The sequence below is a fragment of the Actinomadura litoris genome (genome assembly GCF_009733595.1).
GTDB classification, from domain to species: Bacteria; Actinomycetota; Actinomycetes; order Streptosporangiales; family Streptosporangiaceae; genus Spirillospora; species Spirillospora litoris.
The window spans coordinates 1-56182 of record NZ_WOFH01000011.1; the positions used below are offsets into that span (position 1 = coordinate 1).

51 protein-coding genes (1 of these 51 cut by a window edge) are annotated in these 56182 nt (G+C 74.3%); 23 read left to right on the top strand and 28 right to left on the bottom strand.

The annotated features are described in order from the left end of the window. Positions 1-633, bottom strand: a 633-nt coding sequence (locus tag GNZ18_RS27640) for a UDP-N-acetyl glucosamine 2-epimerase (protein WP_312874816.1), incomplete at its 3' end; no start/stop codon positions are given. A 57-nt stretch (positions 634-690) separates the two neighbouring features. On the opposite strand from GNZ18_RS27640, the gene GNZ18_RS27645 reads away from it, so the two are divergent. The 3 genes from GNZ18_RS27645 (at position 691) to GNZ18_RS27655 (ending at position 4768) form a co-directional block, all read left to right on the top strand. Then, positions 691-2157 carry a glycosyltransferase family 4 protein gene (locus tag GNZ18_RS27645; RefSeq protein ID WP_312874784.1) on the top strand — a complete coding sequence of 489 codons (1467 nt, stop codon included), beginning with the start codon at positions 691-693 and terminating at the stop codon, positions 2155-2157. Positions 2158-2178: 21 nt separating this feature from the next. After that, on the top strand, positions 2179-3441 hold the full coding sequence (locus GNZ18_RS27650) for a nucleotide sugar dehydrogenase (RefSeq protein ID WP_156219504.1): 1263 nt from the start codon (positions 2179-2181) through the stop codon (positions 3439-3441). A gap of 193 nt (positions 3442-3634) precedes the next feature. Further along, on the top strand, positions 3635-4768 hold the full coding sequence (locus tag GNZ18_RS27655; protein ID WP_156219505.1) for a glycosyltransferase family 4 protein: 1134 nt from the start codon (positions 3635-3637) through the stop codon (positions 4766-4768). A gap of 10 nt (positions 4769-4778) precedes the next feature. On the opposite strand, the gene GNZ18_RS27660 is transcribed toward GNZ18_RS27655, so the two are convergent. After that, positions 4779-6797, bottom strand: coding sequence for an outer membrane protein assembly factor BamB family protein (locus GNZ18_RS27660; RefSeq protein ID WP_156219506.1), 2019 nt, complete (start codon positions 6795-6797; stop codon positions 4779-4781). Positions 6798-6921: 124 nt separating this feature from the next. On the opposite strand from GNZ18_RS27660, the gene GNZ18_RS27665 reads away from it, so the two are divergent. The 4 genes from GNZ18_RS27665 (at position 6922) to GNZ18_RS27680 (ending at position 11475) form a co-directional block, all read left to right on the top strand. Beyond that, complete coding sequence (locus GNZ18_RS27665) at positions 6922-7512, top strand: HD domain-containing protein (RefSeq protein WP_214618378.1); 591 nt, start codon at positions 6922-6924, stop codon at positions 7510-7512. Positions 7513-7545: 33 nt separating this feature from the next. After that, entirely contained in the window at positions 7546-8028 is a 483-nt protein-coding gene (locus GNZ18_RS27670; protein WP_156219508.1) for an SRPBCC family protein, read from the top strand. Positions 8029-8170: 142 nt separating this feature from the next. Then, positions 8171-10630: a HelD family protein gene (locus tag GNZ18_RS27675; protein ID WP_156219509.1), complete on the top strand. Its 2460-nt coding sequence runs from the start codon at positions 8171-8173 to the stop codon at positions 10628-10630. 203 nt (positions 10631-10833) lie between these two features. Beyond that, complete coding sequence (locus GNZ18_RS27680) at positions 10834-11475, top strand: TetR/AcrR family transcriptional regulator (RefSeq protein ID WP_156219510.1); 642 nt, start codon at positions 10834-10836, stop codon at positions 11473-11475. Here GNZ18_RS27680 and GNZ18_RS27685 read toward each other — a convergent pair. The 4 genes from GNZ18_RS27685 to GNZ18_RS27700 all read right to left on the bottom strand — a co-directional run bounded on the left by GNZ18_RS27685 (position 11468) and on the right by GNZ18_RS27700 (position 15108). Next, positions 11468-12322 carry a glycosyltransferase family 2 protein gene (locus GNZ18_RS27685; protein WP_156219824.1) on the bottom strand — a complete coding sequence of 285 codons (855 nt, stop codon included), beginning with the start codon at positions 12320-12322 and terminating at the stop codon, positions 11468-11470. The two genes, GNZ18_RS27680 and GNZ18_RS27685, sit on opposite strands and share 8 nt — an antisense overlap. A gap of 23 nt (positions 12323-12345) precedes the next feature. Then, positions 12346-13224: a CDP-alcohol phosphatidyltransferase family protein gene (locus GNZ18_RS27690; protein WP_246250560.1), complete on the bottom strand. Its 879-nt coding sequence runs from the start codon at positions 13222-13224 to the stop codon at positions 12346-12348. Further along, positions 13214-14287, bottom strand: coding sequence for an iron-containing alcohol dehydrogenase family protein (locus GNZ18_RS27695; RefSeq protein WP_156219512.1), 1074 nt, complete (start codon positions 14285-14287; stop codon positions 13214-13216). The genes GNZ18_RS27690 and GNZ18_RS27695 overlap by 11 nt, the downstream gene beginning before the upstream one ends. A gap of 77 nt (positions 14288-14364) precedes the next feature. Beyond that, positions 14365-15108, bottom strand: coding sequence for a phosphocholine cytidylyltransferase family protein (locus GNZ18_RS27700; RefSeq protein ID WP_156219513.1), 744 nt, complete (start codon positions 15106-15108; stop codon positions 14365-14367). Between the two features lie 318 nt (positions 15109-15426). Here GNZ18_RS27700 and ispD point away from each other — a divergent pair, with 318 nt between their 5' ends. Together ispD and GNZ18_RS27710 are read left to right on the top strand one after the other, a co-directional pair. Then, a complete protein-coding gene (gene ispD / locus GNZ18_RS27705) occupies positions 15427-16128 on the top strand; it encodes a 2-C-methyl-D-erythritol 4-phosphate cytidylyltransferase (protein WP_156219514.1) in 702 nt (233 codons plus the stop codon). Then, positions 16125-16877: a glycerophosphodiester phosphodiesterase gene (locus GNZ18_RS27710; protein ID WP_214618373.1), complete on the top strand. Its 753-nt coding sequence runs from the start codon at positions 16125-16127 to the stop codon at positions 16875-16877. The genes ispD and GNZ18_RS27710 overlap by 4 nt, the downstream gene beginning before the upstream one ends. A 6-nt stretch (positions 16878-16883) precedes the next feature. Here GNZ18_RS27710 and GNZ18_RS27715 read toward each other — a convergent pair whose 3' ends face one another. Together GNZ18_RS27715 and GNZ18_RS27720 are read right to left on the bottom strand one after the other, a co-directional pair. Next, positions 16884-17753, bottom strand: a complete 870-nt coding sequence (locus tag GNZ18_RS27715) for a hypothetical protein (protein ID WP_156219515.1) — start codon at positions 17751-17753, stop codon at positions 16884-16886. A 66-nt stretch (positions 17754-17819) separates the two neighbouring features. Further along, a complete protein-coding gene (locus GNZ18_RS27720) occupies positions 17820-18938 on the bottom strand; it encodes a glycosyltransferase family 2 protein (protein ID WP_156219516.1) in 1119 nt (372 codons plus the stop codon). A 250-nt stretch (positions 18939-19188) separates the two neighbouring features. Between GNZ18_RS27720 and GNZ18_RS27725 the strand changes: the two genes are divergently transcribed. From GNZ18_RS27725 to GNZ18_RS27745, 5 genes are all read left to right on the top strand, one after another. Further along, positions 19189-20865: an LCP family protein gene (locus GNZ18_RS27725; RefSeq protein ID WP_156219517.1), complete on the top strand. Its 1677-nt coding sequence runs from the start codon at positions 19189-19191 to the stop codon at positions 20863-20865. 71 nt (positions 20866-20936) lie between these two features. Beyond that, positions 20937-21815 (top strand): thioesterase family protein, encoded by an 879-nt coding sequence (locus tag GNZ18_RS27730; RefSeq protein ID WP_312874785.1) that lies wholly within the window; start codon positions 20937-20939, stop codon positions 21813-21815. Between the two features lie 114 nt (positions 21816-21929). Beyond that, positions 21930-22439 carry a hypothetical protein gene (locus tag GNZ18_RS27735; protein WP_156219518.1) on the top strand — a complete coding sequence of 170 codons (510 nt, stop codon included), beginning with the start codon at positions 21930-21932 and terminating at the stop codon, positions 22437-22439. Positions 22440-22646: 207 nt separating this feature from the next. Continuing rightward, complete coding sequence (locus GNZ18_RS27740) at positions 22647-23981, top strand: UDP-glucose dehydrogenase family protein (protein ID WP_156219519.1); 1335 nt, start codon at positions 22647-22649, stop codon at positions 23979-23981. Between the two features lie 38 nt (positions 23982-24019). Beyond that, positions 24020-24430, top strand: a complete 411-nt coding sequence (locus GNZ18_RS27745; RefSeq protein ID WP_156219520.1) for a CoA-binding protein — start codon at positions 24020-24022, stop codon at positions 24428-24430. A 13-nt stretch (positions 24431-24443) separates the two neighbouring features. Here the strand turns inward: GNZ18_RS27745 and purE are convergent, their stop codons facing one another. Continuing rightward, entirely contained in the window at positions 24444-24932 is a 489-nt protein-coding gene (gene purE, locus GNZ18_RS27750) for a 5-(carboxyamino)imidazole ribonucleotide mutase (RefSeq protein WP_156219521.1), read from the bottom strand. Next, entirely contained in the window at positions 24929-26089 is a 1161-nt protein-coding gene (locus GNZ18_RS27755; protein WP_374225464.1) for a 5-(carboxyamino)imidazole ribonucleotide synthase, read from the bottom strand. The genes purE and GNZ18_RS27755 overlap by 4 nt, the downstream gene beginning before the upstream one ends. Positions 26090-26439: 350 nt before the next feature. Here GNZ18_RS27755 and GNZ18_RS27760 point away from each other — a divergent pair, with 350 nt between their 5' ends. Beyond that, complete coding sequence (locus tag GNZ18_RS27760; protein ID WP_214618367.1) at positions 26440-27057, top strand: GtrA family protein; 618 nt, start codon at positions 26440-26442, stop codon at positions 27055-27057. Positions 27058-27089: 32 nt separating this feature from the next. Here GNZ18_RS27760 and GNZ18_RS27765 read toward each other — a convergent pair whose 3' ends face one another. The 4 genes from GNZ18_RS27765 to treY all read right to left on the bottom strand — a co-directional run bounded on the left by GNZ18_RS27765 (position 27090) and on the right by treY (position 33460). Next, positions 27090-28367, bottom strand: coding sequence for an ATP-binding protein (locus tag GNZ18_RS27765; protein WP_156219523.1), 1278 nt, complete (start codon positions 28365-28367; stop codon positions 27090-27092). A gap of 96 nt (positions 28368-28463) precedes the next feature. Beyond that, positions 28464-29135, bottom strand: coding sequence for a response regulator transcription factor (locus GNZ18_RS27770; RefSeq protein WP_026402549.1), 672 nt, complete (start codon positions 29133-29135; stop codon positions 28464-28466). Between the two features lie 174 nt (positions 29136-29309). After that, a complete protein-coding gene (treZ, locus tag GNZ18_RS27775) occupies positions 29310-31052 on the bottom strand; it encodes a malto-oligosyltrehalose trehalohydrolase (RefSeq protein WP_312874786.1) in 1743 nt (580 codons plus the stop codon). Between the two features lie 143 nt (positions 31053-31195). Beyond that, entirely contained in the window at positions 31196-33460 is a 2265-nt protein-coding gene (gene treY / locus GNZ18_RS27780) for a malto-oligosyltrehalose synthase (RefSeq protein WP_312874787.1), read from the bottom strand. 356 nt (positions 33461-33816) lie between these two features. Between treY and GNZ18_RS41520 the strand changes: the two genes are divergently transcribed. Both GNZ18_RS41520 and bfr read left to right on the top strand, forming a co-directional pair. Next, complete coding sequence (locus GNZ18_RS41520) at positions 33817-34206, top strand: (2Fe-2S)-binding protein (protein WP_216651468.1); 390 nt, start codon at positions 33817-33819, stop codon at positions 34204-34206. A 106-nt stretch (positions 34207-34312) separates the two neighbouring features. After that, positions 34313-34810: a bacterioferritin gene (gene bfr / locus GNZ18_RS27790; protein WP_156219525.1), complete on the top strand. Its 498-nt coding sequence runs from the start codon at positions 34313-34315 to the stop codon at positions 34808-34810. A gap of 56 nt (positions 34811-34866) precedes the next feature. Here bfr and GNZ18_RS27795 read toward each other — a convergent pair whose 3' ends face one another. Together GNZ18_RS27795 and GNZ18_RS27800 are read right to left on the bottom strand one after the other, a co-directional pair. Further along, positions 34867-35880: an adenylate/guanylate cyclase domain-containing protein gene (locus tag GNZ18_RS27795; RefSeq protein WP_156219526.1), complete on the bottom strand. Its 1014-nt coding sequence runs from the start codon at positions 35878-35880 to the stop codon at positions 34867-34869. A gap of 107 nt (positions 35881-35987) precedes the next feature. Further along, positions 35988-36830: a biotin--[acetyl-CoA-carboxylase] ligase gene (locus tag GNZ18_RS27800; protein ID WP_156219527.1), complete on the bottom strand. Its 843-nt coding sequence runs from the start codon at positions 36828-36830 to the stop codon at positions 35988-35990. 244 nt (positions 36831-37074) lie between these two features. Here GNZ18_RS27800 and GNZ18_RS27805 point away from each other — a divergent pair, with 244 nt between their 5' ends. Next, positions 37075-37845, top strand: coding sequence for an enoyl-CoA hydratase/isomerase family protein (locus tag GNZ18_RS27805; protein ID WP_156219528.1), 771 nt, complete (start codon positions 37075-37077; stop codon positions 37843-37845). Here the strand turns inward: GNZ18_RS27805 and GNZ18_RS27810 are convergent. Both GNZ18_RS27810 and GNZ18_RS27815 read right to left on the bottom strand, forming a co-directional pair. Then, complete coding sequence (locus tag GNZ18_RS27810; protein ID WP_156219529.1) at positions 37842-38285, bottom strand: GNAT family N-acetyltransferase; 444 nt, start codon at positions 38283-38285, stop codon at positions 37842-37844. The two genes, GNZ18_RS27805 and GNZ18_RS27810, sit on opposite strands and share 4 nt — an antisense overlap. After that, positions 38285-40879, bottom strand: a complete 2595-nt coding sequence (locus GNZ18_RS27815) for a phosphoenolpyruvate carboxylase (protein ID WP_156219830.1) — start codon at positions 40877-40879, stop codon at positions 38285-38287. The genes GNZ18_RS27810 and GNZ18_RS27815 overlap by 1 nt, the downstream gene beginning before the upstream one ends. A 161-nt stretch (positions 40880-41040) precedes the next feature. Between GNZ18_RS27815 and GNZ18_RS27820 the strand changes: the two genes are divergently transcribed. The 4 genes from GNZ18_RS27820 to GNZ18_RS27835 all read left to right on the top strand — a co-directional run bounded on the left by GNZ18_RS27820 (position 41041) and on the right by GNZ18_RS27835 (position 45411). After that, the gene (locus GNZ18_RS27820) at positions 41041-42633 is read left to right on the top strand and encodes an acyl-CoA carboxylase subunit beta (RefSeq protein ID WP_156219530.1); all 1593 of its coding nucleotides are present in this window, start codon (positions 41041-41043) and stop codon (positions 42631-42633) included. A 19-nt stretch (positions 42634-42652) separates the two neighbouring features. Next, positions 42653-42901, top strand: a complete 249-nt coding sequence (locus tag GNZ18_RS27825; protein WP_308166098.1) for an acyl-CoA carboxylase subunit epsilon — start codon at positions 42653-42655, stop codon at positions 42899-42901. Between the two features lie 137 nt (positions 42902-43038). After that, positions 43039-44109 carry an NYN domain-containing protein gene (locus GNZ18_RS27830; protein WP_156219532.1) on the top strand — a complete coding sequence of 357 codons (1071 nt, stop codon included), beginning with the start codon at positions 43039-43041 and terminating at the stop codon, positions 44107-44109. 117 nt (positions 44110-44226) lie between these two features. Next, on the top strand, positions 44227-45411 hold the full coding sequence (locus GNZ18_RS27835; RefSeq protein ID WP_156219533.1) for a YncE family protein: 1185 nt from the start codon (positions 44227-44229) through the stop codon (positions 45409-45411). 57 nt (positions 45412-45468) lie between these two features. Here GNZ18_RS27835 and GNZ18_RS27840 read toward each other — a convergent pair whose 3' ends face one another. The 10 genes from GNZ18_RS27840 to GNZ18_RS27885 form a co-directional block, all read right to left on the bottom strand. After that, on the bottom strand, positions 45469-48492 hold the full coding sequence (locus GNZ18_RS27840; protein WP_156219534.1) for a BTAD domain-containing putative transcriptional regulator: 3024 nt from the start codon (positions 48490-48492) through the stop codon (positions 45469-45471). Between the two features lie 94 nt (positions 48493-48586). Continuing rightward, positions 48587-49036: a TadE/TadG family type IV pilus assembly protein gene (locus GNZ18_RS27845; RefSeq protein ID WP_246250561.1), complete on the bottom strand. Its 450-nt coding sequence runs from the start codon at positions 49034-49036 to the stop codon at positions 48587-48589. Then, positions 49036-49509, bottom strand: coding sequence for a TadE family protein (locus GNZ18_RS27850; RefSeq protein WP_246250562.1), 474 nt, complete (start codon positions 49507-49509; stop codon positions 49036-49038). Before GNZ18_RS27850 ends, GNZ18_RS27845 begins: the two co-directional genes overlap by 1 nt. Continuing rightward, positions 49506-49964: a TadE family protein gene (locus GNZ18_RS27855; RefSeq protein WP_312874788.1), complete on the bottom strand. Its 459-nt coding sequence runs from the start codon at positions 49962-49964 to the stop codon at positions 49506-49508. Before GNZ18_RS27855 ends, GNZ18_RS27850 begins: the two co-directional genes overlap by 4 nt. Before the next feature lie 5 nt (positions 49965-49969). Next, positions 49970-50191 carry a Flp family type IVb pilin gene (locus GNZ18_RS27860; protein WP_156219535.1) on the bottom strand — a complete coding sequence of 74 codons (222 nt, stop codon included), beginning with the start codon at positions 50189-50191 and terminating at the stop codon, positions 49970-49972. A 37-nt stretch (positions 50192-50228) separates the two neighbouring features. After that, the gene (locus GNZ18_RS27865) at positions 50229-51146 is read right to left on the bottom strand and encodes a type II secretion system F family protein (RefSeq protein WP_214618360.1); all 918 of its coding nucleotides are present in this window, start codon (positions 51144-51146) and stop codon (positions 50229-50231) included. After that, positions 51143-52126, bottom strand: coding sequence for a type II secretion system F family protein (locus GNZ18_RS27870; protein WP_156219536.1), 984 nt, complete (start codon positions 52124-52126; stop codon positions 51143-51145). The genes GNZ18_RS27865 and GNZ18_RS27870 overlap by 4 nt, the downstream gene beginning before the upstream one ends. Before the next feature lie 45 nt (positions 52127-52171). Next, on the bottom strand, positions 52172-53470 hold the full coding sequence (locus GNZ18_RS27875; protein WP_156219537.1) for a TadA family conjugal transfer-associated ATPase: 1299 nt from the start codon (positions 53468-53470) through the stop codon (positions 52172-52174). Then, the gene (locus GNZ18_RS27880) at positions 53471-54445 is read right to left on the bottom strand and encodes a hypothetical protein (protein WP_246250564.1); all 975 of its coding nucleotides are present in this window, start codon (positions 54443-54445) and stop codon (positions 53471-53473) included. It abuts the gene before it with no gap. A gap of 2 nt (positions 54446-54447) precedes the next feature. Next, a complete protein-coding gene (locus GNZ18_RS27885; RefSeq protein ID WP_214618359.1) occupies positions 54448-55320 on the bottom strand; it encodes a CpaB family protein in 873 nt (290 codons plus the stop codon). A gap of 376 nt (positions 55321-55696) precedes the next feature. Between GNZ18_RS27885 and GNZ18_RS27890 the strand changes: the two genes are divergently transcribed. Continuing rightward, positions 55697-56182, top strand: partial view of an FtsK/SpoIIIE domain-containing protein gene (locus GNZ18_RS27890; protein ID WP_156219538.1) — the beginning only. The gene runs 3945 nt beyond the window's last position; the window shows 486 of its 4431 coding nt (coding positions 1-486); it begins with the start codon at positions 55697-55699; the stop codon falls past the right edge of the window.

Here is a 56182-nt window from a genome sequence, read left to right on the forward strand (position 1 = left end):
CGCCGTGCCGGGCGCGTCCACGTTGGCGGGCCGGTGCATGGTCGCCAGCACGTACCGCTCGGGCAGGTCGTGGGCCGCGCGGACCTTCGCGGTGTCGAAGCTGTCGAGGTTGGCCAGCAGCGTGTCGATCATCGGGTTGCCGACCAGGTGCGCGCGGCCGACGGGGACGCCCTCGTTCGCCAGGTGGCCGATCGCCTCCGGGCTCGTGACCAGGCACAGGTCGGAGAGCTGGTCGGTGAGGCGCCGGTTGACCTCCTCCGGCATCGTCATGTCGAAGCTGCGCAGCCCGGCCTCCACATGGGCGACCGGGATGTGCAGCTTGGCCGCGACCAGCGCGGCGGCGATCGTCGAGTTCACGTCGCCGTACACGATGACGAGCGCGGGTGAACGGCTCGTGAACTCCCGCTCCAGCCCGATCATGAGCGCGGCGGTCTGCTCGGCGTGCCCGCCCGAGCCCACGCCGAGGTTGACGTCGGGCTCCGGGAGCCCCAGCTCCACAAAGAAGATCTCCGACATCCGCTCGTCGTAGTGCTGGCCGGTGTGGACCACCGCCTGCTCCGCGCCGGCGGCGCGCAGGGCCGCGATCACCGGGGCGGCCTTGACGAAGTTCGGCCGCGCCCCGAGGACGTGCACGATGGGTGCCAACACAATTTCCCTTCTGTTCATCGGGGTTGCCTACGCTCGCCCGCCGTGCTCAGAAAACCCGTCTACCTGCTGGGACTCACCTGGCGCCAGCTCCGCGACGACCCGGGGCGGGCGCCCCGGCTGGCCGTCCGGCTGCTGGCGCGGGTCGCGCCCGGCCCGCTCGGCGGGCGGCTGCGGCGCTCCCGCCTGGCCGTCCCGCGTCCCCGCGGCGTGCAGCGCGAGGCCGGCGAGCTGCGCGCCCTGCTGGCCCGTACGCCGCCGCCCCCCGCCGTGCCCCCCGGCATGCCCGTCCCCCCCGAGCGCGCCGCCGCCGAAGGGCCGCGCGTTCTCCAGTTCGTCACCAACGCCCTGCCGCGCACGAACGCCGGATACACCGTGCGCACGCACCGGCTCGCCCTCGCCCAGCGGGAGCTCGGCGCCGACGTCCACGTCGTGACGCGGCTCGGCTACCCGCTCAGCCAGGGCATCGGCGACACCCGGCCCCGTGTGGAGGTCGACGGCGTCCCCTACCACCGGCTGATCCCCTGGCTGCCGCCCGGCAATCCGGTCCGCGCGGTGGACAAGGGCGCCGACCTGGCCGGACGCCTCGTCCGCGAGCTGCGCCCCGACGTGCTGCACGCGGTCAGCAACCACCTGAACGCGGCCGTAGCGCTGGAGCTCGGGCGGCGGCACGATCTGCCCGTCGTTTACGAGGTGCGCGGGTTCCTGGAGGACTCGTGGCTCTCGCGTGACCCGTCCCACAAGGAGACGGACGAGTTCTACCGGCTCACCCGCGAGCTGGAGACCCGGCGCATGGTCGAGGCCGGCGCGGTCGTCACGCTGGGCGAGGCGATGCGCGCCGAGATCGCCTCCCGCGGCGTCCCCGCCGAGAAGATCTTCACGGTGCCGAACGGCGTGGACGAGGCGTTCCTCCAGCCGCTGCCCGACGCCGCCGACCTGCGCGTCTCGCTCGGCATCCCGGCGGACGCGCCGGTCGTCGGCCTGACCTCGTCGTTCTACGGCTACGAGGGCATCGACACGCTGATCGACGCGGCGGCGCTGCTGCGCGAGCGGGGCACGCCCGTCACGCTGCTGCTGGTCGGCGACGGGCCCGAGCGCGGCGCGCTCGAACGGCGCGCGGCCGGGCACGGCGTCCACGCCGTGTTCACCGGACGCGTGCCGATGGATGCCGTTCGTCGCCACCACGCCGTCCTCGATGTGTTCGCGGTCCCCCGACGGGCCGACCGGGTCTGCCAATTGGTCACGCCCCTGAAGCCGATCGAGGCGATGGCCGGGGGGATCCCAGTAATAGCAAGTGATGTCAAGGCTCTGCGCGAAATCGTGGAACCGGGCGTAACGGGCACGTTAACAGTTCCGGAAGACCCGGAAGCATGGGCCATTTCGCTGGAAGAGCTCATTTACGCTCCAGAAAGACGCCGGAAAATCGGGCAGTCGGCTCGGGAGTGGGTGAGGGCGGAACGCACGTGGCGGGCCGTGGCGGCCGGCTACCGGGCGGCGTACGCCATCACATAGAACTCGCGAAGGGAGCCGGGCATGGATCTGGTGGTCATCGGACTCGGCTACGTGGGGCTGCCGCTGGTGCGGGAGGTCTGCCGGGCCGGTCTCGAAGTCGGCGGCCTGGACCGCGACGCGCGCGTGGTCGCCGGGCTCAAGGCCGGGCTGTCGCACATCGACGACGTCTCGACCGCCGAGGTCGAGCAGATGAACGAGGCCGGATTCACGCCCAGCCTGCACGAGGACATCCTGGACGGCGCGCGGACGGTGGTCATCTGCGTCCCGACCCCCCTCTCCGAGGAGGGCGGGCCCGACCTGACCGCCGTCCGCGGCGCCGCCGAGACCGTCGCCCGGCACCTGGAGCCCGGGATGCTGGTGGTGCTGGAGTCGACCACCTACCCGGGCACGACCGACGAGGTCGTCCGGCCGATCCTGGAGAAGTCCGGCCTGGTCGCGGGCGAGGAGTTCCACCTGGCCTTCTCGCCCGAGCGGATCGACCCGGGCAACCCCGTCTACGGGGTGCGGAACACGCCCAAGATCGTCGGCGGGCTGACCCCGGCGTGCGCGTCGGCCGCCGCCGCGTTCTACGGCAAGTTCGTCGAGCAGGTCGTGGAGGCCAAGGGCACCCGCGAGGCCGAGATGGCCAAGCTTTTGGAGAACACCTACCGGCACGTGAACATCGCGCTGGTCAACGAGATGGCGGTGTTCTGCAACGAGCTCGGCATCGACCTCTGGGACGCGATCGACTGCGCCGCGACCAAGCCGTTCGGCTTCCAGGCGTTCCGTCCCGGGCCGGGAGTCGGCGGGCACTGCATCCCGATCGACCCGAACTACCTGTCCTACAAGGTGCGCTCCCTCGGGTACCCGTTCCGGTTCGTGGAGCTGGCCCAGGAGATCAACGACCGGATGCCCCGGTACATCGTGGAGCGGGCCCAGCAACTGCTGAACCGCGAGGGGCGGGCCCTCAAGGACGCCAGGGTGCTGCTCCTGGGCGTCACCTACAAGGCCGACATCGCCGACCAGCGCGAGTCCCCGGCCCGGCCCGTCGCCCGCCGCCTGGCCCGCCTCGGCGCCGACCTCAGCTTCCACGACCCGTTCGTGAGCGAGTGGCTGGTCGAGGGCACCGAGGTCCGGAACGCCGGGGACGACCTGCCGGCCGCGCTCGCGGCGGCGGACCTGGTGGTCGTCCTGGCCGACCACGCCGCCTACGACGCGGCGACGCTCGCCCGGCACTCCCGGCTGCTGTTCGACACGCGCGGCCGTACGAGGGATCTGCGGAGCGAGACCGTCGAGCTCCTCTGAAGGGCGGTTCCGGGGGTTGTGTGGGGGGCGTCGTCCCCCGCACGGGACCAGAAGGAACGAGGTCGTTCCCCCACCGAGGGTGATCTGCCCGGCGTTGGCCACCTTCTGGACGGCGGGGATTCATCGGCCATTTCCATCGCCACCGAAGACTCGGCCACAAGGCGATAATTCGGCACGTTGCGGAGTGAGTGGAATGCGGGTCTGTGTTTGCACGATCGTGCATCATCCGGAGGATGCGCGCATTCTGCACCGGCAGATACGCGCGCTCCTGGACGCCGGCCATGAAGTCACCTATATTGCACCATTTCGGTCATGCAACGTGACGCCGTGGCGCGAGATCAGCCCGGTGGACGTGCCCCGGGCGACGGGGCGGCGGCGCCTGCGCGCCCTGCGCGCGGCCCACCGCGCCCTCGCCGAGCACGCCGCCTACGCCGACCTGATCCTGCTGCACGACCCGGAGCTGCTCGTCTCGATGCCGCGCTCGGTGCGCGCGCGGACGGTCGTCTGGGACGTCCACGAGGACACCGCCGCCGCGCTCACCGCCAAGGGCTGGCTGCCCGGCCCGGCGCGGCCCGTGCTGCGCCCGGCGGTGCGGCGGCTGGAGCGGCGCAGCGAGCGGCGCCACCGGCTGCTGCTCGCCGAGGAGGGCTACCGGACGCGGTTCCGCGAGGAGCACCCGGTGGTGCCCAACACCACCTACGTCTCCGACCTGCCGCCCGGCCCGCCCGACGGCCGCCGCGCCGTCTACGTCGGGCACCTGTCGGCCGCCCGGGGCGCCTTCGACATGATCGAGATGGCCCGGCTGCTGGCCCCCGAGGGGATCATGGTCGAGCTGATCGGCTCCGCCGACGGCGACGTCCGGCCCGCGCTCCGCGAAGCGCAGCGCGAGAACCTGCTGCGCTGGTACGGGTTCGTCCCCAACGACCGGGCGCTGCGCATCGCCGAGGGCGCGATGGCCGGGCTGGCGCTGCTGCACGACGAGCCGAACTACCGGCACTCGATGCCGACCAAGGTCGTGGAGTACATGGCGCGCGGCGTCCCGGTGGTCTGCACGCCGAACCCGCCCGCCGTGGAGATCGTCGAGCCGTCCGGCTGCGGGCTGGTCGTCCCGTTCGCCGACCCGGCCGCCGCCGCCGAGGCCGTCCGCCGCCTCCGGGACGACCCGGAGATGCGCGTCGGCATGGGCAAGCGCGGCTACGAGACGGCCCGCGCGCGCTTCCACTGGCCCATCCAGGCCGAGCGGTTCGTCGCCCAGCTGGAGACCTGGGCGGGGCGCTCGCCCGCGCTCCGGCCGACCACCGACCCGGCGCCGGTCACCGAGTTCTGACGCCCCGGGATCAGGGCCGGGCGGGATGCCGCAAGCGGTAGGCGATGCGGGCGGCGGCGCCCGGCGGGCGGTCGGTGTCGACGACCACGATCACGCGGCCGACGCGCAGCGCGATCGTCCCGGCGGTCGGGCCGAGCTCGTAGGCCTCGTCGCCGAGGTCGCGGCGCGGCCGCGCCTGCGCCTGGGTGGAGCGCAGGGCGTCCAGCAGCCGCCCGGCCGTGCCCTCGTTGGGCGCGACCCAGCGGACGCTCACGGTCAGCCCCCGGATGATCGGCTCCTTCCCGGGGTCGGGTGTCCCGCCGGGGCTCGCGGACGGCCCGCCGCTCCGCGTGCCGCCGGGCGAGGGCTCGCCGCTCCTCCCCGGCCCCTTGCCCCCCTTGCCCTGTTTGCCTGACTCGCCCTTCTTGGGACGGCCGGGCTCGGGCGGTTCGTAGGTGCACGACACCGCGTGCGGGAGCTTCACCGACCCGACATGGGCGCGGGTCGGCCTGCGGACGTAGGCGTCGAGGTGCTCCTTGGCCAGGTCGGGCCTGCTCAGCAGCTCGCACGCGTCCGGCCAGTCCGACTCCGGGACGCCGCCCAGCTCCGCGGGGCCGGTGCCGGTGGCCCCGCCGCGCAGCGCCGCCAGCCGCGCCCGCCCCTCGGGACGCGGCGGAGACTCGGCGTAGGCGACGTAGAGCAGCCCGCCCGCCGCCGCCATCCACGGCCGGACGCCCGGCAGGTCGGGATCGACCGCGAGCGGCGCGGGCGCCGTGGTGGCCGCCCCCCGGTCCGGCGAGACGATGTCGACGCCCGCCGGGAGCAGCGCCTCCGACAGCCGGGGCCGCAGCGCGTAGATCCGGTCGCCCGCCTGCGCGAGCGCCGCGTACGCGGGGACGGCGCGCCGCCACACGAGGGCGCCGGAGGAGACGTCCACCGCCTCCATGCGCGCCGCCGAGTCCCCGTACCGCTCCTGGTCGCCGTTCTCGTCATCGGTCGACCGCTCTCCCTCGCCCTCTTCGCCCCCTTCGCCCTCTTCGTGGCGGGGCTTGCGCTCGCCCTCCGGATGGTGGACGACGACGAGCCGCCCGTCCGCGATCACGGCGGGGCACATCTCGTCACCGCACACGGCGTCGCCCTTCCAGGCCGCGAGCAGGGAGCCCTTCGGGCCGAACGCGCGCAGCGCCGTCCCGTCCGAGGCCAGCGTGACGCCGTCGAGCATCGCCACCTCGGGCGACTCCGGGGAGCCGAGCGTCCGGTCGAAGACGACGCGGCCGGTCGCCGGGTCCAGCGCCAGCAGCCGGCTGCGGCCGGGGCAGTCCAGGGCGAGCGCGGCGAGCTTCTCCCGGGCGTCGGAGGGGTGCGCGGCGCCCTCGAACAGCCGGCAGCGCCCCGGCAGCCGCCGCTCCCACACCCGCGCGCCGGTCTCGGCGGACCGGCCCGACACCGTCCGGCGCTCCTCGTCGGTCGCGAGCACGACCCCGGCCCCGGCGGGGAAGCGCAGCGTCGCCCGGGACGCGGCGGCGGGCCGCTCGCCCTCGCGGCGCCACAGCAGCCCGCCCGACAGCGCGTCGAACCCGGCGAACAGCCGCTCGCCGCGATGCCCGTCCCGCTCGAAGTAGGCGATCAGCCGGGACCGGGTGGAGGCCCAGCCGAGCAGCGTCCACCCGGAGCGGCGGTAGCTCCAGCGGCTGTCGCCGGTCCGCGCGTCCCGCACCTCAAGGCCGTCGCCCGAGGCCACGACCACCTGGCCCTGCGCGACGTCGTAGGCGACGCTGTCGTATCCGGCGACCGGGCCGTGGTGCATCGGGGTCGTGCGCTCCCAGCTCGCGGTGAGCGGCCCCGGCGGCGGTCCGATCGCGGCCTGCGGGGCGACCGGGTCGGCGGTGACGGTGTGCCGCACCTGCCACCACTCGGCGTGCAGGACGAACCGGTCGGTCAGCACGGTGCAAAGCGCGATCGCCACGGCGCCCGCGACGAGGCCGAGCGCGAGCCTGATCCTGCTCGCGGGCCCGGACCGGCCGCCGGTCCGCTGCCGGCTCCCGACCACGACCGCGCCGCCTCCTTCCCCTACTGTGCTCTTTCGTGCTCCCCGTATGGTGCGGGAAGACCAGTCCAACCATGCCGTGTGGCGGGCGCACGCGCGACACGGCCCGGGCAGAAGGGGAGGAACCGTGGAGGTCTTCGCCCACTGGCGGACGTGGGACGAGGCGCGCGCCGCCCTCACCGCGTCCGGTATCGACCTTAATCGTCTGGAGAAGGCCGCCCTGGCCGCGCGGCGCTGGCACGGCGACCAGACACGGCCGACGGGCGTCCCCTACGTCGAGCACCTGCTGGAGGCGCTGGAGGTGCTGGTGCGCGGCGCGGGCGAGACGAACCCCGCGATCCTGGACGCGGCGCTCCTGCACGACGTCGTCGAGGACACCCCCGCCACCCTCGCCGACATCGAGGCCGAGTTCGGCGACGAGGTGACGGAGCTGGTCGACTGGGTCACCAAGCCGCCCGCCGGGGGCGCGGGACGGCAGGCGAGGCGCGCCGCGAAGTCCGCCTACCTGCGGCGGCTGCGGGACGCCCCACGCGAGGCGGTCGTGGTGAAGCTGGCCGACCGGGCGAGCAACGTCCAGCGCCTCCACCAGATGCCGCCCGACTTCCAGCGCCGCTACTACGCCGAGACCGTGACCTACATCCTGCCGCTCGCCGAGGGCGAGCCGTGGTTCGCGTCCTGGTACGCGTCCTGGCGGGAGGAGTTCGCCCACCTGAGATGACCGGGCGGTCGCATGGGCGGGATGATTGCGGACATGGAACGCGAATGGGTGGTCGAGGAGAGCGTCGCGATCGGCGCGGACTCCAGGGAGGTCTACGCGGCGGTCGCCGATCCGCGCCGGATGCGCGAGTGGAGCCCCGAGGTCTTCGCGGTGTGGGTGCGGGGCCGGGCGGTCGTGCCGGGCCTGCGGTTCGTCGGGTTCAACCGCATCGGCTGGCGGCTCTGGTTCACCAGCTGCCGGGTGACGGCCGCCGTCCCGGGCCAGGCGTTCGCGTTCCGGGTGTCGAGCTTCGGGATGCCGGTGGCGCTGTGGGGCTACCGGGTCGAGGACATCGGCGGCGGCTCCACCCGGCTGACCGAGTACTGGGAGGACCTGCGGCGCGGCGGACGCGGCGCGGCGTTCGTGTCGGTGCTCGGGCGGCTGTTCACCGGTGTCCCGGCCGCGCACCGCGCCGAGGTCAACCGGGCGGGCATGCGCGCCACCCTCGACCGCATCAGGACGGGCGTCGCGGGGTAGTCGGCAGGTGGGCGGGCCGCCCCCCGCCTGGGCCGGATGTCCGGTCCCCCCTTAACGTCGGGGGGAGCGAATAAGCTGTCTCTTTCGCCCCCGCCGGGGCGCCGGGGGCGGTCCCCGGCAGCGGATCCGAGGAGCAGCCTGCATGTCGTCCCAGGTCACCGGGCGGTCGTCCAGTACCGGCGGCACCGTCAAGGACCAAGAGATCGCCACCGAGCAGCGCTACGTCGACCTCGCGTACGCGCGGCTGGAGGAGATGCGCGCGGACGCCCAGGCCATGCTCCGCGAGGGCTACCGGCAGTCGCTCGCCGGCACCAAGGGCTCGCTCGTCGACCGGGACGCGATGGTCCACCAGGCGGCCCTGCGCGCGCAGGCGCTCGACGTCGCCGACGACGGGCTGGTCTTCGGCCGCCTCGACCTCGCCACCCGCGAGATCCGCTACGTCGGGCGCATCGGCGTGCGGACCCGCGACCACGACTCCCTGGTGATCGACTGGCGCGCCCCCGCCGCCGAGGACTTCTACCGCGCCACCCCCGAGGACCCGCGCGGCGTCGTGCGGCGCCGCGTCCTGCACTCGCGCGGCCACACGGTCGTCGACCTGGAGGACGACCTGCTCGACCCGGCCGCCGCGCAGGAGATGACGGTCGTCGGCGACGGCGCGTTCCTGGCCTCCCTCGCCCGCACCCGCGAGGGCGCGATGCGCGACATCGTCGCGACGATCCAGCGCGAGCAGGACGAGGTGATCCGCGCGCCCGCCGAGGGCACCGTCCTCGTGCGCGGCGCCCCCGGCACCGGCAAGACCGCCGTCGCGCTGCACCGGGTCGCCTACCTGCTGTTCCGGCACCGCCGCCGGTTCGGCTCGCGCGGCGTGCTGGTGGTCGGCCCGAACCGCCGCTTCACCGCCTACATCGAGCGCGTGCTGCCCTCGCTCGGCGAGGGGTCGGCGACGCTGCGCTCGCTCGGCGACCTGGTCGACGGCGCGACCGCGAGCGTCCACGACTCGCCCCGGCTGGCCCGGCTGAAGGGCGCCGAGACGATGGCGGCGGTGCTGCGCCGCGCCGTCACCGACCACGCCCCCGGCGCGCCGAACGAGCTGCGCGTGGTGTTCAAGGGCGTGGTCGTCGCGCTGGACCGGGCCCGCCTCGACCGGATCCGCGGCGAGGTCCACCGGCGCAGCCGGGGCGCCGTGAACGCGGCCCGCGGCCGCGCCGCCGACGCCCTGCTCGACGCCCTGTGGGAGCGGTTCAACGACCTCGGCGGTCCCGAGGCCGCCGAGGCGGCCGAGGGGGCGGAGGCCGGGCTGTGGAACGCGATCCTCGCGGCCGACGGCCTCGCCTCGATCGACGACGAGCCCGGCCACCCGAACGGCAACGGCGACGGGTCGGCCGGCAAGCGCGCCCAGTTCGACGCGCGGGTCCGCGAGCAGCGCGCGTTCACCGACTTCCTCGTCGCCTGGTGGCCGCTCCGCCGCCCGCTGGACGTGCTGCGCTCCCTCGGCGACCCGAACCGGCTGCGGCACGCCGCCGGCCGCGACCTCGACCGCGTCGACCTGACGCCGCTCGCCGCGTCCTGGGCCGGGGACGCCCCGCTCAGCTACCAGGACGTCGCGCTGCTCGACGAGATCGACGCGCTGCTCGGCGCGCCGCCCCGCCCGTCCCGGCGCCGCGCCCCCGCCGAGGGCGACCCGTTCGTCGTGGACGGCGTGAACATCCTCACCGGTGAGGAGGTCGCCGACGAGACGTGGGAGCCGGAGATGCAGGAGCTGACCACGTCGATGGAGCGGCTGGAGCGGTCGCGGCGCGTCGACGACGGCGTGGTCGACGAGCGCCCGGAGTACGCGCACATCGTCGTGGACGAGGCGCAGGACCTCTCCCCCATGCAGTGGCGGATGCTCGGCCGCCGGGGCCGCCAGGCGAGCTGGACCATCGTGGAGGACCCGGCCCAGAGCGCCTGGGAGGACCTGGACGCCGCGCGGCGGGCGATGGAGGCCGCGCTCGGCGGCGAGCAGCCGGCGACGCGGGGCCGGTCCCGCCGGGGGAAGCCGCGCCGCAAGGCCCCGCCCCGCCGCGCCCGGCACGAGTACGAGCTGACCACGAACTACCGCAACTCGACGGAGATCGCCGCCGTGTCCGCGCGGGTGCTGGCGGTCGCGCTGCCCGAGGCGCGCCCGGCGCGCGCGGTGCGCACCTCGGGGATCGAGCCGGTCGTCCGCGTCGTGCCGGAGGCCGGCCTCGCCGCCGCCGCCCGCGCGTCCGTCGAGGAGCTGCTCGGCCAGGTCGACGGGACGATCGGCCTGATCGTCCCGATGGCGCTGGAGGAGGACGGCCAGCTCACCCTGGACGGCCCGGCCGCCCCCGAGAGCACCGCCTGGGACGCCGCGGCCCGCGAGCGCCTCGGCGCGGGGCTGCCCGAGCGCGTGCAGGTGCTCGACGTCCTGGAGGCCAAGGGCCTGGAGTTCGACGCCGCCGTGATCGTCGCTCCCGAGACCGTCGCCGACCAGTCACCGCGCGGCCTGCGCGTCCTGTACGTGGCGGTCTCCCGCGCCACCCAGCGCCTGACCGTCCTCACCTCCGACCCCGCCTGGCAGCGCACCCTCACGACCTAGGCACCCCCGCACAGCGGCCTCAGCCTTCACGCGAGCGCGTGACCTGAGCGGTGGGGCGACGCCGGAGGCGAGCCCCGCCGGGAAGATCGCGGAGCGGTGCCGCACTCGCCAAAGGCATGGTCAAGGTGCGAGCCGCTAGGCGAGTACCTTGGGCCAGGGCTTCAATAGACACAGCGCCCCCGCCTACCTGTGGACGGAGATCCATGAGCGGCCGAAACCCCGCCCCCCGGCGAAGCTATGCCGGCCGTTCCGCGCAGGAGCGCCGCGCCGAACGACGGGAGCGGCTGCTGGCCGCGGGCCTGGAGCTGTTCGGAACGCGCGGCTACGCGGCCACCTCGATCGAGCGGCTGTGCGCGACGGCGAGCGTGTCCACCCGCAACTTCTACGAGGAGTTCTCCGGCCGCGAGGAACTGCTCACCGCGCTGCACCGCGACATCAACGAGCGCGCGCGGGACGCGCTCATCGAGGCCTACGGCGACCCGTCCGGCGCGGGGCTGGCCGCCCTCGCCGAGCGCACCGTCCGCGCGTTCGTCACCGTCACCGCGAGCGACCCGCGCTGGGCCCGCATCGCGTTCGTCGAGGTCATCGGCGTCAGCGCCGACCTGGAGCGGCACCGCGCCCGGTGGCGGGCGCAGTGGGCCGAGGCGATCCTGGCGATCACCCGGGAGGCGGTCACGCGCGGCGAGGCCCCCGACCGCGACTACGGCCTGACCGTCATCGCGATCATCGGGGCCGTCGACGACCTCGTGCACCACTGGTCCGCGCGCGGGCAGGACATCCCCCTCGACGACATCGTCACCGAGCTGACCCACCTGATGCTCGCGGCCATCACGACCGCTAGATGATCGGCGGACGTCCGGTGCGGGTCATGCGCCAGGCCGTGCGCCAGGAGATGGGACGGCGCGGCCCCGCCGGCTTGCGCCAGCCCTCGGCGAACCCCTTGAACCAGGGCTTGAGGGCGCTCGGCCTGCGCTCGCGCAGCACGGTCATCCCCACCCACACGGTGAGGTAGGTCAGCGCGAGCAGCCACGGAAGGTTGCGGCGGGCCAGCCACACGCGGTTGCGGGCGTTGTAGCGGTAGAACATGTCGTGCCGGGTGGGCAGCACGGCGGGGTGGAACATCACCGCCGACGCGTCGTAGACGATCCGGTACCCGGCGTCGAGGATCTGCCAGGCGAGGTCGGTCTCCTCGTGGGCGTAGAAGAAGTCCTCGGGCAGGCCGCCGCCCGCGTCGAAGGCGGCGCGGCGGATCGCGCAGGCGCCGCCGAGGAACGTGGTGACGGGCGAGGAGCGCTCCGGGTCGCCCGCGCGCAGCCGGGGGACGTGGCGCCGCTCGCCGCGGCCGCCCTCGGGGTCGCGGACGCGGAAGGAGACCACGCCGAGGTCGGGCTCGGCGGAGAAGCGGTCGCGCAGGTAGGTGCCGAGACGGTTGGAGCGGTACCAGCCGTCGTCGTCCAGGAACAGGACGACGTCGCCGGACGACGCCTCGACGCCCCGGTTGCGCCCGGCGGGGATGCCGACGTTCTTCGGCAGGCTCAGCGTCCGGACGCGCTCGTCGTCGAAGGGCGCCGCCCCGGCGCCGGCGCCGACGGGGTCGACGCCGTTGCCGACGAGGACGACCTCCACGTCCACGTGCTCCTGGTCCAGCGCGCTCCGCACGGCGCGGGCCAGCTCCTCCGGGCGGTTGCCCATCGTGAGGACGACGACGCTGATCTTCACTTCAGTCTCCGGGAGGCCAGGATGCTGACCAGGTGCAGCAGGGTCTGCAGGACGGCGACGGCGGCGACGGCGACCATCAGGACGCGGGTCGCCGCGGGGGTGTCGGTGCCGAGCACGACGTCCAGCGCGGCGGCGCCGAGGATCAGCAGCGACAGCTCGACCGCGCCGATGATCCGGTGGAAGCGCAGCATGGAGGCCGCCTGCCGGGCCAGCGCGATGCCGGTGGAGCGCGGCCGCAGCGCCCGGTCGCCGCCGGAGGGGTCGGCGGTCAGCCCCGACTTGGCCCGCGCCACGACGACGTTGTCGGTCTCCGCCTTGATCAGGGCGGCGCCGAGCGCGGCGACGAGCCCGAGCTCGACCCAGCCGCCGTTCCTCCAGCCGCCCTGCGCGGCGAACCCGAGCCCGATGAGCAGGGACACCTCGGAGAGGTAGTGGCCGATCCGGTCGAGGAACACCCCGGCGACCGACGTCCGGCGCAGGTAGCGGGCGACCTCGCCGTCCACGCAGTCGAGCAGGAGGTAGACCTGGATGAGGACGGCGCCGCCGAGCGCCGTCCACAGCGCGGCGGTGCCGGAGGCGGGCAGCGACACCACGGCGCCCGCGACGATGCCGCTGAGCATCATCAGGTAGGTGAGCTGGTTGGGGCTGAACCCGAGGCGCAGCGCGATCCACGCGAAGTAGGGGGACAGGTCGCGCATGTAGAGGCGGCCGGCCCAGTGCTCCTCGTTGCGCCGGTCCTTCAGGCCGGGCGGCTGCCCGTACCGGCGGATGTCGGCGACGCTCGCGCCCCGGCGGTCGGGCCGCTGGTCGGGCCGCTGGTCGCCGCCGCCCGCCGCACCGGCGGGGGCCTGGTGATCGGGGGCCTCAGCCTCCATGGGCCTGGACATACTCTTCCACCGCCTTGAGGGTCGCGCCGTAGTCGAGGCCGAGATGTTCCAAGATCGTGTAGCGGCCGGGCCGGGTCTGCGGGGCGTACTGGACGGCCTCGGCGAACTGCTCGACCGACAGGCCGACGTCGCCGGGGAACCGGGGCAGGCCGTGCCGGCCGAGGCAGGCGAGGATCTCCTCCAGCCGCCGCTCGCCCTCGCCGAGCCGGGTCGCGCGCAGGTGGTAGCAGAACGCCGCGCCGATCCCGGCCAGCTCGCCGTGGTTGGCGGTGCCGGGGTAGAGCTGGTCGATGGCGTGCAGGATCTCGTGGTCGCCGCCGCTGGCGGGGCGGGAGTCCCCGGCGAACGACATCGCCATCCCCGACAGCACGAGCCCCTCGGCGAGGACGGTCAGGAACCGGTCCGACTCGATCGACTCGGGCTGGTGCAGCAGCGCCTCGGCGGCGGTGCGGGCGACGGTGAGCGCCATCCGGTCGACGCGCTCGCCGCACTCCTGCGCGGCGAGCAGCCAGTCCTCGACGGCGGAGAAGTTGCTCACCACGTCCCCGATCCCGGCGCGGACGAGGCGCTCCGGCGCGGCCCGCACGTAGTCGAGGTCGACGATCATCGCCAGCGGCATCACGACGCCGAACGAGCCCTTGCCCTTGTCGTGGACGAGCGAGGCGACCGGGGAGCAGATCCCGTCGTGGGAGAGGTTGGTCGCGACCGACACCATCGGGATGCCCGACAGCGTCGCCGCGTACTTGGTCGCGTCGATCGTGCGTCCGCCGCCGATGCCGACGACGGCCTCATACGATCCGGCGCGCAGCTTGGAGCCGAGGCTGACGGCCGCCTCGACGGTGCCGCCCTCGACCTGGAACACCTCGCACGCCGTCAGCGACGGGCGGACGTGCTCGGCGATGTGGTCGCCCTGGCCGGGGCCGACCGCGATCGCCACCCGTCCCTCGGTGGCGATCCTCCTGTCGGCCAGCAGCTCGCCCAGGGCCGCGACGGCCCCGCGCCGCACGTCGATGGACAGCGGTGCGGTCAGCATCCGCGTCAGCAGGGGCATGGGCCTCCTCGATCGTTCGGTCGCGCGGGTCGCGCGGCCGGTTGCTCAGGGCCGGGTGGGCGCCAAGACCGGCGGGCTCAGTAGCCCTTGGCGATCAGGCGGGCCTTCTCCAGGTCGTCGTGGTTGTCGACCTCGACCCAGTCGACGTCGCCGATCGGCGCGACGGCGACGCGCCCGCCCCGGTTGACGAACTCCTGGTAGCCGTCCTCGTAGTACAGGTCGGGGTCGCGCTCGAAGGTGGCCTTCAGCGCGTCGGCCAGCGGCTCCGCGGCGGCCGGCTCGATCAGCGTGGCGCCGATGTACTCGCCGTCGGCGGTGGAGGGGTCCATCAGCTTGGTGATGGTCCGCAGGTGGCCCCCGTCGTCGAGGATCACCTTCATCTCCTCGTCGGCCAGAGTTTTCACGTTGTCCACGGCGAGGAGGATGTCAGGCCCACGAGCGGACAATAGTGTCTTCTCGACCCCGACCGGGTGGACCGTGTCGCCGTTCACCATGAGGACGCCCCTGGAGAAGTACTCCCGAGCCAGCCACATGGAGTAGGCGTTGTTCCACTCCTCGGCCTTGTCGTTGTGGACGAGCGTGATGCTCACGCCGTACCGCTCCTCAAGGGCGGCCTTGCGCTCCTCGACGGCCGAGGCGCGGTAGCCGACGACGATGACGACCTCGGTCAGGCCGACCTCGGCGAGGTTGCCGAGCGCGATGTCGAGGATCGTCGTCCCGCCGTCGGCGGACTCGATCACGGGGACCAGCGCCTTGGGGAGGGTGTCGGTGTAGGGCCGCAGCCTCCGGCCCGCGCCGGCCGCCAGCACCATGCCGATCATGCTTTTCGTTCCTCCAGGTCGAGGGTCACACCGGTGCCGCGTCCGGCCCTCCGGGAGCGTCCGGCCCTCTCGGGGCCGAGCCCGGCGTGAAGGACCCGCCCCGCGGCCGGTCCCGGGCGGGAGCGGTACGCGGTGGCGTGGTGGTAGGGCGCGCGGATCGTGACCAGCGCGCGGACAGGGGCGCCGAGATCCCCTGCGCAAACCCCAACACGGCGAGGTAACCATACTCGATCTCGCGCGTCCGGGCGGTCCGGTACGTGGCACGCGGACGCTCAGCGTAGTGCTTGAATGACTTCGGGTCGTGACGAACGGGGTGAGATGGCGACGCGGACGGTGGCGGTGGTACTCGCCGGGGGGATCGGCGCCCGGCTGGGCGCGGGGCGCCCCAAGCAGCTGGTCGAGGTCGGCGGGCGCACGATCCTCGCGCGCTCGATCGCGGCGTTCGACGCGCATCCGGGGGTGGACGAGGTCCTCGTCGTGATGGCGGCGGCGCACCTGCGGGAGGCCGCGGCGATCGCGGCGCCGTTCCGCCGCGTGAGCGCGGTGGTCGAGGGCGGCGAGACCCGCACCGCCTCCTCGGTGGCCGCGCTGCGCCGCCTGGAGGGCCACGCCGACGAGACGCGGGTGCTGTTCCACGACGCCGCCCGCCCGTTCGTGGACGCCGAGGTGATCGGCCGGGTGCTGGACGCGCTGGAGACGCACGAGGCCGTCGCGGTGGGCGTCCCCTCGTCCGACACGATCGTCGTGGTGGAGGACGGGCTCGTCGCCTCGATGCCGCCGCGCGACACGACCGTGCGGTTCCAGACGCCGCAGGGGTTCCGGCTCGGCACCATCCGCAAGGGCTACGAGCTGGCGCTGGCCGACCCCGGGCTGCGCGCGACCGACGACTGCGGCATCGTCCACCGCTACCTGCCGGACGTGCCGATCCGGGTCGTCGCGGGCGACGAGCGCAACCTCAAGGTCACCCGCCCGCTGGACGTGGTGATCGCCGAACACCTCGCCGACGGGAAATCACTGTGATCTTCGAGCGGACGCCCGCCGTCATCGGCCACCGGGGCCTCGGTTCGGGCACGCTGACGCCGCCCGGCGGCACGTCGTCGGTCGTGGAGAACACGCTGCCCTCGATGCTCGCGGCCGTCGAGGCGGGGGCGTCATGGGTCGAGATCGACGTGACGCGCACCGCCGACGACCGGCTCGTCCTGCGGCACGACCCGACGACCCCCGAGGGCGACCATGTGGTCGAGCTGCCCGCCGAGGCCACCGGGCTACCGCTGCTGGAGGAGATCTTCGAGGGCCTGCCCGCCGAGGTCGCGGTGGACGTGGACGTCAAGACCGTCCTGGAGGACGCGACCGACGACCCGTCCCGGCGCACCGGCGCGCTGCTGCTGCCGGTGCTGCGGCGCGAGGCGCGGCGCCGCCGGTTGCTGGTGACCTCGTTCGACCCGTCGCTGCTGGTGTTCCTGCGCGAGGAGCTGCCGGGCGTCCCGCTGGGGCTGCTGACCTGGCTGCGGTTCCCGCTGTGGCACGCCGTCCCGGCGGCGGCGGGCCTCGGCCTCCAGGCCGTCGCGCCGCACACCGGGTCGTGCGGGTTCGAGCACCCCGACACGCGGCTGCGCCCGCTGGAGCGCTGCGTCGAGCAGGCCCACAAGGCGGGCCTGGACGTCGTCGTCTGGTGCCCGTCCGCCGAGCGCGCGCCCGACTACAAGGCGGCCGGGGTCGACGCGATGGTGGTCAACGACGTCCCCGGGGTGCTCGCCGCCGTGCGCTGAGGCGGGTCAGGAGCGGTCCTTCCCCTCGCCGCGCAGGTCGTCGCCGCCGTACATCTGCGTCCACTCGCCGACGCCCTCGCCCGAGCCGCCCTGCGGCGACGACGGCTTCGGGCTCTGTGCGGGCGGCGGCGCGAACGGGCTGGGCGAGCTGCCCGGCGCCCCGGGCGCCCCGGGAGCGCCGGGAGCGGGCTGCGCGGGATGTGCGGGGTGGCCGTACGGGCCGCTCGGCGGCTGCCACGGCTGGTCCTGCGGCGGACGCCCCGGAGCGCCGGGCGGAGGGGCCGCGTGCCCGGGGGGCGCGCCCAGCAGCGGCGGAGGGGCCATCTGGCCGCCCATCGGGGCGGACATCGGTCGTCCCGGCGACGGGCCGAGCGGCGCGGGCGGCGGGCCGCCGAAGCGCGGCGCCGCGCCCGCGGTGCTCGCCGTCCAGCGGGACGGCGCGAGCGAGGCCACGATCAGCAGCACCCCGATGACCAGGAAGCCGCCGTAGGACGCCAGCGTCATGTACCCGACCGTGAACCTGTCGGGGGCGAAGTCCCGCACGGTGTTCTCGGCCGCCCAGTTGGGGGCGAGCACCCACAGGACCCCGACGGAGGCGAACGCGACGCCGGGGACGAGCGAGGCGAGCGGCGAGAGCCGCGACCCCGCCGACACCCCGAGGACGGCCGCGACCAGGATCAGCAGCGCCGCGCCGACCCACTTGTCGCTGCCGCCCGCCCGGCCCGTGTAGGCCGACAGCCGGATGCCGAACCCGAGTTTCTGGGCGCCGTACAGCAGGGCCCCGGCCACCAGTGGCGTGATGATCAGACCGATCAGCGCGCCTATCACGTGACGTGCGCTGTTGGACATGCCCACCTCCTCGTCGGTTGGCGGCATGACCGCCAACCTAACCCTCAGACGTACCTGAGCGCACGGGGGTTCAGGGGAGGAGCGGGCTGCCCGCTATCGGACGGCTTCTCCTGGTTTGGCCGGAGCGGGCTGGCCGAGCCCGGGCGGGCTGGTGAGGAAGCCGACACCCCAGGTGAGGTGCATGGTCGCGAAGACCAGCGGGAGGCGCAGCCACGCCGACACCGGCAGGCCCCGCCCCTCGACGGCGGCGCCCGCGACCATCGCCGCCGCGTAGCCGCCGGGCAGGATCCAGCCCGGCCAGAAGCCGACCGCGCCCGCCACCACGCCCGCGGTGATCGCCAGCACGGCGATCGGCGGCGCGAGGTAGCGCAGGTTGAGCGTGCCCTGGTGCTCGCGCCCGACGACGCGGCGCCAGCGCCCGGTGTGGAAGTACTGCTTGGCGAGGGCCCGCAGGTTGGGCCGGGGGCGGTAGGTGACGCGCATCCGGGGGGTGAAGAAGATCCGCCCGCCGCTCTGCCGGATGCGGTGGTTCATCTCCCAGTCCTGGGCGCGGGTGAAGGTCTCGTCGTAGCCGCCGACCCGCTCCAGCGCGCTGCGGCGGAACGTGCCGAGGTAGACGGTCTCGACCTCGCCGGCCTCGCCGCCGGTGTGGAAGCGGGCGTTGCCGACGCCGAGCTTGGAGGTCATCGCGCGCGCGACGGCCTTCTCGAACGCGGTGACGCCCTCGGCGGCCATGATGCCGCCCACGTTGTCGGCGCCGGACTCCTCCATCGTCTCGACCGCCGCGCGGACGTAGTCGGGCGGCAGCAGCGAGTGGCCGTCCACCCGGACGATGATCGAGTACTGCGACGCCTTGATCGCGATGTTGAGGCCCTGCGGGGTGCGGCCGGTCGGGTTCGCGACCACGACGATGCGGGCGTCCTCCCCGGCCAGCCTGCGGGAGATCTCCTCGGTGCGGTCGCGCGAGGGCCCGATCGCCAGGACCAGCTCAAGCTCGCCGGGATAGTCCTGGGTGAGGATGCGCCGGACGGCGTCGGTCAGGTGGCGCTGCTCGTTGAGCACCGGCATCACCACCGACACGGCCGGCCACGTGCGCTCGCCGGCGGCGGCACGCGGCTCGGGCTGCGGCACTGGCTCCGGCTGCGGCACCGGCTCCGGCGCCGGCCGCTCTCCGGTCTGCTGGGCCTGCTTGGCGTGGGGAGACGGGTTCATATGGGCTCGCGGACACACCTCGACCTACCGGCCGGAGGAGGCCCCCCTTCCTCTCTCTCGCTGGCTTGCCTGACGCGGCCCACGCCACCCAGGATCACGTGCGGGCCGCCGGGTGTGGTCAAGTCGGCGCCACGTTACTGCAAGGACACGAGGTCCAGGTAGCCATCGGACGGGTGTCTCCCACTTTAGAGTGGGGGGCACTCGCGTCGACACGCGCTGGATGGCAGTCCTTGGGGAGGCGGGCGGTCGCATGGCAGACGGGCACGACTCAGGTCGAGGCGACTCCGACCCGCTGGAACACTACTTCCGGCCCCGCCCGGGGGGCGCGGCGAAGGGTCCGGGGTCCGGCGACGAGGGCGATATCGAGGGCGTGACCATCGAGGGCATGCCCGCCCCGAGGGTGCCGGTGGAGGGCCGCGGGCCCCGCCGCCCGGGGCCGACGCTGAGCCCGCGCGCGGCGGTGAGCGCCCGGCGGCAGCGCCGTTTCCTCATGGTCACCGGAACGATGTCGGCGTTCGTGCTGCTGACCTCCGGCGGCGCGTGGGCCTTCCAGAACTACGTGACCGGCGCGATCGACAAGGTGTCGGTCGGCGGGCTCGGCAAGGGCAAGGACGCGCCGAAGGGCGCGATGACGATCCTGGTCGCGGGCGTCGACCGGCGCGAGGGGCTGACGCGCGAGCAGCAGCGGGCGGCCAGGCTCGGGCACGAGCCGGGCGAGCGGTCCGACACGATGATGCTGCTGCACATCTCCCGCGACCACGACGACGTGTCGGTCGTGAACCTGCCGCGCGACTCCTACGTCACGATCCCGGCGCACGACTCGAACGGCTCGGAGGGCGCGAAGGGGGCGCGGGTCCCGGCCCGTCCCGGCAAGCTGACCTGGGCCTACCAGTTCGGCGGGCCCGACCTGACCGTCGACACGATCAAGCGGGCCACCGGCGTGTCCATCGACCACTACGTCGAGGTCAACTTCTACGGCTTCGTCAACATGGTGGACGCGCTCGGCGGTGTGGACATCTGCACCGAGCAGCCGATCGACGACGCCAAGAGCGGGCTGAAGCTCCCGGCGGGCAAGTCGCACGTGGACGGCCTGAAGGCGCTCGGGTTCGCGCGCGCCCGCTACACGCTGACCGGCGGCAGCGACCTCGGGCGCATCGACCGGCAGCAGCAGTTCATGGCGCAGATGATGAAGCAGGCGCTCTCGTCCAGGACGCTGAGCGACCCGGTGAAGTCGACGCGGTTCCTGAACGCGGCGCTGAAGTCGCTGCGCGTCGACCCGAAGCTCGCCAAGAACCTGCCGAAGCTCGCCAACCAGATGAAGGACCTCTCGACCGACCGGCTGACGTTCGCGAAGGTGCCGCTGGCCAACCCCGACTACAACACCGTGCTGTGGAACGCCTCGACCCCGCAGTCGACCGTCCAGTGGGACGAGCGCCGCGCGCGGGACCTGTTCACCCGGATCCGGCGCGACAAGGCGCTGGCCAAGGAGACCCCGAAGCCGAAGCCGAGCGCGAGCCCGACGACCAAGAAGCCGGGCGAGGAGTTGACCGTGCCACCGGACGAGATCCAGGTGCGCGTGCTCAACGCGATCGGCACCCGGGGGCTCGCGACGCGCGCGGGCGGGGAGTTGAACCGGGCCGGATTTCACGCGACCGTCGTGCCCGGCGTGGCGCGGCGCGGGCTCCAGACGACGCAGATCCAGTACGGCCCGGGCCGCGAGGACTCGGCCAAGACCCTCGCCGCCGCGATCCCGGGGGCGCGGCTGAAGAAGGTCTCCTCGCTCGGGAGCCGCATCCAGGTGCTGGTCGGCGGCGACTGGGACGGGGTGAAGAAGGTCAAGGTGACCGGCGCGTCGCCGACCCCGACGCCTTCGTCCGGCACCCCGGCGGTGGAGACCGGCACGGCCACCCAGAAGCTCTGCGACTGACGGCACGACCACCCGGCGGCCCGCCGGACGCCCTCCCCTAGAATGCGGTTCTAGGAGCGAGGGAGGTCCCTGTGGAGGCGTTCTACCGGCCGCTCGGCGGCGGGCTGTTCGCGAGCACCCCGGCGACGGCGGGCCCCTGGTCGCCGCACGCGCAGCACGCCGGGCCGGTCGCGGGCCTGCTCGGGCACGTCCTCGAACGGCACGAGCCGGACTCTGGCGGGGGGACGACACGCCACACCCCCCAGAACGACTCGAACTCTGGTGGGGGGACGACCCCCCACACCCCCCGGAACGGCCCGAAGCCGCGCACGCGTATCGCCCGGGTGACGGTGGAGATCCTCGGCCCCGTCCCGGTGGCGGAGCTGGCGGTGACGGCGCGGGTCCTGCGTCCGGGGCGGCGGGTGGCGCTGCTCGAAGCGGAGATGACGCACGCGGGACGGCCGGTGGCACGTGCCACCGCCTGGCGGATCCTCGCGGCGCCCGAGCGGCTCCCCTCGGTCTGGCACGCTCCCGCGCCGCCGCCGATGCCGGCGGCGGCCTCGCCGCTGGTGGCGTGGGAGGGCGCCCACCTCGACGGCTACCTGTCGGCGATGGAGTGGCGCGTGGTCGAGGGCGCCCTCGGACGTCCCGGGCCCGGCGTGGTCTGGGCGCGGCCCCGGATCCCGCTCGTCGCGGGCGAGGCCGACACGCCGCTCGTGCGGGCGCTCGTGCTGGCCGACAGCGCGTCCGGCGTCGGCAGCCAGCTCGATCTCTCCAAGTGGCTGATCATCAACACCGACCTGACCGTCGCGCTGCACCGCGACCCGGTCGGCGAATGGCTGTGCATGGGCGCCGCGCTGCACGCGAGCGCGCTGGGCAGCGCGCTGTGCGAGGCCACGCTGGCCGACCGCGACGGCGACGTCGGGCGCGTCCTGCAGACCCTCCTGGTGGACGAGCTCCCCTCCGCCTGAGCCCCGGCTCGACCGGACCCGACCCGCCCTGACCTCGACCACCCTTGATCGCTACTCTCTGTGATGATAGGCAGACAGAGAGAAGTCACGTGCGACCGTCAGGAGACACACAGCATGTCGGCAAGGGTTCTCGTCCTGCTCACCACGACCGCCGCCGCACTGGCCCTCACGGGCTGCGGCAGCGACACTCATCTCGCATCCGCCGCGCCGACCCCCGGGGGCCATCCCGTGGTGGACGCGCCCGCGGCACAACCCGACCCGGACTCGCCGGAGGCGGGCCCGGGCAAACCGAAGACCAAGCCGAAGGGCAACCCGAAGGCCGCGGCCGCGGAGGCCAAGGACGGCACCGACCTCGGCGCCTGCCTGGACGCCACCTGCGAGGTGGAGGTCAGCGACGGCCAGGAGATCCCGCTGGACGGCAGGCACGGCGCCGACTCGATCGCCGTCAAGGTCAGGGGGGACCAGGTCACCTTCACCATGCGGAACAAGGGCTCGAAGGCCACCACCACGCAGTGGCTGATCGGATCGAACGCGGTCGGCGGGACCTCGGTGTTCAATGGGATCAGGCTGACCCCGCGCAAGGGGCCGGACGGCAAGGTCATCGTGGACATCTCCCACGACTGACGCCCGGGTGAGGCGCGGCCGCGCCCCCGTCCGGTGCCGGACGGGGGCGCGGCCGCGTGAACGGGCGATCACCCGCCGGCGGGACGTCCGGCCCCGCACCCCGTAGGATTTCGGACACGCGCACCATGTGCGAACCCCCGCCAAACGCCGCTCGCCACCCCCTCCCGCGGAGACCCCGCGGCGGCGGCGAACCGAGAGGAGCCCGACTTGGCCCACCGGCTGACGGTCATCGGAACCGGTTACCTCGGCGCCACGCACGCCGCCTGCATGGCGGACCTCGGCTTCGAGGTCCTCGGCCTGGACATGGACGAGGAGAAGGTCGCCCGGCTGTCGGCCGGTGACCTGCCCTTCTACGAACCCGGGCTGGAACCGGTGCTGCGCCGGGGGCTGGAGAGCGGGCGGCTGCGCTTCACCTCGTCCTACGCGGAGGCCGCCGAGTTCGGCGACGTGCACTTCCTCTGCGTCGGCACCCCGCAGAAGTCGGGCGAGTACGCCGCCGACCTGACCTACGTGAACGCGGCGGTCGAGGCGCTGGCGCCGCTGCTGACCCGGCCCTGCCTGGTCGTCGGCAAGTCCACGGTCCCGGTCGGGACGGCCGCGCGGCTCGGTGACGTGCTGGCCCGGCTCGCGCCCGTCGGCGGCGACGCCGTCCTCGCCTGGAACCCCGAGTTCCTGCGCGAGGGCTTCGCCGTCGACGACACGCTGAACCCCGACCGGATCGTGGTCGGCCTGCCCGGCGAGCAGGGCGCCGCCGAGCACGCCGAGAAGGTCCTGCGCGAGGTCTACGCGAGCGCGCTGGGCGCCGGGACCCCGCTCGTCACCGCCGACTTCCCGACCGCCGAGCTCGTGAAGGTGTCGGCCAACGCGTTCCTCGCCACCAAGATCTCCTTCATCAACGCGATGGCCGAGGTCTGCGAGGCCGCGCACGCCGACGTGACGAAGCTCTCGGAGGCGCTCTCCTACGACGACCGGATCGGCGGCCGGTTCCTCGGCCCCGGCCTCGGCTTCGGCGGCGGCTGCCTGCCCAAGGACATCCGCGCGTTCATGGCCCGCGCGGGCGAGTTGGGCGCCGACCAGGCGCTCACGTTCCTGCGCGAGGTCGACGAGATCAACATCCGCCGCCGCATCCGCATGGTGGACCTCGCCCGGCAGCTGCTCGGCGGCTCCTTCATCGGCCGGACGGTCGGCGTGCTCGGCGCCGCGTTCAAGCCGAACTCCGACGACGTCCGCGACTCCCCCGCCCTGGACGTGGCCGCCTCCATCCGCGCGCAGGGCGGCAAGGTCACCGTCTACGACCCGCAGGCCATGCCCAACGCCCGCCGCGCCCACCCGTCCCTGGACTTCGGCGAGTCGGCGCTCGCGGCGGCGGCCGGCGCGCACGTCGTCCTGCTGCTGACCGAGTGGGCCGAGTTCCGCGACATGGAGCCCGACGCCCTGGCCGGCGCCGTCGCCGAGCGCAACCTGGTCGACGGCCGCAACGCCCTGGACCCCGAACGCTGGCGCGCCGCGGGCTGGAACTACCGCGCCCTCGGCCGCCCCTAGGCGGGAACGCCCCGGAACCCGGGCGTGTTGTGCGACGTATGGGGCATTTTGCTGAGCCGGACGTCATCGAGCGGTTGTTGAGCGACACCAAGGTCTGGGCCTTCGTGGGCCTGGGCGCCAACCCGGCGCGCGAGGTCTACAACCAGGCGCGCCTGCTCCAGGGGCGGGGAAAGCGGATCATCCCCGTGCACCCGGACGGCGAGGAGGTCCTCGGCGAGCAGGCGTACGCCTCGCTGGCCGACGTCCCCGGGGAAGTCGACGTCGTGGGCGTCTACCGGCGCTCGGAGTTCGCGGGCGCCGTCGTGGACGAGGCGATCGCGGCCGGCGCGAAGGCCGTGTGGCTCCCGCTCGACGTGGTCGACGAAGCCGCCGGGCGGCGGGCGCGCGACGCGGGCCTGGACGTCGTCATGGACCGGTGCCCGGCGATCGAGTGGGCGAAGCGCCGGTAGCGGCGGGCGGCGCTCAGAGCTGGGCTCGCAGGCGGGCGCCCTTCGCCTTGGCCTGACCGTAGAGGTCGCGCTGGAAGACCTTCATCCTCGCCTGGAGCTCCTCGTCGGCGGCGGCGAGGATGCGGACGGCCAGGAGCCCCGCGTTGCGGGCGGCGCCGACCGCGACGGTGGCGACCGGGACCCCGGCGGGCATCTGGACGATCGACAGCAGCGAGTCCATCCCGTCCAGGTACTTCAGCGGGACGGGCACGCCGATCACCGGGAGCGGCGTCACCGAGGCGAGCATGCCGGGCAGGTGCGCGGCGCCGCCGGCCCCGGCGATGATCACCGCCAGGCCCCGGCCGGCGGCCTGCTCACCGTAGGCGATCATGTCGTGCGGCATCCGGTGCGCGGAGACGACGTCGGCCTCGTAGGGGACGCCGAACTCCTCCAGCGCCTCGCCGGCGGCCTTCATGACCGGCCAGTCGGAGTCGCTGCCCATGACCACGCCCACCAGCGTCATCGCTTCCCCCAGCGCAGGTAGTCGGCCGCGTGGCGCGCGCGCTCGCGGACCTCGTCCAGGTCGGCGCCGAGCGCCGTGACATGACCGACCTTGCGGCCGGGCCGCACGTCCTTGCCGTACAGGTGCACCTTGACGGCCGGGTCGTGGGCCATCACGTGGAAGTAGCGCTCGAACACGTCCGGGGCGTCGCCGCCGAGGACGTTCGCCATCACCGTGTACGGCGCGGTCGGCTCGGTGGAGCCGAGCGGCAGGTCGAGGACGGCGCGCAGGTGCTGCTCGAACTGCGACGTGCGGGCGCCCTCGATCGTCCAGTGCCCGGAGTTGTGCGGGCGCATGGCCAGCTCGTTGACCAGCAGGCCCGTGTCGGTCTCGAACAGCTCGACCGCGAGCAGGCCGGTGACGCCGAGCCGTCCGGCGATGTCGAGGGCGAGGTGCTGCGCCTCGGCCGCGAGGTCGCCGGACAGGCCGGGCGCGGGCGAGATCACCTCGGTGCAGATCCCGCCCTCCTGGACGGTCTCCACGATCGGGTACGCGGCGCCCTGCCCGTAGGGGGAGCGGGCGACGAGCGCGGCGAGCTCCCGCCGGAACGGGACGTGCTGCTCGACCATGAGGTCGACGCCCTCGTCCAGCAGCCGCCGGACGAGGTCGCCCGCGTCGCCGGAGAGGCCCTCGACGACCCAGACGCCCTTGCCGTCGTAGCCGCCGCTGGTGGCCTTGAGGACGAGCGGCCACCCGTGCTCACCGGCCCAGGACTCCAGGAAGGGCAGCGGCGCGGTGGACGGGACGTGCGCGTATGCGGGGCAGGGGACGCCGAGCTCGCTGAGCCGGTCGCGCATGACCAGCTTGTTCTGCGCGTGGGCGAGGGCCGCCGACCCCGGGCGGCACGCCACGCCCGACCTCTCCAGCTCCTGGATGTGCGGCCCCGGCACGTGCTCGTGGTCGAAGGTGACGACGTCGCAGCCCTGGGCGAAGGCGCGCAGGTCGCCGAGCGAGCGGTCGTCGCCGGTCCGGACGTCCGCGACGACCTTGGCGGCGGAGTCGTCGGCGGCCCCGGCCAGCACGCGCAGCGGCACGCCCAGCGCGATCGCCGCCTGCTGCGTCATCCGGGCGAGCTGCCCGCCGCCCGCCATCCCGACGACGGGGGTGGTGCGCGCCACCCTGCGGGGCGCCTCGTCCCGGCCCGCGGCGGGCGGCACTTCCCGGGGTGCTTCTCGCGGCGCTTCCCGGGGGGCTTCCCGGGAGGCTTCCCGCGCGCGGCGCTGAGCTGGAGATGTCACGTCAGAAGGCTATCCGGCGGCCGGACCGAACGAATCGCCCGTCCCCCGCGTCGAACGTGTGTGGACGGCCGGACAGCGGGGAGGGAACCGCACGGACGGCCTGAAACGTTCATGTTCCGACGCCACTGGGGTCCCGTGCGTCTATCCTCGTCATACCTCCGCGGTGGGAGCGGCGCCTCCGCCGCTGCTCCCTGGCCGAAGTCCAAGTCCGGAAGGGACGGTTCCGTTTCGTGAGCCTGGTCGCCAATCTCCAACGGCGGTTCGCGCACCTGGTGCGCGAGCTCGCGAAGTTCGGCAGCGTGGGCGCCATCGCGTTCGTGATCACTGTCGCGCTCGGCAACGTCCTGCACACCGGCCTCGGCATGGGCCCGCTGACCTCCAACGGCATCGCCACGGTCGTCGCCACCACGTTCTCCTACCTGGCGAACCGCTACTGGACGTTCCGGCACCGCGACCGCACCGGCCTGACCCGCGAGTACGTGCTGTTCTTCGCGCTGAACGGGATAGGGCTGGTGATCACCGAGCTGTTCATCGGCTTCACCCGCTACGTGCTGGACATGTCCGGCGCGCTGCCCTACAACGTCTCGCTGGTGATCGGCACCGGGGTCGCCACGCTGTTCCGCTTCTGGTCGTACAAGAAGTGGGTGTTCCTGCCGACGAGCGCGCCGCAGGTCGACCCGGCCTCGGGGCTGCCCGAGGCGCCGCACGACCCCTCCCGCGGCGAGGTGCCCGACGGGCGGCCCGGCGCGCACCGGGCGGGCGGCCGCGACGCCGCCTCCCCCCGGCTCGGGCACCCGCTCGACGCCCACCCCGCCGAGGACTACGCCCAGGTCACCCCGGGCAACTGAGGCCGCCGCGGGTCTCACGCGGGCCGCGGGTCTCACGCGGGGCCGATGACCACCCGTTCGGACGCGAGCCGCGCGTCGGTCGCCTGGCGGAGGAACACCCCGAACACCGCCGGACGGGCCTGGACGAGTTCCAGCCGTCCCCCGTCCACGGCGGCCAGCGAGCGGGCGAGGTAGAGCCCGAGCCCGGTGCCCTTGCCGCCGCTGACGCTGCGCTCGAAGATGCGGGGCTCCAGTTCGGGCGCGATCCCGGCGCCCTCGTCGCCGACCTCGACGACCACCGATCCGGCGCCCGGCTTGGTGTTGATCGTGACGGTGCCGGAGCCGTGCATGAGCGAGTTGTCCAGCAGCGTCGCGACGATCTGGGAGAGGCCCTCGGGGTTGGTGACGCCGACCAGGCCCTGCTCGCCGGTCATCCGGACGTCGCGCCCGTCCCGGCGGAAGATCGGCCGCCACTCCTCGACCTGCTGGGCGATGATGTCGTCGACCGGGGACGCGACGGCGCCGCCGGTGCGGTCGTGGCGGGCGCGGGCGAGCAGCTGCTCGACGACCGCGACGAGCCGCTCGGCCTGCGCGACCGCCGCGACGCCCTCCTCCCGGACGACGTCGGGGTAGTCGGCGGCGTCGATCATCTCCTCCAGCCGCATCGACAGCGCGGTCAGCGGGGTGCGGAGCTGGTGGCTGGCGTCGGAGGCGAACTCGCGGCTGGCGGCCAGCAGGTCGGCGATCCGGACGGCGCTGCGGTCCAGCACCTCGGCGACGCGGTCGACCTCGGGGATGCCGTAGCGGCGGCGGCGCGGGCGCGCGTTGCCGGTACCGAGCCGGTCGGCGGTCTCGGCGAGGTCGATCAGCGGGAGCGTCAGCTTGCGGGCCTGGAACATCGCGAGCCCGACCGTGACGGCGACGCCGAACAGCGCGAGGCTGCCGATCAGCGCGAGCAGCCGGAGCGACTCGTCCTGCACCTCGGCGGCGGGGCGGTACACCCGCACCCGCACGTTCCCGCCGGACGCGGCGGCGGTGAGCATCCGCTCGGAGGCGTCGGGACGGCCTCCCGCGACGATCGTCCGGCCGTCGGGCAGCGTGATGACGATGTCACGGCCCGGGTACTCCTGGGCGATCTTGTCGCCGGTGAGGGGCTGGCGGGTCTGCAGGCTGTAGCCGACGCCGCCGACGATGGAGACGGCCTCCCGGTTCAGCGCCTGCCCGGCCTCCTCGTAGATGAGCTTTCGGGTGGCGAAGGCGAGGGGGATGCCGAGCAGCAGTATCGCGACGACCGCCACCGCGAGCGTCGACAGCAGGAGTCGGCGCCTCATCAGGGCTCCTTGGAGGGTGTGGCCACGGCCGCGCGAACACCGCCCCGGGCCTCTCGGGAAGGCCCGGGGTGCCGCCGCCGGCCGTGGCGGCGGGGACTAGTCGCCGCGTTCGAACCGGAAGCCGACGCCCCGCACCGTGGTGATGTAGCGGGGGCTGCCGGCGTCGTCGCCGAGCTTGCGGCGCAGCCAGGAAATGTGCATGTCGAGGGTCTTGGTGGAACCCCACCAGTTGGTGTCCCACACCTCGCGCATGATCTGTTCGCGGGTCACGACCTTGCCCGCGTCGCGGACGAGGACGCGCAGCAGGTCGAACTCCTTGGTGGTGAGCTGGAGCTCCTGCTCGCCCATCCAGGCGCGGCGCGACTCGGCGTCGATCCGCACCCCCTGGACGATCGGCGTCTCGGTGCTGCCGCGGCGCAGCAGCGCCCGCACCCGGGCGAGCAGTTCGGCCAGCCGGAACGGCTTGGTCACGTAGTCGTCGGCGCCCGCGTCCAGGCCGACGACGGTGTCGACCTCGTCGGCGCGGGCGGTCAGGATCAGTATGGGGACGCCATGCCCCTCGGCACGCACCCGGCGGGCCACTTCGAGGCCGTCCAGCTCGGGCAGGCCCAGGTCCAGGACGATGAGGTCCACACCGCCGCCGAGCGCCCGCTCCAGGGCCTGCGGTCCGTCCGGGCTGACTTCGACGGTGTACCCCTCGCGGCGGAGCGCGCGGGCGAGAGGCTCGGAGATGGACGTGTCGTCCTCGGCGAGCAGTACTGAGGTCATGGACCGATCGTATGACCATTCTTGAACATTGCCCGGTCGCCGCCGCGCTCTTGACCTGCGGTTTGCCACTCGTAGTACATCCTCGAACACCACTATTCCCGGCTGAACCGGGATGTTGCCGTCAAGTCGCCCGCCGCCCGTGTGGCGCGTGGTCGCCGTGGTGGTGCCGCGCGGTCAGCCGAGTACCGCGACGCAGGTGCCGGGAAGGGCCAGCGTGACGGTCCGGGAATCGCCGTTGACGTCCGGTTGAAGGTCGATCGCCGGGTTCGAGGCGAGCAGCAGCCGACCGCCGGGGACGTCGAGGCGGACCGGACGTTCGCCCAGGTTGGCGGCGAGGTGGACGCCGCCGCGCCGCATCGTGAGCCAGCGGTCGCCGGTCTCGACGGCGGGCGCGGCGGGGTCGTTCAGCTCCGGTCTCGCACGGCGGAGCGTGATCAGCGCGCGGTGCCATTCGAGCATCTCGCGGTGCGGCCGCGCGGCGGGCTCGGCCCAGTCGAGCGCCGACCGGCGGAAAGTTTCCACAGCCTGTGGATCGGGGACGTCGTCCGCCCAGCCGTGCCGGGCGAACTCCCGGCGGCGCCCCTCGCTCACCGCGCGGGCGAGGTCCGGGTCGCGGTGGTCGGTGAAGTAGCACCAGGGGGTGGAGGCGCCCCACTCCTCGCCCATGAAGATCATCGGCGTGTACGGCGCGAGCAGCAGCAGGGCCGCGCCGATCTTGAGGAGGTCCGGCGGGAGCGACGCGCCGACGCGGTCGCCGGACGCGCGGTTGCCGACCTGGTCGTGGTTCTGGAGGAACCCCACGAACCTGTGCGCGGGCGTCGTTCGGAGGTCCACGGGGCGGCCGTGGTGCCGCCCCCGGTAGGACGACATCGTCCCGTCGTGCACGAAGACCTTTGTCAGGGCCTTCTCCAGGGTCTCCATCGAACCGAAGTCGCAGTAATAGCCCTGCCGTTCTCCGGTGAGCGCCGCATGCAGGGCATGGTGGAAATCGTCATTCCATTGCGCGTCGAGGCCATAACCGCCCGCTTCCCTGGAGGTCACCAGACGCGGGTCGTTCAGATCGGATTCGGCGATGAGGAACAGTTCCCGTCCCAGGTGCGCGGAGAGCGCGTCCACCTCGCGGGTCATCTCCTCCAGGACGTGGACGGCGCTCTGGTCGCTGATGGCGTGGACGGCGTCCAGGCGGAGCCCGTCCAGATGGAAGTCGCGGAGCCACATCAGCGCGTTCTGGACGGCGAAGGCGCGGACCTCGTCCGAGCCCTCCTGGTCGAAGTTCACCGCCTCGCCCCAGGGCGTGGTGTGCGCGGCGGTGAAGTACGGGCCGTAGGACGCCAGGCGGTTCCCGTCCGGGCCCAGGTGGTTGTAGACGACGTCCAGGACGACGGCGATGCCGTGCGCGTGCGCGGCGTCGACGAAGCGCTTCAGCCCGTCGGGGCCGCCATAGGGCTCGTGCGGCGCCCACAGGTGAACGCCGTCGTATCCCCAGCCGTGCCGCCCCGGGAAGGACGCGACCGGGAGCAGTTCCACGGCGTCCACCCCCAGGGCGGCCAGGTGGTTCAGGTGTTCGGTGGCCGCGTCGAAGGTGCCTTCGGGGGTGAACGTGCCCACGTGCAGCTCGTAGAGGACGCTGCCGGGGAGCGGGCGTCCATGCCAGCGGTGGTCGGTCCATGCGAAGCGGTCGTGGTCGTAGACGCGGCTCAGACCGTGCACGCCATGCGGCTGCCACCGGGAACGCGGATCCGGCAGCGCCTCCTCCGCGTCGTCCAGCAGGAAGCCGTAGTCGGTGCCGTGCCCGGCCGACGGGACGTCGGCGAACCACCAGCCGGGACGGCCCTCCACGGCGGCCATGGGATGCGGGGCACCGGCCGCCGCCACGGCGACGCGTCCGGCCGCCGGTGCCCACACCTCGAACCTCACCTGTCCCTTGCGAGGGGAAGACCCCCCACACCCCCCGGTAACTGCGCTCATCACCTCGTGGGGGGACGAACCCCCACGCCCCCCGGCCAGTGCGCTCGTTACCTTGTGGGGGGAAGACCCCCCACACCCCCCGGTAACTGCGCTCATCTGTCGATCGCCCGCGGAACGAGCAGCGCCACGGGCAGGTGCGCGAACAGGTCGGCGGCCTCCAGCTCCGGGCCCCACAGCGTGGCGCCGGTCAGGACGTCGCGCCAGCCCACGCTTCCGACGTCCAGGGTCGTCCCGGCCCAGCCGCCGCGCCGCTCCAGCCCGACCGGCAGCCGGGTCGCGACCACGACCGCCTCGCCCCGGGCGAACGCCACGACATGGTCGGCGGCGGGCCCGCGCGCGGCGACGGGCTCGTGCCGCGAGCCGGGGCCGAACCAGCCGGGCCGGGACCGGCGCAGCCGCAGCGTCCGGGAGGTGACCAGGAGCTTCTCGTCGTCCACCTCCTTCGGCCGCCGCCCGGTGTCGAGCCGGAGCAGCTTCTCGCGGCGCCGCCCGTAGTCGACCGGCCGCCGGTTGTCGGGGTCGACGAGCGCGAGGCCGGTCAGCTCGCAGCCCTGGTAGACGTCCGGGACGCCCGGCATGGCGAGCTGCACGAGCTTCTGCCCGAGCGTGTTCACCCGCGCGTAGGGGGCGAGCCGCCGCACGAACGACGTCATGTCGGTGACGAGGTCGGGGTCGGCCAGCACGCGCCGCGCGTACGCGAGGACGGCCTCCTCGTAGGCGGCGTCCTGGTCGATCCAGGAGGTGCTCGTCTTCGCCTCGCGCATCGCCTTGGTGAGGTACTCCGTCAGCCGGTCGGGGGTGAGCGGCCACGCGCCGACGAGCGTCTGCCAGAACAGGTACTCCAGATCCGGTTCCATGGGCGAGGCGCCCGGCCCCCACCAGTTCCACCACCGGTCGACGGCCTCGGCCCACTCCCCCGGAAGCTCCGCCAGGACGGCCAGCCATGCGCGCACGTCCTCCTCGCGCTTGGTGTCGTGCGTGGACAGCGTCGTCATCGTCAGCGGCCAGTCGCGCGCGAGCCGTATGCAGTGCGAGTGGAAGTCCGCCTGGCCGACGGAGAAGCGCCCCGGGTCGCCGCCCACCTCGTTCAGAGCGGCCATGCGGTTCCACCGGTAGAACGCGGTGTCCTCCACGCCCTTGGCCGCCAGCGGCGCCGTCGTCTGCTGGAACCGGACGATGAACTCGGCGTCGGAGACCTCGCCCCGGCCCAGGGCCAGGTCCACGAGCGTCTCCAGGTCGCCGTGGAGCTCCCGGGGGAGGTGGAGGCGGGCGCGGTTGGCGGCCTCCTCCAGGACGTCCACGGCCCGCTGGGGGGCGTCCTCGCCGGGCACGACGTACGCGCGGTAGACGGGCATCTCCACGAGGAGCTCGACCAGCGCCCGCTCAAGGCCCGGACGATCCGTCCCGGCGACCCGGCGCAGGACGCGCACGAGCCGGTCGACCTCGGGCTTCAGGCCGTGCCTGGCGGCGTGCAGCCGGCCGCCGCGCGCGACGCCCGCGAACGTGTCCGGGCCGCCGGTCAGCGACGCGTACAGGTCGGTGAGCGGCTTCTCCCCGTCCGGGTCGACGAACAGGCCGCCGACCATCCCGAGCGAGTCGTAGCCGGTGGTGCCCGCGCAGGGCCAGTCCGGCGGGAGCCGCTCCTCGCCCTCGGTGATCTTCTCGACGACGATCCAGCCCTCCGGCGCGACCTCGGCCAGTCGCCGCAGATAGCCGCGCGGATCGGCGAGCCCGTCGGGGTGGTCCACGCGCAGCCCGTCGACCAGTCCCTCCTCGATCAGCTCGCGCGGCAGCCCGTGCGTCCGCTCGAACACCTCCGGGTCCTCCTGGCGGAGCCCGATCAGCCCGGAGATGTCGAAGAACCGGCGGAAGTTCGGCTCCCCCTCCCCGGGCGGGACGAGGCGTCCGCCGCCCGCGTCCCAGTCGACGTCGAACCACGCCGCGTGCGCGGACTCCGGCCCCCGCGCGAGCACGTCGGCGAGCGCCGGGCTCAGGTCGCGGCGCTCGGGGAAGGCCATGTGGTTGGGGACGACGTCCACGAGCAGGCGTAGCCCGTGCGCGCGGAAGCGGGCGGCCATCGCGCCGAACGCCTCGGGGCCGCCCAGTTCCTCCGACAGCCGGGTGTGGTCGACGACGTCGTAGCCGTGCGCGGACCCGGGCGCCGCCTGCGAGATCGGCGACAGGTACACGTGCGACACGCCGAGCGCCGCGAGATAGGGGGCGAGCGCGGCGGCCTCGGCGAAGCCGAAACGGCCCTCCGGCGTGCCGCGGAGCTGGAGCCGGTACGTTCCGGACGGGGGCGCGGTGAAGTGTTCCTCCGCCGCGACGGCCTCCTCGGCCGTGTGTTCCTCGGACACGATTTCCTCTGGGGGTTTTTCGTCGGGGAGCGGTCGGTGCGGGAGCGGCGCGTCGGGGAGCGGCGCGCCGGGCACCGGTTCATCGGGGAGCGGTTCATCGGGGAGCGGTTCGCCGGGGAGGGGTGCCTCGGGGGCGGGCACCGCGGCGGCGGGGGCGCCGTCAGACACGGCACGGCGGAGCTGAGCCAATGTCCCACCCTTCCGTCCGATGCGACGGAAGCCCTTCCCCGTGAGGGGTGGCTCACACCGGTCAGGGGCCCCCTGGCCAGAACCGACAAACGTGGGTTACCTTAGGGGAGCCTAACCTTATTGAGGGGGCCCTAACGCCGCAGGTCAGGGGCCCACAGGATCGCCTGATGGCCCGCACGGGAGGTACCCCCACCGGCATGTACGTCTGCATCTGCAACGCCGTCACCGAGGACGACGTGTACGGCTGCATGGCGGGCGGCGCCTGCACCTCGGCCAAGGATGTCAAGGCGGCCTGCGGCATGTTGCCCGGTTGCGGCTCCTGCACCAAGCGGATCCACGCCATGGTGAGCGAGTTCCGCACCGCGAGCGATCTCGCGGACGCCCTCACCGGCGGGCCGCACCCCCTAACCGCCGTCCCGGAGCCCACCGTCCCCGAGACCACCGTGCCGGAGACCACCGTGCCGGCGACCACCGGGCCGGGGCCGATCGCGGCGGAGTCGATCGCGTCGGAGCCCGAGCGCGGCAAGAGGGGAGCGGCGCCGCCCACAGCCGCCTGAGCCCGGTCTCCGGCACCCGCACGGCCCGCCCGTCACCGGGGCGGACACACGCCGTGCGGGGGTCAGTGCTGTCCACCGGTCGCGCGGCGTGGAAGCATGGGGCGATATGGAAGGCGACAAGGACATCATCGCGCTGCTGAACGAGCAGCTCACGGCCGAGCTGACCGCCATCAACCAGTACTTCCTGCACTCCAAGATGCAGGAGAACTGGGGCTACACGCGGATCGCGAAGCACACCCGGGACGAGTCCATCGACGAGATGCGGCACGCCGAGCGGCTCACCGACCGGATCCTGTTCCTGGAGGGGCTGCCGAACTACCAGAAGCTCGGCACGCTGCGGATCGGCCAGACCGTCTTCGAGCAGCTCGAAGCCGACCTCCAGGTCGAACTGGAGGCCGTGGCCCGGCTGCGCCCCGGCATCGACCTGATGCGCTCGCGCGGCGACGTCACCTCCGCGCGGATCTTCGAGGACATCCTCGCCGACGAGGAGCAGCACATCGACTACCTGGAGACCGAGATCGGGCTCGTCCGGGCCCTCGGCGAGCAGAACTACCTCCAGCGCCTCACCGACGCCCCCGGCGAGGGCGGCCCCAGCCCCGTCTAGACAGCCGCGCCGTCCCGGTGGGGCACGCGGCCGCGCGTCGCCTCACCCGGGCCGGTTCAGGCGCCGTCCGGGGGTTTGGGGTTGCGGCGCAGGACGTAGGGCTGGATGATCCCGAGGCCCCGCACCGGGCGCCGGACGATCCGCGTCACCTCATACGCCGGGTCCTCCTCCAGCCGCGCCGCCAGCTCCGAGTCGATCATCACCGAGCCCGGCCGGGCGAGCGAGGTCAGCCGCGCCGCGAGGTTCACCGTCGTGCCGAACACGTCCCCCATCAGCGGCAGGACGGGCCCGTAGGCCACGCCGACCCGGACGTCGGGCACCTCGGTCTCGTCCTGGATGGCCGCCGCGACCGTCAACGCGATCTCCGCGCCGACCCGCGGCGTCTCCGCGCTGAACAGCACCTCGTCGCCGAGCGTCTTGACCAGCCGCCCGCCGCAGGTGGCGATGATGTCGGCGGCGGTCTCCTCGAACCACTCCACGACCCGGGCCAGCTCGATCTCCTCCAGCTCCCGGCTGACCTGCGTGAACGACACCATGTCGGCGAACCCGACCGTGGTCATCGGACGCCCGGAGGGATCACCGCCCGCCCGGGTGGCCGCCGCCGCCATCGCGCGCGTCCCCGCCGCCGCGAGCTGCCGCCGCCACGCGTGCACCACCAGCGGCTCGAACTCGCCGATGTGCCGCTCGGCGATGTCCACGATCGTGTTCAGGGCGCTCTCGGACGCCTGCTCCCCCGGCTCCGGCGCGAGCATCCCCCGCAGCAGGTTCACCTGCCACTCGGCGAGCCGCGTCATCGTCTGCCCGAACGCCCGGACGAGCCGGATCACGCCGTCCTCGTCGAGGACCCCCTCCTCCATCAGCTCCCGGATACGGCACAGCGCCGAGATGTCACCCTCGGTGTAGGCGATGGCGTCGTCGGGCATCGACGGGTACCCGAACGCCCGCCACAGCCGCCCGGAGAACTCCCGGGTGACCCCCGACAGCCGGACGGCGTCGACCCGCGTGTAGCGCAGCTCGCCACCGAGCAGGAGCTCTTCGATCTCCTTCGGATCCGGCAATCCCGCTGCCATCCGCCCGCCCCTCAGTCCACCGGCATGGGCCCCGCCTGCGACGATATGACCCGGCACCACGATATATCCGTGCAGATCCGGAGGCTGTCGGGTGTTCCCACCAATGTTCACCGAACGTGGACGACGTCCCCCGCGCTGACCGTCGTCTCCCCGCGCGGGCCGTCCACGACGAGGCGGCCGGAGCCGTCGATGTCGCGCGCCGTCCCGCTCAGGGTCCCGCCTCCGGGCATCTCGACCCGGACCTCCCGGCCGAGCGTCACGCACAGGTCCTTGTAGGCGGTGCGCAGGCCGCTGGTCTCCGGGTCGCCGCCCAGCGCCGTCCACTCCCGGTACCAGGTCTCGAACCCGCGCAGGATCGAGCGCAGCAGCGGCGCCCGGTCGCTCAGCGGCGCGCCCTCGATCGCCAGGGACGTGGCCGTCGGCACCGGCAGCTCGGACTCCCGCAGCCCCACGTTCAGGCCGACCCCCACGACGAGCGCGTCCCCGGCCTTCTCCGCCAGGATCCCCGCCAGCTTCCGGTCCCCGACCAGCAGGTCGTTCGGCCACTTCAGCCGCGCGTCCACCGCCACGTCGCCGCCCTCGCCCGAGGACTCCGAGAACGCGGTCATCCGCCGGACGGCCGTGACCACCGCCACCCCCGCCAGCAGCGGCACCCACCCGAGCGAGGACGCGGGCACCTCGGGCCGCAGCAGCACCGAGAACATCAGCCCCGACCTCGGCGGCGCCGCCCACCGCCGTCCGAGCCGCCCGCGCCCGGCGGTCTGCACCTCGGTGACCAGCACCGTCCCCTCCGGCGCCCCGCCCCCGGCCGCCGCCGCGAGATCGGCGTTGGTCGATCCCGTCTCGGGCACCACCCGCACGTCCCGCCACAGCCCGCCCGGCCGGACGAGCGCCCCCCGCAACGCCCCCTCGTGCAGCGGCGGCCGGTCGAGATCCCCATATGAGCTCATGGGTTCATACTGCCGTGTTGTTGCATTGCCCTCGGCGTCGGTCGCCAGCGCTCCCTCCTTCAGCGGGCAATGCGTGCGATCGCTGGCATCGCTCCGAACTCGCCTGGCGGCTCGCTGCGCGATCAGGTCCTCGCTTCGCTCGTACCTGCCTTCGGACGCGATCGCTACGGTTCCTGGTCGTCGCGTGGCTGGAGTGGTGGCTGGGGTCCCTGCTTCCGGTGGCGGTGCGATTAGGGTGCGGGGCATGGACGGTGTGAGCGTTGCGCGGGACGGGCATGTGGTGGAGATCGTGCTGGACCGGCCTGAGGCGTTGAACGCCTTGTCCACGGCCATGGCCCGGCGGTTGGCGGCGGTGTGCCGGGAGGTCGCGGACGACCCGTCCGTGCGGGCCGTGGTGCTCTCGGCGGCGGGCGAGAAGGCGTTCTGCGTGGGGGCCGACCTCAAGGAGCGCAACGGGATGAGCGACGCGGAGATCTACGCGCAGCGGCCGGTGTTCCGGGCCGCGTTCGGCGGGGTGCTCGGGCTGCCGCAGCCGGTGGTCGCGGCGGTGCACGGGTACGCGCTCGGAGGCGGGTGCGAGTTCGCGCTGTCGGCCGACATGATCGTCGCGGACGAGACCGCCGTGTTCGGGCTGCCCGAGGTGGGCGTCGGGCTCGTGCCGGGCGGGGGCGGGACGCAGCTCGCGCTGCGCAGGCTCGGCCCCGGGCGGGCCGCCGACCTGGTGTTCACCGGGCGGCGCGTGAAGATCGACGAGGCCGTGGCGTACGGGCTCGCCGACCACCGGGTGGCCGCCGGGACGGCGCGCGAGGAGGCCCTCGCGATCGCCGGGCGGATCGCGCGGAACTCGCCCACCGCCGTCCGCGCCGCGAAGCGGGCCATGCGGCTCGGCGGGGGCGTGGGGCTCGACGCCGCGCTCGACCTGGAGGAGAACGCCTGGCGCACGGCGGCGTTCTCCCCCGACCGCCGGGAGGGCATCGCGGCGTTCAACGAGAAGCGGACGCCGAACTGGTCCTAGTCCAGCGTCTTCGCCAGGTGGACGACGTGGCGGCCGCCGATGTCCTCGCGTCCGCCGGGGAGGTAGCCGAGCGACTCGTACAGCGCGATGTTCCTGGTCATCAGCTCGTTGGTGTACAGGCGCAGCGCGGGGAGCCCCAGGTTGCGCGCGTGGTCCTCGGCGAAGGCCAGCAGGCTGCGGCCGATGCCCCGGCCGTGCCGGTCGGGGGCGACGGCGACGTTCTCCACCAGCAGCACGCCGTCCTCGGGGACGAGGACGATCAAGCCGTCGGGGCCTTCGCCCGTGACGAAGACGTTCCCCGCGTCGATCAGCGCGGCGTAGTCGGCGTCCATCGGCAGCGGGCGGGCGCCGATGACCTCGACCCAGGGGGCGTAGGCGGCCTGGACGATCCGCTCCACGCGGGCGCGGTCGTCCGGGGCGGCGGCTCTGATCGTCGCCATCAGCCGGTGTTCTGGAGCCCGGCGGCGACACCGTTCACCGAGAGCAGGAGCAGGGCCTCCAGATGGGCGCGCTCGCCCTCGTCGGTGACGTCGCCGGAGCGCAGCGCGGACAGCGCGCGCAGTTGCAGCAGCGACAGCGCGTCCACATAGGGGTTGCGCAGTTCGACGGCGCGCGACAGCACGCGGCGGTTCTCCAGCAGCCGGTCGTGGCCGGTGACCGCGAGGACGAGCGAGCGGGTGCGGTCGTACTCGGCGAGCACGGCCTCCGACAGCTCCGGGCGCTCGCCGAGGGCCAGGTAGCGCTCGGCGATCGCGCGGTCGGACTTGGCGAGGCTCATCTCGGCGTTGTCCAGCAGGGTGTTGAACAGCGGCCACGCCTCGTAGGCCTCGCGGAGTTCGGCGAGGTCGCGGCCGTCGCCCGAGACGGCGGCGAGGCCGCTGCCGAGCCCGTACCAGCCGGGGAGGTTGACGCGGGTCTGCGTCCACGCGAACACCCAGGGGATGGCGCGCAGGTCCTCCAGGCCGCGGGCGGCCTTGCGGCGGGCGGGGCGGGAGCCGATGCGCAGTTCGGCGATCTCCTCCAGCGGGCTGACCCGCGCGAACCAGGACGCGAAGCCCTCGGACTCGATCAGCGCCCGGAACGACGCCTTGGCCGCCTCGCCGATCTTGTCGGCGAGCGGGCGGAACCGCGCGGCGGCGTCGCGGGCGCGGTCCTGGACGGCGCCGGTGGAGGCCAGCAGCACGGCGCTGGTCACCTGCTCGACGTGGCGGTGCGCGATCTGCGGGTGGCCGTAGCGGGCGAAGATGACCTCGCCCTGCTCGGTGACCTTGAAGCGGCCCGCGACCGAACCGGGCGCCTGCGCGAGGATCGCGCGGTTGGCAGGGCCCCCGCCGCGGCCGAGCGAGCCGCCGCGGCCGTGGAAGAGCGTCAGCCTCACGTCGTGGTGCGCGGCCCACGCGGTGAGGGCCTCCTGCGTGTCGTAGAGGCGGAGGGTGGCGCTGGCCGGGCCGAGCTGCTTGGCGGAGTCGGAGTAGCCGAGCATGACCTCCAGCCGGCGTCCCGTCTCCTCCAGCCGGCGCCGGACGGCGGGGATCTCCAGCATGCCGTCGAGGACGTGCGGGGCGCGTTCCAGGTCCTCGCCGGTCTCGAACAGCGGGATCACGTCGAGGACGGGGGCGCCGTCGCCGAGCGAGGCGGCGAGCGCGTGCACGTTCGCGATGTCCTCGGCGGACCGGGTGAACGACACGATGTAGCGGTGGCAGGCCCGGACGCCGAAGCGCCGCTGGATCCACGCGACGACGCGGAGCGTGTCGAGGATCTCCTGGGTCGTCTCGCTCTGCTCGCCGCCGCCGTCCACCTCGGCGAGGGCCTTGGCGTGCAGTTCGGAGTGCTGGCGGATCTCCAGTTCGGCCAGGTGGAAGCCGAACGTCTCGACCTGCCAGATGAGCTGCTGGACGCGTCCGTACGCCTGGCGGGCCGCGCCCGCCTCGGCGAGGGAGTCCTGGACGGTCCGCAGGTCGGCGAGGAGGTCGTCCGGGGAGGCGTAGGCGAGGTCGGCGTCGCGGACGCGGGTCGCCGCGACGCGCGCGGCGGCGTAGAGCAGGAACTGGCGGTGCGGCTCCCCCGGCGACCGCTTGGTCATCTCCTCGATCCGGGCGGGCTGGGCGGTGCGCGCGGCGGCGAGGGCCTCGCGCAGCGCGGGCGAGGCCGGGGTCGTGGCCTCGTGCACGGTCAGCTCCCGCCCCACCCGGGCGCACGCGGCCTCAAGGGCGCGCAGGACGTGCTCGGACTGGATCATGACCGCGTCCCGGGTGACCTGGGCGGTCACGTACGGGTTGCCGTCGCGGTCGCCGCCGATCCAGCTCCCGAACCGCAGGTAGGGGCGGGCCTTCGGGGGGCGGGTGCCGGTGCCGTCGCCCTCCAGCGCCCGGTCGAGCGACCGGTAGACCTCCGGGACGACCCGGAAGATCGTCTCGTCGAACGCGGCCATCGCGGTGCGGACCTCGTCCAGCGGGTCCATCTGGGTGCCCCGGCGCAGCGCCGTCCGCCAGAGCAGGTCGATCTCCTCGCGGAGCCGCCGCTCGGCCTCCTCGCGCTCGCCCGCGCCGGGCCCCGCGTTCAGCCCGGTGAGCAGGTCGCTGATCCGCTGGATGGCGGTGACGACGGCGCGGCGGCGGGCCTCGGTCGGGTGCGCGGTGAAGACCGGACGGAACTCCAGGCCCTCGATGACCTCGGCGAGCCGCCCGTCGGCGGACGAGGCGCGGATCTCCTCCACGGCCGCGGCGACCGACCCGGGGACGGCGCCGCCGGTGTCGCGTTCCCGCAGGGTCCGGATGCGGTGGTGCTCCTCCGCCAGGTTGGTGAGGTGGAAGTACACGGTGAACGCGCGGGCCACCTGCTCGGCACGTTCCAGCGTCCAGCCGTCGACGAGCGCCGCGACCTCCTCGATGCCCGTCTCGCCCCGGCGGGCGGCGATCACGGCCCGGCGGAGCCGCTCGACGTCGTCCAGCAACTCCTGGCCGCCGTACTCGACCAGGCCGTCGCCGAGCATCGCGCCCAGCAGCCGGACGTCGCGGCGCAGCGGTTCCGGCATGTCCTGGCGGAGGATGTCACGTGTCTTAGCCACCCGCCCAGCGTAGTGAGCGGGCCGCCCGGCCCGTCCCGCCGGACCCCGGGCACCGCTCCCGGCTCCTGTGGGGCGCCCCCACACCCCCGGGACGGGCCCGGTCCGCCCGTGCGGTTACTCTGGCGCGCATGGCGATGCAAGCCCCTGACCCCTCGGCGGCCCCCGACGTCCACACGACCGCGGGCAAGATCGCGGACCTGGAGCGGCGGCGGTCCCAGGCGGTGCACGCCGGGTCCGCGCGCGCCGTCGAGAAGCAGCACGCCAAGGGCAAGATGACGGCCCGCGAACGGGTCGCCGCGCTGCTGGACGAGGGCTCGTTCGTCGAGTTCGACGAGATGGCGCGGCACCGCTCCACCAACTTCGGGATGGAGAAGGACCGCCCCTACGGCGACGGGGTGGTCACCGGGCACGGCACCGTCGACGGGCGCCCGGTCGCGGTCTTCAGCCAGGACTTCACCGTCTCCGGCGGCTCGCTCGGCGAGGTGTTCGGCGAGAAGATCTGCAAGGTCATGGACCACGCGGTGAAGGTCGGCTGCCCGGTCATCGGCATCAACGACTCCGGCGGCGCGCGGATCCAGGAGGGCGTGGTCGCGCTCGGCCTCTACGCCGAGATCTTCAAGCGCAACGTGCACGCCTCCGGCGTGATCCCGCAGATCTCGCTGGTCATGGGCCCGTGCGCGGGCGGCGCCGTGTACTCCCCCGCGATCACCGACTTCATCGTCATGGTCGACAAGACCTCCCACATGTTCATCACCGGCCCCGACGTGATCAGGACGGTCACCGGGGAGGAGGTGAGCATGGAGGAGCTGGGCGGCGCGCACTCGCACAACTCCCGGTCCGGGGTGGCGCACTACCAGGGCTCGGACGAGGACGACGCGATCGGCTACGTCAAGGCGCTGCTGTCCTACCTGCCGTCCAACAACCTGTCCGACGCGCCGGTGTTCGACGCCCCCGCCGACCCGTCGGAGCTGGACGAGGAGCTCGACGCCCTCATCCCCGACTCGCCGAACCAGCCCTACGACATGCACACCGCCATCGAGCACGTGCTGGACGACGGCGAGTTCCTGGAGGTCCAGGAGAAGTTCGCGCCCAACATCATCGTCGGGTTCGGGCGGGTCGAGGGCCACTCGGTCGGCGTCGTGGCGAACCAGCCGATGCAGTTCGCCGGGACGCTCGACATCGCCGCCTCCGAGAAGGCCGCCCGGTTCGTCCGGACGTGCGACGCGTTCAACATCCCCGTGCTGACGTTCGTGGACGTCCCCGGCTTCCTCCCCGGCACCGACCAGGAATGGAACGGGATCATCCGGCGCGGCGCGAAGCTGCTGTACGCCTACGCCGAGGCGACCGTCCCGCTGGTCACGGTGATCACGCGGAAGGCGTACGGCGGCGCCTACGACGTCATGGGCTCCAAGCACCTCGGCGCCGACGTCAACCTCGCCTGGCCGACCGCGCAGATCGCCGTGATGGGCGCGCAGGGCGCGGTCAACATCCTGTACCGGCGCGAGCTGGCCGCCGCCGACGACCCCGACGCCCGCCGCGCCGAGCTGGTCACCGAGTACGAGGACACGCTCGCCAACCCCTACATCGCCGCCGAGCGCGGCTACGTCGACAACGTGATCAAGCCGTCGGAGACGCGCGGGCAGGTCGTGCGGGCGCTGCGGGCACTCCGGGAGAAGCGCCGGACGCTGCCGCCCAAGAAGCATGGGAACATCCCACTGTGACCGTTCCGAGGGGGTTCCGGTGAGCGACGACAGGCCCGAGCGGCCGTTCCTCCAGATCGTGCGGGGTGAGCCGTCCGCCGAGGAGGTCGCGGCGCTCGTCGCCGTGCTGACCGCCCGCGCGCGGGCCTCCGCCCAGGCGCCGGACGGCGCCGACACGCCGCGGCCCTCCCGCTGGGCCGACCGCTCCCGGCTCGTCCGGGGGACGGCGGCCGGGGTGGCCACCCCGCGCGGCCCCGGCGCCTGGAAGGCCGCCGCACTACCGCGCTGAGCACGGCACCGGGGGACGGCGAGGGGACGACAAGGGGGATCTCGGCACCTCACGGGCACGCGAGGTGACGGCGCCTAGGGACATGTAACCGTGGTTCGCGCCCAGTGAGGGCTCCGGCACGAATAAGGTGGAAGGCCATGGCCACCTCGGAGTTCGTCCCACAGCCCGCGCGATACGCCATATTCGTCGACGCGGGATACCTCTACGCGGCCTCCGGGGCCCTGCTGCTCGGCTGCGGTTCACGGCGCGAGTACCGGGTCGCCGCCGAGAAGCTGATCAAGGCGCTGACCAGCCATGCCGACGACAAGCTGCTCGGCGAGCTGCTGCGCGTCTACTGGTTCGACGCCGCGCCCAAGCGGCAGCCGACCGTCGACCAGCGGGTCATCGCCAACCTGCCGCTGGTGAAGCTGCGCCTGGGCAACCTGAACGCGCAGGGCCAGCAGAAGGGCGTGGACGCCCAGCTCCGCGCCGATCTGGAGGCCCTCGCCCGGCACCGCGCGATCACCGACGCGGTGCTGCTCGCCGGCGACGAGGACATGCTGCCCGCCGTGGAGGCCGCGCAGCGCTACGGCGTCCGCGTGCACCTGTGGGGGGTCGAGCCGACGCACGGCTCGAACCAGGCCGAGTGGCTGGTGTGGGAGTCCGACACGGTCGAGGTGCTGCCCGCCGACTTCCTGCGCCCCTACTTCACCAAGGCCAAGGTGCTGCCCGTCCCCGCGCCCGGCACCGCCGCCGCCGTCCGGGACGCCGCCGACGCCGCCGCCGCGCAGCGCGCCACGCCCGCCGTCCCCTCGCCGTCGCAGGTGTTCGCGGGACGCCCCCCGGCGATCAAGCCGGCCCCGGCGCCCGCGCGCACCCCCGTCCCGGTGGGCGCGGCCCCCGCGACGCCCGCCACCGTCGCCGCGTCGATGAACAACGCCGCTGCCGCCGCCTCCGACGGCAAGCTCGGCCCCGACCGCGACCACATGCTGGAGATCGGCGAGCATGTCGCACAGAAGTGGATCTTCGAGCGGGGCCGCGACAACATCCGCGACCTGCTGCCGGGGCCGATCCTGCCGCCCGTCATCGACAAGGAGCTGCTGATCGAGGCGGAGAAGGAGCTCGGCGGGTCGCTGCGCCCCTACCAGGAGGCCCGCACCTGGCTGCGGGACGGCTTCTGGGAGCGCGTCTACCGCGAGTTCGGCATCGGGATCGGCAAGTCCGACTGACCCGGCGGGGCGTCGCGGCCGCCGCGGCCGCGCCCTGCCCGCCGACACGTCTTGCGATTACTCGGACACACGGAGTCGCGCGCCGGTACAGTCCCCGCCGGGAAGGGGGACCCGCGCATGCGACGACGATCACCTGCCGCCGCGCTCGCCGTGGGCGTGCTGGTCGTGGCCACGGCACTCGCCGGATGCGAGTCGCCCGTCCCGTTCCACCCGCCCGGGGAGGGGCCGGCGGACGGCCCGGTGGTGGACCTCGGCGGGGCGGCGCCCTACGTCCGGACGAGGCCGCCCGCCACGGGCGCCCCGGATCCGGAGGCGCCCCTGCCCTCGCCACCGCCCGGCGGCGGCGCGACCGGCGGTGCGCTGGCCCGGCCGAGCACCTCGCCGGTGCGGCTCTACGTCGCGAACGGACCGGTGATCGACGTCATCGACCCGGTGGCGGCGCGGATCGTCCAGCGGATCGGCGCGGGCCCGGCCACCGCGCGGGTCGTCCCGTCCTTCGACCTGCGGCGGCTGTGGGCGACCGACCTCGCGCACGGGACGCTGACGCCGGTCGGCCCGCGCAGCGGCGCGCGGGGCCGCGCGGTCGCCGCCACCGAACCCGCCGGCCTCTACTTCACCCCGGACGGGCGGGACGCGCTCGTCCTCGCCGGGCGGGCGCGGCGGCTCGACGTCCGCGACCCGCGCACGATGCGCCCCCGCCTCTCGGTGCCGCTGCCCTGCGCGGCCGCACACGCCGACTTCACCCCGGACGGGGCGTCCCTCCTCGCGAGCTGCGCAGGGGCGGGGCGGCTCCTCCGGGTGGACGTCGCGCGCCGCCAGGTCACCGGGACCATCCGGCTGCCGGACGGCGCGCGGCCCGGTGACCTGCGGCTCTCCCCCGACGGTGCGCGCTTCTACGTCGCCGACCCGGCCAGGGGCGGGGTGTGGGTGATCGCCGCCCGGCCGACGGTCGGGCCGCCCGGGTTCGTGCCGACCGGGCCGGGCGCGCGGGGCCTCGCGCTCGACCGGGACGCGCGGCGCCTGTTCGTCGTCGGCGACGCCGCGCTGACCGCGCTCGACCTCGCCGGAGGCGGCGTCGCCGCGCGCTGGCCACTGCCGCGCGGCGGCTCACCCGCGCCGGGCGGCCTCTCGGCGGACGGCGCGGAGCTGTGGCTCGCCGACGCCGCCGGGATGGTCTACGCCGTGTCCACCCGGACGGGCCGGACGCTCCGCCAGGTATGGGTGGGCGGACGCCCGTCGGCGCTGCTCGTCCACCCGCAGCCGGGGCGGTACTCGCTCGGCGGCACCGGCCTGTACCGGTGAGCCGGCGCCGGTCGGTCAGCGTTGGTGGGTCAGCGTTGGTGGGTCAGCGCCGGTGGGTCAGCGGGAGCCGACGCGGTGCCAGCCCGGCAAAAGCTCCTCGACCAGCGCCTCCGTCTCGGGCTGGAGCCCGCCGAACATCGGGTCGTGGGCGATCCGGGAGCGCATCTCGTCCACGATGACCCCGATCTGCGCGACGTCACCGGACGCGTGGGTCGCGCGGAGCAGGTCGCGCCACAGGCCCTCGTCGTCGGGCGCGAGCCGCAGCCCGGCGCGGGCGGCGCCGACCGCGCCGTGCGGGTCGCCCTCGTCCAGCCGCAGCACGACGAGCCGGTGCGCGACGTCCACGACCCGCGCCGCCGCCTCGTACTCCAGGTCGTGCGAGGCCAGCCAGGAGTAGCGGCCGCGCGGGCGGTCGGCGAGCAGCGGGCCGCGCACGAGGTCCAGCGCGTAGGACATGTAGGCGGCCTCGGAGGCGGGCTCGGCCGCCGACCGCCACACCAGCCAGCGGAACACCGCGAGGTCGACGCGGACCTCCGAGCCGAGCTTGATCCGCCCCCGGTCGTCGTAGTACAGGTTCGGGCGGCCGCGCGTGTCGCGGCCGAGCCAGTCCGACACGCGCGCCACGGACGCGTCGCGGACGGCGGCGGTCACCCCGCGCGGCCAGATCGCGCCGGCCAGCACGGTCGGGTGCACGCCGTTCGGATGCGCGGCGAGGTAGACCAGCAGCTCGGTGCACAGGTCGCGGCGGTCCTCGTCCATCGGTCCGGGCGCCTCGACCTCGATCGGGCCGAGCAGCCGCACCTGCGCCGAGGACCGCTGCGCGGCGGGCGGCTCCTCGCCGCCGGCCGGCTCGGGCAGCGGCACCGCGTCGAGCCGCCCGGCGGTCCGGAACAGCTCGAACACACCGTGGTAGTGCTCCTCCGGGACGAGCTGCGCGGCGACCTGGAAGCCGAGGACTCCGGCGTGCAGGCGCCCGGCGGCGTCGATGTCCCACGTCCAGGTGGCGCCCTGCACCTCGCCGGGGACGATGTAGCCCGCCGCCATCCGGGTGCCGGTGCGGGCCAGCGCGACCAGCCGGTCGGCCTCCTGCTCCGACGGCGGGTCCGCCATGATCAGGTAGTGCGGCATCCACGCCTCGCCGAACACGCCCCGGCTCCGCCCGGTGAGGACGGAGTCGACGCCGGAGGCGGCGAGCGCCTGCCGCACCTCCTCGGTGCGGCCCTCCAGCTCCGGCATCGCGTCGGCGAGGTTCGGGACGGCGCGGATCCGGTCGGGCGCGATCTCCGCCATGCCCTCGCCGAACTCCGTCCCGAACCCGACGAGCGTGATCCGCATGTGGTCGGACCAGCGGTTGGTGGCCAGCTCCAGCGCGATCGCGGCGAGCGCGGCGCGGCGGGTGTCGGCGGGGCCGCGCAGCGCGATCAGGCCGTGCGCGGCCTCCAGGTCGACGAGGATGCGGCCGTTGTCGTTCGTGCCGATCGACACGAGCCCGGGATAGGGGGCGAGCACGTCGCCCGCCCCGGCGGCGGGGTCGGCCGCCTCGACGGCGTCCAGGTCCTCCGCGCGCAGCCGCCACACCTGGCCGTCGTCGAACGCCTGCCAGGGCGCGGGCGGGTTGCGGTCGGCGGGCGCGATCCACAGGTCCAGGCTCTCGACGCCGAGGTGCACGCCATAGACGGTGGGCAGCGCGCGGCCCCCGGCGGCCATGGACTTCGACAGGTGCCGCAGCCCGAGGTCGAGGAGCCGCGCGGCGGACGCGTCGGCGCCCAGGCGCAGCGCCCGCTCGACCTCCGCCGCCGCCCCCTCCGGCCGGACGGCCATGTGCCCGAACGCGCGGTTCCACATCTGGACGCGGCGCCGCCGCCCGAGCACGGTCAGCAGCCCGGCGGCCAGCAGCGAGGCGGCCGCGAGCCCGTGCGGCCAGCCGAGGTCGAACGAGCCGTCGTGCTCCTGCGCCGAGGAGTTCCGGCCGGGGACCGACGCGCCGCCGCTCCCGGCCCCGCCGGTCATCTCGCCGGACGGCCCGTCCGCGCCGCCGCCCGCGGGCGGCATCCGCCGCGGATCGGCGTGCTGCTGGGCGGGGCCCTGCTGCCCCGGGGTCTGCGGTGCTGGAGTGTGCGGTGCCGGGGTGTGCGGTGCCGGGGTCTGCGGAGCGGGGGCGTGCGACGCGGGAGGCCGCGCGGGCGCGGGCTCGGCCGGGGCGGGCTTGGAGGGCGCCGGCCTGGAGGGCGCGGGCTTGGAAGGGGCCGGGTCCTTGTCGGGGACGGCGTGCCCGTAGCGGTAGTACTCGTCCAGGTCCTGGAGGGGGATGACCTTGGCGCCCCTGGCGTCCGCCGGCATCTCCAGCACCCAGCCGGGGCGGATCAGGCTGGCGTGCGTGAGCCTGCTGCCGTCCGGCTGGACGCGGTTCTTGTTGAGGTCGTGGATCTCCTGGTAGCGGCGCCCGTCCCCGAGGCACTTCTCCGCGATCTCCCAGAGGCTCTCGTGGTGGCGGCCCTCCGGCGGCTGCACCCGGTAGATCTTGGTGGTGCGGTTCTCCGCGGGGCTCGCGGTGAGCGGCTCCGCGACGTCGCCGGGCGCCGCCGCCGGGCGCTCCGGCGCGTCCGCGACCCGGTGGAACTCCTGCGCCTGCGGCTGGGCCTGCGGTCGCGCCGCAGCCGCCGCGCGCTGCTGCGTCAGCCCGCCGCCGCCCGAGAACGCGGGCATGATGACCGACGTCGCGGTGAACAGCAGCAGCGCCGTCACCACGAGCCGGTGGACGAGCGACTGCGTCCCGCCCGCGAGCGGCACCCGCGCGGGCACGCCGACGCCCCGGATCCCCGCGTACACCTCGACGACCACGCACGCGGTGAGCTGGGCCCAGGCGAGCCACACCAGCACGACCAGCACCGTGATGAGCGCGCCCGGCCCGAGCCGGTGCGTGAGGTCGGACGCGGCGGGCATCCCGTCGGGGAGCGCCGAGCCGAAGAACGTCAGCAGCGCGTAGGGGACGCCGCCGACCAGCGCCGCCAACGCGAGCATCGCGCCGATGCCCGCCGCGACGTCGCCCGCGCTGCGCCGCCGCCCGCGCGGGGGCGTCATCCGTTGGGGCGTCCTCCGCCCGTGCCCTGTCACCATCGCGTCGCCGCCGTTCGCCGGTCCCTGGACGTCGCCGTACCAATCGTAGACACGCGAGTCATCGGTCGTCGCCTCCCGTGACGGGATGGGCCGTCGCGCTGGAGGACATCTGGAACGCCCCGAAACCGGGGATGATGCCGAGGAACTGGGGTTCGACGCGGATCTCGACGGTCACCGAGACCTCCCCCTCGTCGGCGTCGCAGCGGGACGCGGCGACCTGGTCGCGGTAGACGTCGAGCAGGTCGCACGCGGCGGCGCGGGCCCGGTCCGGCGCGAGCACAGGCTTGCCCGTGTCGCGCAGCGCCGCGGTGTCGATCTCGTTGGCGCCCGCGCGGGCCGCCTGCTCGGCCATGTCGGCGGCGCGCTGCCGGGCGTGGATCGCGAGCCCGCCGTCCACGAGCAGACCCGCGAGCATGAACACGACCGGGGTGAACAGCACGACGTACATCGCGACGGACCCGCGCCCGCGACGCGGCGCGGCGACCCGGCGGCGCAGTGCCCTCACCATCAGGGATCGACCCCGCCGTCGCCGTCGCCGCCCTCGCCCTCGCCGTCGCCGCCCCGGAAGGTGTAGGTGTCGACGGGCGCGAGCGCGCGCCCCTGGAGCCGCTTGGACCCGGGGAGCCCGATGAACGACAGGTCGCCGAGGTCGACGTCGCAGATGATCGTGACCTCGACGCGTCCGCCCGGCCGCCAGTCCTTCACGTCGGTGCTGACGGAAGGCCCGCCCGAGCACCAGTCGTGGCCGCGCAGGCCCGCCGTGGCCGCCTCCTCCGCGAGGTCCTGCGCGGACGGGGCGCTGCGGGCGATGGACGCGGCGCGCGCACCGTCCCGCGCGGCGCCGTCCACCTGGCTCTGGGCGTCCACCATCCGCCCGGCGCCCGCCAGGAACAGCAGGAACGCGACGAACAGCGGGGTGACCAGCACCATCTCCAGCGACATCGAGCCGCGCTCGCGGACGGCCCGGGGCAGGCGGATCATCGTGCGGACTCCTGGCAGGCGACGCCGTCGCCGACGTCCGGGCGGAAGCACTCGATCGGCCCGCGCGAGCGCTGCGACACGTGGAACGTCATGAACGGGATGACGCGGACCGCCTCGCCGCTCACCTCGACCCAGCGCTCGTCGTCCTCCTCGCCGGTCCGCACCTGGAGGCCGCCGAGCAGGTTGGGGCCGACCTTGCGGACATCGCCCTCGGCCTGCCGGGACGCCGCGTCCTGCCACCCGCCGCCGACCGGCTGCGTGCGGGCGACGCGGGCGCCCGACTGCGCGGCGGCGAGCGCGACGTGCCGCGCGTGGTAGACCATCGCGAACTGCACGACGGCGAGCATCACGAAGATGAGGATCGGCGTGAGCAGCGCCCACTCCATCGACGACACCCCGGAGTCGGACCGGATCCGCCGCCGCAACTCGCGCAGCCTGCGCGTGCGGGGCCGCACGGCGGTCAGCCCGTCTTGATGCTGTCGGCCTTCTCCGTGATCTTCTTCTGGATCACCGCGCCGATCGTGATCGCGATCAGCGCGAGGATCGCGGTGATGATCGCCCATTCGATGGCGGACGCGCCGCGCCCGCGCTCCTCCCGCGAGCGCAGCCGCGCCAGCCGGGCGCCGAGCACGGCTCTCAGGTAGAGAACGGACGGGTCGTTCAGGGGGTTGAGCGGACTCATCGTGGCACCTCCAGGAGGTCGCGGGGTCGGGCGGGCGTCATGAGGCGAGCACCCGCATGAGGGCCGGGTAGGCCAGGAAGATCAGGAATCCGGCGCACAGGAACAGCTGCGCGACCAGCATCGACTGGGACCGCTCGCCGGCCTTGCCCTCCAGGTCCGACAGCTCGCGGCTGCGCATCGAGGCAGCGCGCGCGGCCAGCGACTTGCGGATCTGCGCGCCGTCGTCGGCGACGAGCGCGAGCGCCCCCGCGAGGTCGCGCAGCTCGGCGACGTCGAGGTCGTCGCCGAGGCGGCCGAGGGCCTGCCAGGGGGTCTGGCCGGTGATGCGGGCGTTGCCGAGCGCGTCGCGGATGCGGTGCATCGCCCAGCCCTCGCCGACGTTCGAGGCGGTCATCAGCGCCTCGGGGACGCCGCGCCCGCCCGCGAGGTTCATCGAGACCAGGTCGAGGAACGCTCCCACGACATGCCGGAAGTCCTGGCGGCGGGCCTGCGCCTCCTGCCGGAGCTGCATGTCGGGGAGGAAGAAGAACACGAGCGCGAACAGCAGCCCGACCCACGCGGGGACCTGCACCGACGAGCCGAGCCCGAGCAGCGTGAACCACGCGACGAGCACCGGGATGAACAGCAGCGCCGCCGAGGGCAGCAGGAACTTGGTCGCGAGGAACCCCTCCAGCGACCGCTCGGTGATCGCGAGGTCGGCGCGGATCGAGCGGAGCTTCCAGCCGCGCGCCTCGCAGAACCGGACCAGCTCGCGGCCGACCTTCGCGCGCGTCCCGCCGACCCGCTCCAGCGTCGGGGACGCGCGCCCGGCCTGGGCCTCCTCCAGGTCGCGGCGGCGCGCCGCGTCCAGCGCCGCCATCCGCGCGGCGAGCCCGGGACGCGCCGGGAACAGCGCCCTGACCAGCAGGTACAGGCCGCCGCCGATGATCGCCCCGGCGACCATCGCGCCGGTCACGAGCCGCCTCCGCCCGCGTCCATGGTGTGCCGGCCGCGCAGCGGGAGCTCCTGCGAGCCCGTCGCGGACGCGGCGCCCTGCCAGCCCGCGACCGTGCTCGGCACCTCGCCGGGCACGCCCGGCTGGGCCCTGCGCGGCTCGCTGAGGAACCGTCCGGGCAGCTCGTACTTCGCCAGCCGCCGCAGCCACAGGAACGCCGCCGCGTACAGCGCGACGACCACGCACAGGACGAGCTGCCCGAGGAAGTCGTCATAGGGCTCGACGTAGGAGTGGTTGAACACGGCGAGGCCGAGCGCCGTCCCGACCGAGACGCCGACGACGATGCGGACGCTGCGCCGGGTGGAGCGCCGGTCGGCCTCGACGCGGCGGCGCATGTCCAGCTCGGCGCGGGCGGAGTTCGCGAGCGCGCCGAGCATGTCGCGCAGGCCGGGGCCGCGCAGCTTCGCGTTCAGCACCAGCGCCGCGATCACGAGGTCGGCGGACGGGTCGTTCAGGTCGTCGGCGAACCGGCGCAGCGCGTCCGGCATCGGGACGCGGGTGTGCAGCCGGTCGACCAGCCCGCGCAGCGGCTGCGCGATGGCGGGCGCGGCGGCGCGCTGCGAGGCGGGGATGGCCTGTTCTAGCCCGACCGCGCCCGCGATCGTGTCGCGCAGCGACTCGGTCCACGCGGCGAGCGCCTCCAGCCGCGCCATGCCCCGGCGCTCCTCGGCGGCACCGCCCGCGAGGCCGTCCCAGCCGAGGACGAGCACGCCCGTCCCGGCGGCGGCGATCGGCCAGCGGGTCACCACCAGCACCGCCGCCCCGGTGATGACCGCGACGGCCGTCCGGGTGGTCAGCGTGCGGACGAGTTCCTCGCGGCTGCGCCCGCGCACCGGGCGCGTCCGCACCGGCAGCCCGCGCAGCGCGAGGACCAGCAGCACGATCCCGCCGCCGGCCACGGAGCCCGCGATGACGGCGAACATCACGTCCGGCGTGCCCATCACCGGCCTCCGCTTCGACCGGGCGGCGTCCTCACCACGGTGTTCTCACCACACACCCCCGGACGGGTCGTAGCCGTGCTCGGCCAGCTCGTTCGCGCACGCGATCGGCGCGGCGGGGACGGCATGCCCCTCAGGACCGAGCGCGAACACCTCCGAGGACAGGACCCGCCCGTCCACGCCCGTGACCTCCCGGACGCTCGCGACGTAGCGGCGCAGCCGCCCGCCGGTGGCGTAGTCGTTGTGCTTCTCGATGAACACGACGAAGTCGATGGCGCCCGCGATCAGCATGTGCGTCGCCTCGACCGGCAGCCGCTCCTCCGACTGGATCGCGTAGGTGGCGACGCGGTTGAACACCTCCACCGAGGAGTTCGCGTGGATCGTGGACAGCGAGCCGTCGTTGCCCTGCGTCATCGCGTTCAGCATCGTGACGATCTCGTCGCCGAGCACCTCGCCGACGATCACCCGGGACGGGTTCATCCGCAGCGACCGGCGCACCAGCTCGGCCATCGAGATCGCGCCCTGCCCCTCGGAGTTCGGCAGCCGCTGCTCGAAGGCCACGCAGTTCGGGTGCAGGTCGGGGAAGGCGTCCAGGCCGAGCTCCAGCGCCCGCTCGACGGTGATGAGCCGCTCGTGCGCCGGGATCTCGTTGGCGACCGCGCGCAGCAGCGTCGTCTTCCCCGCGTTGGTCGCGCCCGCGATCATGATGTTCTTGCGGGCGTGCACGGCGGCGCGGAAGAAGTGGCCGAGCTCCGGGCTGAACGTGCCGTTGCCGACCAGGTCGGCGAGGAACACCTTGCCGAGGCGGGCGCGGCGGATCGACAGCGCGGGGCGGACGGTCACGTCCATCACCGCCGAGAGCCGCGACCCGTCGGGCAGCCGCAGGTCGAGCTGCGGGTTCGCGGTGTCGAACGGGCGCGAGGACAGCCCGCTGTAGGCGGCGAGGATCTGGATCAGCTCGACCAGCTCCTCGTCGCTCTCGGCGACCGGCTCGCCCATCACCTCGCGCCCGTCGGCGTAGCCGATGAACACCCGGTCGCAGCCGTTGACGTCGATGTTCTCGATCTCGGGGTCCTCCAGCAGCGGCTGGAGCCGGCCGACGCCGAACAGCGCCGCGTGCACGCCCGCCGCGAGGGCCTCTTCCTCCTCGGCGTTCGGCGGCCGGCGGCCCGAGGTGATCTCGCCGCGCGCGAACTCCTCCAGCACCTGCCCGATCAGCGCGCGGGCGAACTGCCGCTCGTCCTCCCCGGTCATCGGCGGCATGCCGTGCGCGGCGTCGAGGCGGCGCTGCTGCGCGAGGCGGTCGCCGACCTCCTGGCGGAGCCGCTTGACGAGACCGTGGTCCATCTACCGGTCCCCCTTCTCGCCGCGCCCGCCCGCAGGGACCTGCTCGCCCGCGTACCCGGCCCCGGCGGGGACGCCGTGCACGCCGGGCGAGGAGTCGGCGGGACGTCCCGGGGCGGGGCCGTAGGGCGCGGCGGGCGCGGGCTGGAGCCGTCCGACCAGGTCGGCGGCGACCTCGCGGGCGGAGCGGATCAGCAGCGAACGGTCCAGCCGGCCGCCCCAGCTTCCCGACAGCAGCGCGGCGCCCTTCGGGTCGAGCGCCAGCCCGCCGAGCACGGTGACGGTGGGCGGCGGCGGACCGGCGGGCTCGGCGCCCGCGTCCCCCGGCGACCGTCCGCGCGCACCGGCGACGATGCGGTCGACCTCGGCGATCGAGCCGCGGAAGTCCCTCGGGTCGGCGAGCACGAGCACGCCGAGCGGCGGGCCGCCGCGCAGGTCCTCCGACAGCGCGGCGACGCGTTCGCGCAGGTGCGCGACCTGCTCCAGCGTCGCCCGCGTCAGCAGGACGACGAGGTCGGCCTCGCGCAGCAGGTCGGTCAGCGGCGTGCCCGCGCCGAGCCGCCCGCAGTCGACGATCACATCGACGGGGGCGAGGCCGGCGAAGGCGCGGCCGAGTGGGCCCCACAGCCACGTCATGGCCTGCGCCTGCTCGGCGTTGGTGAGCCCGACCAGCACGTCCAGCCCGCCGACGAGCCGCTGGCAGTGCTCGGCGACCTGCTCGGGGCGCAGCCCGCGCCGGGCGGTCGCGGCGAGGCTGAGCAGCCCGCGCGACGGGTTCAGCATGCCGCCGTCGCGGTCCTGCTCCTGGCCTCCCCGGCCGGAGTCGGACGGCGCGGCGGGCAGCCGGTACACCAGGTCGCCGCCCGCCTGGTCGCACTCGGCGACCAGCACGGGACGCGGCCACACGGCGCCGAGGGCCACGGCCGCGGTGGTGACGCCCGGCGCCCCCTTGTCGGCCGCGAGCGCGATGAGGGCCACGGTCAGTTCCCGCCTGTGGCAGGGGGCCGCGCGCCGGGCCCCTGGGTTCCGGGGTTCTGCGTGCCCGGGTTCTGCGTCCCCGGGTTCTGCGTGCCGCCCGGCTGCTGCGGGGGCGGGGCCTCCTCGGTGGCGGGCGGCTGCTTGCCCGCGGGCGGCTGCGCGACCTTCGTCCCCTCCGGGACGAGCGCGAGCGCGACCGTCCCGGCGGACGCGGCCTGGGTGAGCAGCGGCGCGTCGGCGGGCAGGACGGCGACGTCCACCGACGTCTGGTCCGAGCGCAGCCGGTCGCCGCCGCCGCGTCCGACGCCGACGACGACCGCGTCCGCGGACAGCACGGTTCCGGCGCGGGGGCCGCCGCTCGTCCCGCCGCCGACCGCGTAGAGCGTCACCCGCCTGCCGGTCTCGACGTCGCGCGCCGGAAGCTGGCCCGGTTTGAGCGCGAGCCCGACGACGACCCGGCCCTTGGCCGCGTCGTCCGCCCGGCTGATCATGGAGTTGGTCAGCAGCGCGCCCTTCACCAGCGGGACGGCCGCGTAGTAGCGGCCCACGTTCTGCCGCTCCGACCAGTTGATGTACTGGATGCCGGTGTCGCCGACCGGCACCTCCTCCAGCGCGCCCGGCGGGATGCGCTGCCCGGCCGCGACCGGCTGCGCGATCCGGATCGCCGACACCCGCTGGCCGCTCGCCATCACGAGGTAGGCGCTGGCGAGCGCGCCGCCGAGGATCAGCAGCACCGCGAGCGCGGCGAGTGCCGGCTTGCGCTCGCGCGGGGACGTGGGGAGCCGCTGCCCGCCCGAGGTCCCGAGTCCGGACCGGCCCAGCCCCGCTGTGCCGCCCGGCGGGCTCGCCGAGACGGTCGACTGGTTGGACTTCATGCGCTCGCCACGAGCTCCTTCCCGCACCGCTTTCCCGGACCGCGGGGGCCTCGCGCCGCGAGGTCTCCGCATCACCGAGCGATCCATGCTTGCGGTGCCGACGACGCCACGTCAATGGATTCGGTGAGGTGAAGCGCCCGCCCGGCGGAGCGCACCGCCGTGACCTGCGATTCCCCCGGTCACTTCGTGACTTACCACCAGTCACACGAGTCACTGACCACATTCAGGATCAAACGGATGCCGTGGGACGGCGCCCCGGTGCGGTGTCCGGTGCGGTGTCCGGGCGCGAGTCGCCACCCCGCCGGAGGCCGGGTAATTAAGCTGTGCACGGCGGCGCGGAGGACGGCGCGGAGGGCCGCGCACAAGGAGGGCACGGATGCGGATCTCGTTCACGGCGCTGACCGGCGGCGGGCCACGGGACGTCGTGATCACCGTGGACTCCGGCGCCACCGTGGACGGCGTCGCGCGGTCGCTGTCGACCACGCTCGACGAGCGGCCGGTACCCCGCTTCTCCAAGGACGCCCAGCAGGCGGAGGCCGAGCGGAAAGCGCTGTGGATGGACGGGCGGATGCTCGACCCGCAGGCCCTCGCCGTCAAGGAGCTGCGCGACGGCGCGGTCGTCGCGGTCGAGCGGCGCGGCGCCGCCGCCACCGTGCGGGCCGAGCCGTCCGGGCTCGTGGAGGTGCGCGTCGTCGGCGGTCCGGCCGCCGGGTCGGTGCACCGGCTCGGGCTCGGCGTCGCCACGGTCGGCTTCGGCGACGACGTCGACGTCCGGCTGGACGACCCGTCGGTGCCCGCCCGGTCGCTGCGGATCACGGTCGGGGTGGAAGACGTGCTGGTCGAGCCGTCGGCGATGACGCGG

Excerpts from the sequence above, each read along its gene's own strand:
- GNZ18_RS27805 (WP_156219528.1), top strand. The coding sequence starts at position 37,075 with ATGGACGGTGTGAGCGTTGCGCGGGACGGGCATGTGGTGGAGATCGTG.
- GNZ18_RS27770 (WP_026402549.1), bottom strand. The coding sequence starts at position 29,135 with ATGACCTCAGTACTGCTCGCCGAGGACGACACGTCCATCTCCGAGCCT.
- GNZ18_RS27800 (WP_156219527.1), bottom strand. The coding sequence starts at position 36,830 with ATGAGCTCATATGGGGATCTCGACCGGCCGCCGCTGCACGAGGGGGCG.
- GNZ18_RS27830 (WP_156219532.1), top strand. The coding sequence starts at position 43,039 with ATGGCCACCTCGGAGTTCGTCCCACAGCCCGCGCGATACGCCATATTC.
- GNZ18_RS27885 (WP_214618359.1), bottom strand. The coding sequence starts at position 55,320 with ATGAAGTCCAACCAGTCGACCGTCTCGGCGAGCCCGCCGGGCGGCACA.
- GNZ18_RS27745 (WP_156219520.1), top strand. The coding sequence starts at position 24,020 with ATGGGGCATTTTGCTGAGCCGGACGTCATCGAGCGGTTGTTGAGCGAC.
- GNZ18_RS27810 (WP_156219529.1), bottom strand. The coding sequence starts at position 38,285 with ATGGCGACGATCAGAGCCGCCGCCCCGGACGACCGCGCCCGCGTGGAG.
- GNZ18_RS27650 (WP_156219504.1), top strand. The coding sequence starts at position 2,179 with ATGGATCTGGTGGTCATCGGACTCGGCTACGTGGGGCTGCCGCTGGTG.
- GNZ18_RS41520 (WP_216651468.1), top strand. The coding sequence starts at position 33,817 with ATGGCCCGCACGGGAGGTACCCCCACCGGCATGTACGTCTGCATCTGC.
- ispD (WP_156219514.1), top strand. The coding sequence starts at position 15,427 with ATGGCGACGCGGACGGTGGCGGTGGTACTCGCCGGGGGGATCGGCGCC.
- GNZ18_RS27700 (WP_156219513.1), bottom strand. The coding sequence starts at position 15,108 with ATGATCGGCATGGTGCTGGCGGCCGGCGCGGGCCGGAGGCTGCGGCCC.
- bfr (WP_156219525.1), top strand. The coding sequence starts at position 34,313 with ATGGAAGGCGACAAGGACATCATCGCGCTGCTGAACGAGCAGCTCACG.
- GNZ18_RS27725 (WP_156219517.1), top strand. The coding sequence starts at position 19,189 with ATGGCAGACGGGCACGACTCAGGTCGAGGCGACTCCGACCCGCTGGAA.
- GNZ18_RS27715 (WP_156219515.1), bottom strand. The coding sequence starts at position 17,753 with ATGCCGCCAACCGACGAGGAGGTGGGCATGTCCAACAGCGCACGTCAC.
- GNZ18_RS27820 (WP_156219530.1), top strand. The coding sequence starts at position 41,041 with ATGGCGATGCAAGCCCCTGACCCCTCGGCGGCCCCCGACGTCCACACG.
- GNZ18_RS27655 (WP_156219505.1), top strand. The coding sequence starts at position 3,635 with ATGCGGGTCTGTGTTTGCACGATCGTGCATCATCCGGAGGATGCGCGC.
- GNZ18_RS27765 (WP_156219523.1), bottom strand. The coding sequence starts at position 28,367 with ATGAGGCGCCGACTCCTGCTGTCGACGCTCGCGGTGGCGGTCGTCGCG.
- GNZ18_RS27815 (WP_156219830.1), bottom strand. The coding sequence starts at position 40,879 with ATGCCGGAACCGCTGCGCCGCGACGTCCGGCTGCTGGGCGCGATGCTC.
- GNZ18_RS27850 (WP_246250562.1), bottom strand. The coding sequence starts at position 49,509 with ATGATCCGCCTGCCCCGGGCCGTCCGCGAGCGCGGCTCGATGTCGCTG.
- GNZ18_RS27870 (WP_156219536.1), bottom strand. The coding sequence starts at position 52,126 with ATGGGCACGCCGGACGTGATGTTCGCCGTCATCGCGGGCTCCGTGGCC.
- GNZ18_RS27795 (WP_156219526.1), bottom strand. The coding sequence starts at position 35,880 with ATGGCAGCGGGATTGCCGGATCCGAAGGAGATCGAAGAGCTCCTGCTC.
- GNZ18_RS27675 (WP_156219509.1), top strand. The coding sequence starts at position 8,171 with ATGTCGTCCCAGGTCACCGGGCGGTCGTCCAGTACCGGCGGCACCGTC.
- GNZ18_RS27695 (WP_156219512.1), bottom strand. The coding sequence starts at position 14,287 with ATGCCCCTGCTGACGCGGATGCTGACCGCACCGCTGTCCATCGACGTG.
- GNZ18_RS27875 (WP_156219537.1), bottom strand. The coding sequence starts at position 53,470 with ATGGACCACGGTCTCGTCAAGCGGCTCCGCCAGGAGGTCGGCGACCGC.
- GNZ18_RS27685 (WP_156219824.1), bottom strand. The coding sequence starts at position 12,322 with ATGGGCAACCGCCCGGAGGAGCTGGCCCGCGCCGTGCGGAGCGCGCTG.
- GNZ18_RS27835 (WP_156219533.1), top strand. The coding sequence starts at position 44,227 with ATGCGACGACGATCACCTGCCGCCGCGCTCGCCGTGGGCGTGCTGGTC.
- GNZ18_RS27690 (WP_246250560.1), bottom strand. The coding sequence starts at position 13,224 with ATGGAGGCTGAGGCCCCCGATCACCAGGCCCCCGCCGGTGCGGCGGGC.
- GNZ18_RS27720 (WP_156219516.1), bottom strand. The coding sequence starts at position 18,938 with ATGAACCCGTCTCCCCACGCCAAGCAGGCCCAGCAGACCGGAGAGCGG.
- GNZ18_RS27735 (WP_156219518.1), top strand. The coding sequence starts at position 21,930 with ATGTCGGCAAGGGTTCTCGTCCTGCTCACCACGACCGCCGCCGCACTG.
- GNZ18_RS27860 (WP_156219535.1), bottom strand. The coding sequence starts at position 50,191 with ATGAGTCCGCTCAACCCCCTGAACGACCCGTCCGTTCTCTACCTGAGA.
- GNZ18_RS27840 (WP_156219534.1), bottom strand. The coding sequence starts at position 48,492 with ATGACGCCCCCGCGCGGGCGGCGGCGCAGCGCGGGCGACGTCGCGGCG.
- GNZ18_RS27670 (WP_156219508.1), top strand. The coding sequence starts at position 7,546 with ATGGAACGCGAATGGGTGGTCGAGGAGAGCGTCGCGATCGGCGCGGAC.
- GNZ18_RS27680 (WP_156219510.1), top strand. The coding sequence starts at position 10,834 with ATGAGCGGCCGAAACCCCGCCCCCCGGCGAAGCTATGCCGGCCGTTCC.
- GNZ18_RS27845 (WP_246250561.1), bottom strand. The coding sequence starts at position 49,036 with ATGGTGAGGGCACTGCGCCGCCGGGTCGCCGCGCCGCGTCGCGGGCGC.
- purE (WP_156219521.1), bottom strand. The coding sequence starts at position 24,932 with ATGACGCTGGTGGGCGTGGTCATGGGCAGCGACTCCGACTGGCCGGTC.